The organism is Janthinobacterium sp. JF4, from assembly GCF_059617925.1.
Genome location: NZ_JCAQAV010000001.1, coordinates 1 through 57,671 on the forward strand (window position 1 = coordinate 1; position 57,671 = coordinate 57,671).

45 protein-coding genes and 1 pseudogene (1 of these 46 running past the window's edge) are annotated in these 57,671 nt (G+C 66.4%); 28 read left to right on the plus strand and 18 right to left on the minus strand.

The annotated features are described in order from the left end of the window. Window positions 1–101: 101 nt before the first annotated feature. Both AC54AF_RS00005 and AC54AF_RS00010 read right to left on the minus strand, forming a co-directional pair. Window positions 102–635: an ankyrin repeat domain-containing protein gene (locus AC54AF_RS00005; protein ID WP_496634355.1), complete on the minus strand. Its 534-nt coding sequence runs from the start codon at window positions 633–635 to the stop codon at window positions 102–104. Window positions 636–674: 39 nt separating this feature from the next. Continuing rightward, the gene (locus AC54AF_RS00010; RefSeq protein ID WP_496634356.1) at window positions 675–1,874 is read right to left on the minus strand and encodes a YbfB/YjiJ family MFS transporter; all 1,200 of its coding nucleotides are present in this window, start codon (window positions 1,872–1,874) and stop codon (window positions 675–677) included. A 301-nt stretch (window positions 1,875–2,175) separates the two neighbouring features. Here AC54AF_RS00010 and AC54AF_RS00015 point away from each other — a divergent pair, with 301 nt between their 5' ends. The 4 genes from AC54AF_RS00015 (at window position 2,176) to AC54AF_RS00030 (ending at window position 4,482) form a co-directional block, all read left to right on the plus strand. After that, window positions 2,176–2,850 carry a CsgG/HfaB family protein gene (locus AC54AF_RS00015; protein WP_071077629.1) on the plus strand — a complete coding sequence of 225 codons (675 nt, stop codon included), beginning with the start codon at window positions 2,176–2,178 and terminating at the stop codon, window positions 2,848–2,850. An 8-nt stretch (window positions 2,851–2,858) separates the two neighbouring features. Continuing rightward, window positions 2,859–3,227, plus strand: a complete 369-nt coding sequence (locus AC54AF_RS00020) for a DUF4810 domain-containing protein (protein ID WP_496634358.1) — start codon at window positions 2,859–2,861, stop codon at window positions 3,225–3,227. Next, window positions 3,224–3,886 carry a DUF799 domain-containing protein gene (locus AC54AF_RS00025; RefSeq protein WP_034788080.1) on the plus strand — a complete coding sequence of 221 codons (663 nt, stop codon included), beginning with the start codon at window positions 3,224–3,226 and terminating at the stop codon, window positions 3,884–3,886. The genes AC54AF_RS00020 and AC54AF_RS00025 overlap by 4 nt, the downstream gene beginning before the upstream one ends. Window positions 3,887–4,059: 173 nt before the next feature. Beyond that, on the plus strand, window positions 4,060–4,482 hold the full coding sequence (locus tag AC54AF_RS00030; RefSeq protein WP_496634360.1) for a hypothetical protein: 423 nt from the start codon (window positions 4,060–4,062) through the stop codon (window positions 4,480–4,482). Window positions 4,483–4,526: 44 nt separating this feature from the next. On the opposite strand, the gene AC54AF_RS00035 is transcribed toward AC54AF_RS00030, so the two are convergent. Further along, the gene (locus tag AC54AF_RS00035; protein WP_496634362.1) at window positions 4,527–4,844 is read right to left on the minus strand and encodes an SIP domain-containing protein; all 318 of its coding nucleotides are present in this window, start codon (window positions 4,842–4,844) and stop codon (window positions 4,527–4,529) included. Window positions 4,845–5,017: 173 nt separating this feature from the next. Further along, a pseudogene (locus AC54AF_RS00040) lies at window positions 5,018–5,425 on the minus strand (siderophore-interacting protein); the annotation flags it as partial. A gap of 78 nt (window positions 5,426–5,503) precedes the next feature. Here AC54AF_RS00040 and AC54AF_RS00045 point away from each other — a divergent pair. Both AC54AF_RS00045 and AC54AF_RS00050 read left to right on the plus strand, forming a co-directional pair. Continuing rightward, window positions 5,504–6,169 (plus strand): response regulator transcription factor, encoded by a 666-nt coding sequence (locus AC54AF_RS00045; protein ID WP_496634364.1) that lies wholly within the window; start codon window positions 5,504–5,506, stop codon window positions 6,167–6,169. Next, on the plus strand, window positions 6,163–7,473 hold the full coding sequence (locus AC54AF_RS00050; protein WP_496634366.1) for an ATP-binding protein: 1,311 nt from the start codon (window positions 6,163–6,165) through the stop codon (window positions 7,471–7,473). Before AC54AF_RS00045 ends, AC54AF_RS00050 begins: the two co-directional genes overlap by 7 nt. A 56-nt stretch (window positions 7,474–7,529) precedes the next feature. Here the strand turns inward: AC54AF_RS00050 and AC54AF_RS00055 are convergent, their stop codons facing one another. Together AC54AF_RS00055 and AC54AF_RS00060 are read right to left on the minus strand one after the other, a co-directional pair. Beyond that, window positions 7,530–8,168: an NAD(P)H-dependent oxidoreductase gene (locus AC54AF_RS00055; protein ID WP_496634368.1), complete on the minus strand. Its 639-nt coding sequence runs from the start codon at window positions 8,166–8,168 to the stop codon at window positions 7,530–7,532. Between the two features lie 121 nt (window positions 8,169–8,289). Continuing rightward, the gene (locus AC54AF_RS00060; protein WP_496634370.1) at window positions 8,290–9,288 is read right to left on the minus strand and encodes an aldo/keto reductase; all 999 of its coding nucleotides are present in this window, start codon (window positions 9,286–9,288) and stop codon (window positions 8,290–8,292) included. Window positions 9,289–9,387: 99 nt separating this feature from the next. Here AC54AF_RS00060 and AC54AF_RS00065 point away from each other — a divergent pair, with 99 nt between their 5' ends. After that, the gene (locus AC54AF_RS00065; protein WP_496634372.1) at window positions 9,388–10,278 is read left to right on the plus strand and encodes a LysR family transcriptional regulator; all 891 of its coding nucleotides are present in this window, start codon (window positions 9,388–9,390) and stop codon (window positions 10,276–10,278) included. Here AC54AF_RS00065 and AC54AF_RS00070 read toward each other — a convergent pair whose 3' ends face one another. Both AC54AF_RS00070 and AC54AF_RS00075 read right to left on the minus strand, forming a co-directional pair. Further along, window positions 10,279–11,364: an ATP-binding protein gene (locus AC54AF_RS00070; protein ID WP_496634374.1), complete on the minus strand. Its 1,086-nt coding sequence runs from the start codon at window positions 11,362–11,364 to the stop codon at window positions 10,279–10,281. Then, a complete protein-coding gene (locus AC54AF_RS00075; RefSeq protein ID WP_131688761.1) occupies window positions 11,364–12,113 on the minus strand; it encodes a response regulator in 750 nt (249 codons plus the stop codon). Before AC54AF_RS00075 ends, AC54AF_RS00070 begins: the two co-directional genes overlap by 1 nt. A 163-nt stretch (window positions 12,114–12,276) precedes the next feature. Here AC54AF_RS00075 and AC54AF_RS00080 point away from each other — a divergent pair, with 163 nt between their 5' ends. From AC54AF_RS00080 to AC54AF_RS00090, 3 genes are read left to right on the plus strand one after another with little or no spacing between them, the layout of a single operon-like run. Next, a complete protein-coding gene (locus tag AC54AF_RS00080) occupies window positions 12,277–13,413 on the plus strand; it encodes an efflux RND transporter periplasmic adaptor subunit (protein WP_496634376.1) in 1,137 nt (378 codons plus the stop codon). Between the two features lie 33 nt (window positions 13,414–13,446). Further along, window positions 13,447–16,593 carry a multidrug efflux RND transporter permease subunit gene (locus tag AC54AF_RS00085; protein ID WP_496634377.1) on the plus strand — a complete coding sequence of 1,049 codons (3,147 nt, stop codon included), beginning with the start codon at window positions 13,447–13,449 and terminating at the stop codon, window positions 16,591–16,593. Next, window positions 16,593–17,966, plus strand: coding sequence for an efflux transporter outer membrane subunit (locus tag AC54AF_RS00090; RefSeq protein ID WP_496634378.1), 1,374 nt, complete (start codon window positions 16,593–16,595; stop codon window positions 17,964–17,966). The genes AC54AF_RS00085 and AC54AF_RS00090 overlap by 1 nt, the downstream gene beginning before the upstream one ends. Window positions 17,967–17,979: 13 nt before the next feature. Here the strand turns inward: AC54AF_RS00090 and AC54AF_RS00095 are convergent, their stop codons facing one another. Then, complete coding sequence (locus AC54AF_RS00095; protein ID WP_496634380.1) at window positions 17,980–18,549, minus strand: Hcp family type VI secretion system effector; 570 nt, start codon at window positions 18,547–18,549, stop codon at window positions 17,980–17,982. A gap of 342 nt (window positions 18,550–18,891) precedes the next feature. On the opposite strand from AC54AF_RS00095, the gene AC54AF_RS00100 reads away from it, so the two are divergent. The 4 genes from AC54AF_RS00100 (at window position 18,892) to AC54AF_RS00115 (ending at window position 23,321) form a co-directional block, all read left to right on the plus strand. Next, window positions 18,892–20,529 carry a DUF4394 domain-containing protein gene (locus AC54AF_RS00100; protein ID WP_496634382.1) on the plus strand — a complete coding sequence of 546 codons (1,638 nt, stop codon included), beginning with the start codon at window positions 18,892–18,894 and terminating at the stop codon, window positions 20,527–20,529. Between the two features lie 194 nt (window positions 20,530–20,723). Next, window positions 20,724–21,353, plus strand: coding sequence for a Rossmann-fold NAD(P)-binding domain-containing protein (locus tag AC54AF_RS00105; RefSeq protein WP_496634384.1), 630 nt, complete (start codon window positions 20,724–20,726; stop codon window positions 21,351–21,353). A 47-nt stretch (window positions 21,354–21,400) separates the two neighbouring features. Continuing rightward, entirely contained in the window at window positions 21,401–21,850 is a 450-nt protein-coding gene (locus AC54AF_RS00110) for a GNAT family N-acetyltransferase (RefSeq protein WP_496634386.1), read from the plus strand. Window positions 21,851–22,013: 163 nt separating this feature from the next. Beyond that, window positions 22,014–23,321, plus strand: coding sequence for a glycosyltransferase (locus AC54AF_RS00115; protein WP_496634388.1), 1,308 nt, complete (start codon window positions 22,014–22,016; stop codon window positions 23,319–23,321). On the opposite strand, the gene AC54AF_RS00120 is transcribed toward AC54AF_RS00115, so the two are convergent. The 6 genes from AC54AF_RS00120 to AC54AF_RS00145 form a co-directional block, all read right to left on the minus strand. Then, entirely contained in the window at window positions 23,284–24,225 is a 942-nt protein-coding gene (locus AC54AF_RS00120) for a DUF2145 domain-containing protein (protein WP_496634944.1), read from the minus strand. The two genes, AC54AF_RS00115 and AC54AF_RS00120, sit on opposite strands and share 38 nt — an antisense overlap. A 5-nt stretch (window positions 24,226–24,230) precedes the next feature. Then, window positions 24,231–24,662, minus strand: a complete 432-nt coding sequence (locus tag AC54AF_RS00125) for a hypothetical protein (RefSeq protein WP_496634946.1) — start codon at window positions 24,660–24,662, stop codon at window positions 24,231–24,233. A gap of 92 nt (window positions 24,663–24,754) precedes the next feature. After that, window positions 24,755–25,621, minus strand: a complete 867-nt coding sequence (locus AC54AF_RS00130; RefSeq protein ID WP_496634390.1) for an HDOD domain-containing protein — start codon at window positions 25,619–25,621, stop codon at window positions 24,755–24,757. Between the two features lie 145 nt (window positions 25,622–25,766). Beyond that, window positions 25,767–26,864: an acyl-CoA dehydrogenase family protein gene (locus AC54AF_RS00135; protein WP_496634392.1), complete on the minus strand. Its 1,098-nt coding sequence runs from the start codon at window positions 26,862–26,864 to the stop codon at window positions 25,767–25,769. 67 nt (window positions 26,865–26,931) lie between these two features. Then, window positions 26,932–27,546 (minus strand): glutathione transferase GstA, encoded by a 615-nt coding sequence (gene gstA, locus AC54AF_RS00140; RefSeq protein ID WP_496634394.1) that lies wholly within the window; start codon window positions 27,544–27,546, stop codon window positions 26,932–26,934. Between the two features lie 156 nt (window positions 27,547–27,702). Continuing rightward, entirely contained in the window at window positions 27,703–28,563 is an 861-nt protein-coding gene (locus AC54AF_RS00145) for a LysR substrate-binding domain-containing protein (protein ID WP_496634396.1), read from the minus strand. 142 nt (window positions 28,564–28,705) lie between these two features. On the opposite strand from AC54AF_RS00145, the gene AC54AF_RS00150 reads away from it, so the two are divergent. From AC54AF_RS00150 to AC54AF_RS00170, 5 genes are all read left to right on the plus strand, one after another. Continuing rightward, window positions 28,706–30,217, plus strand: coding sequence for an MFS transporter (locus tag AC54AF_RS00150; RefSeq protein WP_496634398.1), 1,512 nt, complete (start codon window positions 28,706–28,708; stop codon window positions 30,215–30,217). A 47-nt stretch (window positions 30,218–30,264) separates the two neighbouring features. Continuing rightward, window positions 30,265–31,059, plus strand: a complete 795-nt coding sequence (locus AC54AF_RS00155; protein ID WP_496634400.1) for a TOTE conflict system archaeo-eukaryotic primase domain-containing protein — start codon at window positions 30,265–30,267, stop codon at window positions 31,057–31,059. A 175-nt stretch (window positions 31,060–31,234) separates the two neighbouring features. Beyond that, on the plus strand, window positions 31,235–31,786 hold the full coding sequence (locus AC54AF_RS00160) for a DUF1579 domain-containing protein (RefSeq protein WP_496634402.1): 552 nt from the start codon (window positions 31,235–31,237) through the stop codon (window positions 31,784–31,786). A gap of 105 nt (window positions 31,787–31,891) precedes the next feature. Next, window positions 31,892–32,941: a putative phage abortive infection protein gene (locus AC54AF_RS00165; protein WP_496634404.1), complete on the plus strand. Its 1,050-nt coding sequence runs from the start codon at window positions 31,892–31,894 to the stop codon at window positions 32,939–32,941. A 386-nt stretch (window positions 32,942–33,327) separates the two neighbouring features. Beyond that, window positions 33,328–33,738 (plus strand): GNAT family N-acetyltransferase, encoded by a 411-nt coding sequence (locus AC54AF_RS00170; RefSeq protein WP_496634406.1) that lies wholly within the window; start codon window positions 33,328–33,330, stop codon window positions 33,736–33,738. Window positions 33,739–33,807: 69 nt separating this feature from the next. On the opposite strand, the gene AC54AF_RS00175 is transcribed toward AC54AF_RS00170, so the two are convergent. Then, entirely contained in the window at window positions 33,808–34,869 is a 1,062-nt protein-coding gene (locus AC54AF_RS00175) for an NAD(P)H-dependent flavin oxidoreductase (protein WP_496634407.1), read from the minus strand. Between the two features lie 87 nt (window positions 34,870–34,956). Here AC54AF_RS00175 and AC54AF_RS00180 point away from each other — a divergent pair, with 87 nt between their 5' ends. Further along, window positions 34,957–35,832 carry a LysR substrate-binding domain-containing protein gene (locus tag AC54AF_RS00180; protein WP_496634409.1) on the plus strand — a complete coding sequence of 292 codons (876 nt, stop codon included), beginning with the start codon at window positions 34,957–34,959 and terminating at the stop codon, window positions 35,830–35,832. Window positions 35,833–36,046: 214 nt separating this feature from the next. On the opposite strand, the gene AC54AF_RS00185 is transcribed toward AC54AF_RS00180, so the two are convergent. Both AC54AF_RS00185 and AC54AF_RS00190 read right to left on the minus strand, forming a co-directional pair. After that, window positions 36,047–36,859, minus strand: coding sequence for an alpha/beta fold hydrolase (locus tag AC54AF_RS00185; RefSeq protein ID WP_496634411.1), 813 nt, complete (start codon window positions 36,857–36,859; stop codon window positions 36,047–36,049). Then, window positions 36,856–37,872, minus strand: coding sequence for a M14 family zinc carboxypeptidase (locus tag AC54AF_RS00190; protein WP_131688777.1), 1,017 nt, complete (start codon window positions 37,870–37,872; stop codon window positions 36,856–36,858). Before AC54AF_RS00190 ends, AC54AF_RS00185 begins: the two co-directional genes overlap by 4 nt. Window positions 37,873–38,081: 209 nt before the next feature. On the opposite strand from AC54AF_RS00190, the gene AC54AF_RS00195 reads away from it, so the two are divergent. From AC54AF_RS00195 to AC54AF_RS00230, 8 genes are all read left to right on the plus strand, one after another. Further along, a complete protein-coding gene (locus tag AC54AF_RS00195) occupies window positions 38,082–38,822 on the plus strand; it encodes a hypothetical protein (RefSeq protein WP_496634413.1) in 741 nt (246 codons plus the stop codon). Continuing rightward, the gene (locus AC54AF_RS00200) at window positions 38,819–39,394 is read left to right on the plus strand and encodes an RNA polymerase sigma factor (protein WP_496634415.1); all 576 of its coding nucleotides are present in this window, start codon (window positions 38,819–38,821) and stop codon (window positions 39,392–39,394) included. The genes AC54AF_RS00195 and AC54AF_RS00200 overlap by 4 nt, the downstream gene beginning before the upstream one ends. Window positions 39,395–39,402: 8 nt before the next feature. Further along, window positions 39,403–40,383 (plus strand): FecR family protein, encoded by a 981-nt coding sequence (locus AC54AF_RS00205; RefSeq protein WP_496634417.1) that lies wholly within the window; start codon window positions 39,403–39,405, stop codon window positions 40,381–40,383. A gap of 153 nt (window positions 40,384–40,536) precedes the next feature. After that, entirely contained in the window at window positions 40,537–53,169 is a 12,633-nt protein-coding gene (locus AC54AF_RS00210; protein WP_496634419.1) for a filamentous hemagglutinin family protein, read from the plus strand. After that, on the plus strand, window positions 53,166–53,906 hold the full coding sequence (locus tag AC54AF_RS00215; protein WP_496634421.1) for a sigma-70 family RNA polymerase sigma factor: 741 nt from the start codon (window positions 53,166–53,168) through the stop codon (window positions 53,904–53,906). The genes AC54AF_RS00210 and AC54AF_RS00215 overlap by 4 nt, the downstream gene beginning before the upstream one ends. A 212-nt stretch (window positions 53,907–54,118) precedes the next feature. After that, window positions 54,119–55,756: a response regulator gene (locus tag AC54AF_RS00220; protein ID WP_496634423.1), complete on the plus strand. Its 1,638-nt coding sequence runs from the start codon at window positions 54,119–54,121 to the stop codon at window positions 55,754–55,756. Window positions 55,757–55,803: 47 nt separating this feature from the next. Beyond that, window positions 55,804–56,790: an ABC transporter substrate-binding protein gene (locus AC54AF_RS00225; RefSeq protein ID WP_496634425.1), complete on the plus strand. Its 987-nt coding sequence runs from the start codon at window positions 55,804–55,806 to the stop codon at window positions 56,788–56,790. Window positions 56,791–56,800: 10 nt separating this feature from the next. After that, on the plus strand, window positions 56,801–57,671 hold the start of the coding sequence (locus tag AC54AF_RS00230; RefSeq protein WP_496634427.1) for a hybrid sensor histidine kinase/response regulator. It continues 1,640 nt past the right edge of the window; only the first 871 of its 2,511 coding nucleotides appear in the window; its start codon is at window positions 56,801–56,803; the stop codon falls past the right edge of the window.

A 57,671-nucleotide genomic window follows, 5' to 3' on the forward strand; every position in this document is an offset into this window, starting at 1 on the left:
TGGTGAGTATGCAGAGTCAGACAGCACTGCCAAGAGAAGATTCCGGCATTTCCCCCATTTACCGAGGACAGAGCCATTTTTGAAGCTCTTGGCAGCGTCAGCTATGCCGTCTGCCCCAAGCTGGCCAGACGGCCCAGCGTCTCTTGCGCATGCATGGACTTGGCCAGCGAGACGGCGGTCATGCCGCGGCTGTCCACGGCATCGATGCGGGCGCCGTGCTGCAGCAGCAGGTCGAGGATGGGCAGGCGGTTGAACATGGCGGCCATCATCAACGGTGTCTTGCCATCGGGACTGTTGCCTTCCACCTTGGCGCCGTGCCGCAGCAGCAGTTCGGCGATGTCCAGGTAGCCTTTGTAGGCCACGCCGGCCAGCGGCGTCTGGCCCTGGTCGTTGGGGACGTTGGCGTCGGCGCCCGCTGCGAGCAGCAGGCGCGACGTTTCCAGGTGGCCATGGTAGCTGGCAAGCATGATCAGGCTGTCGCCTTTTTCGTTGCGGAAGTTGACTGGCACGCCGTGGGCCACCATGGCGCCCAGTTGCTGCGTGTCGCCTTCGCGCACCAGGGCGAACAGGCCCTGGATGAATTCCAAGGTTTCGGCATCCATCGTTGCGGGGATTTTTCGTGCATCGGTGTTCATCGTGTTCTTTCCGCGAAGGTGGGCGATGCCTGTAGTCTACTATGCGGCTGGCGCCAGCGCTTTTTGCCGCGCCGCCAGCGCGGCGCCGATGAAGAGGGCGATGGCCGAGGCGATCAAGCCCCGTTCCAGGCCGGCCGGGCCGTCGGCGATCCAGCCGACGACGATGGGGCCGACGATCTGGCCCAGCGCGAATACCGTCGTGTAGGCGCTGATGCCGGCCGTCCAGGATTGCTGCGGCAGGTTATGCCGCACCAGGGCCGTGGTCGACGCCACCACCGACAGGAAAACGGCGCCAAACACCAGACCGGAGAGGAATACGACGGGGACAAAGCTCGTCAGCGCGGGCAGGATGGTCACCGCGCCAAGCACGCCATTCAATATCGCCAGCGATTCGCCGCCCCGGTAGCGGTCCAGCATGCGCGCCCAGATGCGCGACGACGCCACCACTGCCAGGCCCAATAAAGTGTAGAACACGGTGACCAGGGTGGGCGGCATGCCTTGCTGCTTGAGCAGGGCGATGACGAAGGTCATGTAGCCGATGTAGCCAACGCCGAACATGAAATAGCCGGCCAGGCTGGGGAAAAAATCGCGCCAGGCGAAAGGCCGCGGCGTGTCGAGGGCGCGCGGCGCTTCGCCGATCGCTTTGGCCGGCAAGGCCATGATGGCGGTGGCGAGCAGGCAGGCGATGCCCAGTGCCAGCCAGGGCCATTGCCACGCATGCGCGGCGCCGTGCTCCTGGGCGGACGTCAACGCGGCCGGCACCAGCAGGGCCGACAGCGCAATGCCAAAACCCGTGCCGCCGTAATACAGGCCGATGTAGAAGCCGGCGCGCTGGCTGTGCATGGAACCGAGCCGCGCCGCCAGCACGCCGCCGGCGATGAACATGAAGGCGCTGGCCACGCCCGCGCACACGCGCTGCAGGAACAGGGTGGCCGTGTCGCTGACGAGGCCCGACATCAGCATGAAGAGGCTGGCCAGCACGGAACCGATGATCAGCAAACGCCACACGCCCAGGCGGCGCATCAGCGCTGGCGTGGCCAGGGCGCCGAGAAAATAGCCGAGCGCATTGAAGGTGTTCATGGCCCCGGCCAGCAGGTAGGACCAGCCCAGGTCGGCACGCATGGGCGGCAGCAGCATGCCATAGGAAAAGCGCGACAGGCCCAGAGCGACGGCCGCGCCCAGCGAGAGCGCCAGCGCCGTGGCCAGCGGATGGGGCGGGGATTGATCGTGTATCGGCATGGCCTGGAGACCCGTCTATGTGAGAAGCGTGGAGCTGGCGCCGGGGTGGGGCAGGCCGGCGGGCGAAGTCCGTGAGGGACAGTGGCACAGGGCGCTGACTGCACGCTTTTTTACTACCAAGTTAATGAATTGGCCCTGGGAAGTCAAGCATGTATGGCGCTGGCAATCATGCAATCCTCGCCATCGTTACTTTTGGAGAGAATTGTGAGACATGCAATCCCATATAATTCCAATTAGGAAATTAACTTGCCTAAAATCAATTTCGCAGGTTGCTCCTGATCCTCCATATCTTAAGGGCACTATGAACAAGAATAAACCCGGCGCGTTGTTGATTGCAGCGCTGATTGGCGCGGCGTTGGCTGGCTGCGCTTCCGAATCGTCGCAAGCCCTGGCTGTTCCCACGGTCGCCAGTGCAGCCCGTCCCTACGTTGGTCCACGTACGCTGATCGCTGTCGGTAAATTCGACAACCGCTCGAATTTCATGCGCGGCATCTTTTCCGATGGCGTCGACCGCCTGGGCAGCCAGTCGAAAACGATCCTGATTGCGCACCTGCAGACGTCCAACCGTTTCAACGTGCTCGACCGCGACAACATGGCGGAACTCAAGCAAGAAGCCGAGTTCAAGAAGCAAGGCCAGAACATCAAGGGCGCCGATTTCGTCGTCACGGGCGACGTGACCGAATTCGGCCGCAAGGAAGTGGGCGACAAGCAATTGTTCGGCATCATGGGCCGCGGCAAGACGCAAGTGGCCTATGCCAAGGTCACCTTGAACGTCGTCAACATCGCCACCTCGGAAGTCGTGTACTCGGCTGGCGGCGCTGGCGAATACAGCCTGTCGAACCGTGAAGTGCTGGGCTTTGGCGGCACCGCCAGCTATGACGCCACCCTCAACGGCAAGGTGCTGGACCTGGCCATGCGCGAAGCGGTCGAGCGCCTGGTCGCTGGCGTCGAAGCGGGCGCACTGCGCAAACAATAAGGTATTCCATGAAAACAATGATGAACAAGGGCGCAGCCCTGCTGGCGATGCTCGCCTGTGCCGCCCTGACCGGTTGCGCCACGCAATCGAAGACCCTGTACCAATGGGAAGGCTACCAGCCGCAAGTGTACGAATACCTGAAGGGTGAAAGTCCCGAGCAGCAGATCGCCGCCATGGAAAAAGACCTGCAAGTGATCGCTGCGAAGGGCAACCATGCGCCACCGGGTTTCCATGCCCACCTGGGCATGCTGTACTCGATCACGGGCAAGCCGGAGCAGGTCGCCGCGCAGTTCGAAGACGAGAAAAAACTGTTCCCGGAATCGACGCCATACATGGACTTCCTGTTGGGTAAATTGAAAAAAGGCGAGAAATTATGATGTCGCGCATGTTGAAAATGGCCCTGTGCCTGGGCCCCGCCATCTTCATGGTCGGTTGCGCCACCAAGCAGGCGGCATACGATTACACCGCTTTCAAGGCGGCCAAGCCCCGCTCGATCGTGGTCTTGCCACCGCTGAACAACTCGCCGGAAGTCAATGCCGGCAACAGCGTCTACGCGCAAGTGACCTATCCGCTGGCCGAAGCGGGCTACTATGTGCTGCCGGTGGCCGTGGTCGGCGAAACCTTCAAGCAGAACGGCTTGACGAACGCCGCCGATATCCACGGCGTCGATGCGAAGAAGCTCAACGAGATCTTTGGCGCCGATGCAGGGCTGTATGTGACGATTTCCAAGTACGGCACGACCTATGCCGTGATCGACAGCGTGACGGTGGTCTCTGTCGATGCCAAGCTGGTCGACCTGAAGACGGGCGCCTTGCTGTGGCAGGGCGCGGCCAGCGCGTCCAGCAACGAAGGCAACAACAGCGGTGGCGGCGGCCTGGTCGGCATGCTGGTGACGGCGGCGGTCAAGCAGATCATCAACACCAGCACCGATGCGAGCCATCCGCTGGCTGGCACGGCGAATGCGCGCATGCTGTCGGCCGGCGTGCCGAACGGCCTGTTGTACGGCCCCCGTTCGGAACGCTACCTGGCGCAGTAATCGTCCGGTAACACCCCGCACAAGCCCTGCATCAGGCAGGGCCTGTTGCGGGCAGTGCCAGGCGAGCGCCGCCCATCGTTTGCAGTGATGACCAGCGCCAGAGGAAATCGCGGACTCGTCGTCCGGCGCTGCTTTTTCTTGAGTCCGGGCAGAGCCAGAGCAGGGAGCAAACGATGAAGATACAAATCAACTTCAGCTACAACGTGGAATCGGACGAGATGCGAGGCAAGACCGCGCTGGTGTTCCTGAAACCGCAGAAGCCGCAGAGCAATTACCAGATTTCTGCCTGGCAAGTGTTGAATGGCGTGCCTGGCCCCGCCGAATCGTTCGTCTACGACCAGCACATCCCGCTCGACATGCGCAGCCATGGCGCCGGCGATAACATGAAGATGACGTCGGAGCGCCAGTCACAGCAACCTCAGGCCGGTCTCACGCCGCAGCAGGGCGGCGTGATCACCAAGACCAATCCCTTTATCCAGTTCGACAGCGACTACTACGTCAACGCCAGGCCCGTCGTGACTATGCAATATGTCGATGCGCACTCGGCCACGGCCACCGAAGGGGACGTGACCTTGGACCGCAACCAGGATCGGTAAGAGATTGACTGCAGCGCCAGCGAAAGCGCGGGTACTGGCGCTGCTCACACGTCGATGGCCAGGTCGTCGAAGTCGGCCAGGGTGCCGCCCTTGGCGATCAGCTGTTCGACACTTTGCCGGCGGCGCAGGTCGACATCGGTATTGCTGACGCCCCGTTTCCAATAGCCCGCCACCAGCAATTGCTCCTTGTCCAGGCCCGCCCTGACGCGAAAATGCTGGCGGATGGCGCGCATTTCGTCGCGCTCGCCGGCGCCCCAGATGGCATATTCCTGCGGCTTGGCCAGTGCCCTGGCCTGGTCTGCCAGCGGACCATCCGGCGCCACACACGCGCTGCCCAGGCGCTGCAATACGAGTCCAGGCACGCTGGGCAGCTCGTCATCGCTGGCGCGTCATCCGTCACCACCCAGCCGATGCCAGTCGTGCTGGCGGGCCATTGTTTCAACATGGCATACAGGGCGGGAATGCCTGTCTCGTCGAGGAAGAGGGCGATTTTCTTCTCTTTTCCGCCTGCAACGGTGAATTGCGGACGCGGCCCCGTCAGCCGGAACGCATCGCCCGTGCGCAGGCTGGCGCCCCAGCGCATCATCGGACTGGCATGGACATGCAGCACGATATCGAAGGTAAAGGCGGCCGCGGCCGCGTCGTAGCTGCGCACCGTGTAGATGCGCGAGGCGCCGCCATACGCCGGCCCGTCGAGATGGATGCGGAAGGCCACGTTGGGCAGCGCCCAGTTCGCATCGCCTCCCGGCTGCGCCAGGCGTGCCGTGACGCGCAGCACGCTGGGGACGGGGCGTTCGATGGCGCTGACGACGGCCGTGACGTCATGCAGGCCGCGGTCATGCTCGGCGTCGCGCAAGGCAGGCGTTCGGCCGCTGGTCGCACGGACGTGTGTTGCCATGTGGGCCAGCTCCTTTGCGATCCCTCCTGGCGTGCGTGCTGGCATCCGCTCTGGCCGGTGCAGCGATGGAGCGCCGCTTACGGGAGTAAGATGATGGTATTTTCAAGACTGTGAGGGGCCCAGGTGCGCGTATTGCTGGTGGAAGACGATCCGATGATCGGGGAAAGCCTGGTCGAAGGCTTGCGCGGCGAGTGCTATGCCGTGGACTGGGTGCGCGACGGCCGCGATGCGGAGCTGGCGCTGGCCGGTTTCGCCTACGACCTGATGCTGCTGGACCTGGGCTTGCCCGGCAAGGAGGGCATGGAGGTGCTGCGCGCCATGCGCGCGCGGGGCGCCGAGTTGCCCGTGCTGATCATCACGGCGCGCGACGGCACGCCGGCCCGCGTGGATGGGCTCGACAGCGGCGCCGACGATTATCTGGTCAAGCCGTTCGACCTCGACGAGTTGCTGGCGCGCATCCGCGCGCTGCTGCGGCGCCGGGTCAGCCGTTCTCGCTCCGTCATCGAGCATGGCGCGCTGATCCTGGACCTGGCCAGCCATGAGGTCACGTTCGAGGGGGAACTGATCAAGCTGCCGCCGCGCGAGTTTTCCGTGCTGCGCGCCTTGCTCGACCATCCGGGCAAGGTGGTGTCGAAGCGCCAGCTGAGCGAAAAGCTGTACGGCTGGGATTGCGAAGTGGAAAGCAATACCGTCGACGTGTACGTGTACCAGCTGCGCAAGAAGCTGGGCGCGGATGCGATCCAGACCGTGCGCGGCGTGGGCTACAAGATGCGGCTGGCGCCATGTTGAGCATCCGCCGCCAGTTGCTGCTCGGTTTGCTGGCCGCCACCTTGCTGTGCGTGCTCGGCGCCGGTATTTCGCTGTTCCGCTCGCTGCTGGAAGAAACCAATGAGCTGGCCGATTTGCAGCTGCGCCAGTTGGCCGTGGCCTTGCCCGACGAACTGGCGCCGCAGACGGGCCTGGCCGCCGCGCAAGAACCGGAAGAAGCGTTCGTGCTGCAGGCGTGGGACGACGGTGGCCAGCCATTGCCCGTCCTGCAGGGCCAGCCGGCATTGCCGCGCTATGCGCTGGCCGGCTTTGCCGATGTCGTGCTGCACGGCGAGGACTGGCGCCTGTACGGCGAGACGCGGCGCGGCCGCTACGTGCAGGTGGCGCAGGCGCAGGCCGTGCGCGACCAGCTGGCCTGGCAGATGACCATGCGCGCCGGCGCGCCTCTGCTGGTGTTCGCGCTGGTGCTGGCACTGCTGATCGTCGTCGTCGTGAGGCGCGCGCTGGCGCCGCTGCACCGCCTGGCCGAATCCGTGGCGGGCCGTTCGCCCGATGCGCTCACGCCGCTGGCGGCGGACGATATGCCGCCCGAACTGCGGCCCGTGGCGCTGGCGCTGAATAGCTTGATGGGGCAGTTCGAGGCGGCGCTGACGGCGCAGCGCACCTTTGTTGCCGATGCGGCGCATGAATTGCGCTCGCCGCTGACGGCGCTGAAACTGCAACTGCAGGTGGCCGAGCGGGCCGCCAGCGAGGACGAACGCCGCGTGGCGCTGGCGCGGCTGCATGAGCGACTGGACCGCAGCACGCACCTGGTGCGGCAACTGCTCAGCCTGGCGCGCCACGAAACGGCGTTGACTTCCAGCCAGCTGCGCACGGTGGACCTGGGACAGTTGCTGGAAGCGGCAGTGGCCGACCACAGCGCGCTGGCCGACAGCCGCGCGATCGACCTGGGCGTGGTGGAACCGCCGCCGGCCAGGGTGCTGGTGCAGGCCGATCCCGACGGCTTGCAAGTGTTGCTGAATAACCTGATCGACAACGCCTTGCGCTACACGCAGCAGGGCGGCAGGGTCGATTTGCAGGCGGCGGTGGAAGAGGGCAGGCCCCTGCTGCGCGTGTCCGACAACGGCCCCGGCGTGCCGCGCCAGCACCATGCGCGCCTGTTCGACCGCTTCTTCCGTCCCGATGGCAACGACGCCTGGGGCTGCGGCCTGGGCCTGTCCATCGTGCGCCACATCGCCGAGCATCACCAGGCCGACATCGCGCTGGCCGAAGGGGCAGCGGGGCGTGGCCTGCAAGTGACGGTGCGCTTTCCGCAAGCGGCCTGAATGCAAAAAAGCGGATGCCGGTGAGGGCATCCGCTTTTCAATCACGGGCGCGGCGCTTACGCCAGCTCGGTGATGAATTGCGCGCGCGCAGGGCGCACTTTTTTCAGGTCCACCAGCCAGTCGCCTTCATCGGCGCGGTAGCCCAGCGGCAGCATGACGACGGAGCGCAGGCCTTTTTCGCGCAGCTTCAGGATGTCATCGACCTTGGCCGGGTCAAACCCTTCCATCGGCGTTGAATCGACCTTTTCCTGCGCCGCGGCGATCAGGGCCGTGCCCACGCCGATGTACGCCTGGCGCGCCGCGTGCTGGTAGTTGGTTTCCGCATCGCGCTGCGGATACGTGGCCAGGATCTGCTGACGGTACGCTTCCCAGCCTTCATTCTTGAAGCCGCGCACGGTATTGACCAGGTCAAAGCGCGCGTTGATGCGTTCGACCGTGTAATTGTCCCAGGCGGCAAACACCAGCAAATGCGAGGCATCCGTCACCTGCGACTGGTTCCATGCATGCGGCTTGATCTGCTCGCGCAGGGCCGGATTCGTCACGACGAAGACTTCGTAAGGATGCAGCCCGCTGGAGCTGGCCGTCAGGCGCACGGCTTCCAGGATGCGCTCGACCTTGTCTTGCGGCACCACTTTACTGGGGTCCATCTTCTTGGTGGCGTAACGCCATTGCAGTGTTTCGAGCAAATCGGACATGTAAATCCCTTTCATAATGAATAGTTCAGATTGGAAATGATAGCGGATTCAGGCATTTCAAGTGCAAAGGGCAAAAGAAGCTGTATTGCGTACTCAAGTTAGCGCACTCAAGCACTGTTGTCTACAGGCCAACCATGGCAAGCTCATGCTGCGGGTGGCGCGCCCCTTGCACGCTGGCAGGCGCGATGGCGGCGCCGATGGCGGCCAGCTCGCTTGCGCTCAAGGCAATTTGCGCGGCGGCCACGTTCTCTTCCAGGTGCGCCAGGCTGCGGGCGCCGGGAATCGGCACGATGTTCGTATCTTGCGCCAGCAGCCAGGCCAGGGCCAGCTGGGCCGCCGTGGCGCCGCGCGCCGCCGCCAGGCGCTGCAGCTCGGCCACCATGTTCGCGTTGGCGGCCATCGCCTGCGGCTGGAAGCGGGGCAGGCTGTGGCGGTAGTCGTCTGGCGCCAGTGCGGCGCCGGACGTGAGCTGGCCCGTCAGGAAACCGCGGCCCAGCGGGCTGTAGGGGACGAAGCCGATGCCCAGTTCACGGCAGACGGGCAGCACTTCCGCTTCCACGTCGCGGCTCCACAGCGAGTATTCGGACTGCACCACCGCGATCGGATGCACGGCATGGGCGCGGCGCACGGTGGCGGCCGACACTTCCGACAGCCCCAGGTGGCGCACCTTGCCCGCTTGCTCCAACTCGGCCATCACGCCCACCACCTCTTCGACGGGCACGGCGGGGTCCATGCGGTGCTGGTACAGCAGGTCGATGCACTCGACGCCGAGCCGGGACAGCGAGCCGTCCACCGCCTGTCGGATGTGCTCGGGGCGGCTGTCGACGCCCGCCATGCGCTCCACGCCCTGGCCATGGGGCAAGATATTGAAGCCGAACTTGGTGGCGATGTTGACCTTGCCGCGCAATTGCTTCAGGGCGCGGCCCACCAGTTCCTCGTTGGCGTAGGGGCCGTAGACTTCCGCCGTATCGATCAGGGTCACGCCCAGTTCGACGGCGCGGTGCAGCACGCGCAGCGATGCCGCCTCGTCCGCGCCGCCGTAGGCAAAGCTCATGCCCATGCAACCCAGGCCGATGGGCGCGACGCGCAAGCCGGAGTTTCCCAGTGTTCTGTGTTCCATTTTCATTCCTTTTCAAAAAAAGATGCAAGGAGTATGGAGGAAGCAACTGCATGCGATAAGATGCCTAATCCTGCATGTATTACTGAATCTTACTCATGAATGATGGCTGACCTGAATGAATTGACGGCCTTTGCCGCCGTCGCCCGCCTGCGCAGCTTCCGCAAGGCGGCGCTGGAGCGTGGCGTGTCCGCTTCCGCCCTCAGCCATGCGCTGCGCGCGCTGGAAGAGCGCCTCGGCGTGCGTCTGCTGAACCGCACCACGCGCAGCGTCACGCCGACCGCGGCGGGGCAGCTGCTGCTGGCCCGCCTGGCGCCGGCCATGCGCGAAATCGATGATGCCCTGCTCGATCTGAGCGCCTTGCAGGATGTACCCGCAGGCAGGCTGCGCCTGAACGTGCCCCGTCCGGCCGCGCGGCTGCTGCTGGCGCCCATGCTGGCGCGCTTTGTCGCGCGCTATCCGCGCGTGCAGGTGGAACTGGTCACCGATGACGGCATGATCGATATCGTGCGCGACGGTTTTGACGCAGGCATCCGCTTTGGCGAGCAGGTGGCGGCCGACATGATCGCCGTGCCCGTGGGCGCGCCGCAACCGTTCGTCGTGGTGGCGTCGCCCGCCTACCTGGCGGCGCATGGGGCGCCGGCCACGCCGCGCGCGCTGCTGGCGCATGCCTGCATAGGCCGGCGTTTTCCCAGCGGACGCCAGTATGCGTGGGAGTTCGAGCTGGAGGGCGAAGCCGTCAGCATCGCCGTCGGCGGGCCGGTGGTGTTTGACGACGATGCACTGATGCTGCGCGCTGCCCGCGATGGCGCGGGACTGGCGTATGTGTACGAGGCCGATGCGCGCGCCGATATCGCGGCGGGACGCCTGGCGTGCGTGCTGGAGCGCTGCCTGCCGCCGCCGTCCCGTTACTTCCTGTACTACCCGAGCCGGCGGCAGATGCCGGCCGTCCTGCGCGCCTTTGTCGACATGCTGCGCGCGCCGTCCGCGTAGTCAGCCGGCGGGTGGCGGGGCCGTATGCTCGACCGGCCACTTGACGGTGAACAGGCTGCCGCCCGCCTTGCCGCGGGTGCAGACGGCGCTGCCGCCATGCGCGCGCGCGATGGCTTCGACCACGGCCAGGCCCAGGCCGCTGCCCGCGTTCAGGTCGACCCTGGCGCTGTCGCCGCGGCGGAACGCTTCGAACACGTGCGGCGCCAGTTCCTCCGCAATGCCGGGGCCCGCATCCTCGACGCTCAGGTAGTACTGGCCGGCCTGCACGCGGGTGCGCACGCGCAGCAGGCCCGGATGCGCATAGCGGCGCGCATTGTCGAGCAGCGCCAGCACGATTTGCCGGATGCGCGCCGCGTCGCAGCAGACGGGGTGGTCGGACAGGTGCAATTGCAGGGTAAAGCCGGCCGCTTCCATCTCCTGCGCCAGCAGGCGGCCCACTTCCTCGATCTCCAGGGTCAGGTCCGTCCACGCCATGCGCAGCTGCATGTGGCCGCTGTCGGCCAGGCTCAGGGTGCGCAAATCCTCGATCAGGCGGCCCAGGTCCTCGACTTGCGCCAGCAGGCTGGAAAACGGCACTTCCTCGGGTTTGAAGACGCCATCGACGACGCCTTGCAAGGTGCCGCGCAGGATCGTCACGGGCGTGCGCAGTTCGTGCGCGATGGCCGCATTCCACGTTTCGCTTTCCTTGGCACCGCGCTGCAGGCGCTCGGCCATGCTGTTGAAATCGTCGACCAGCATGGCTGTCTCGCCCAGGCTGCGGTCGCCCGCGAAGGCGCGCGCGGACAGGTCGCCATGCGCCACGCGGCGCACGCTGTCCATCACGGAATTGATCGGTTTCAAGATGCGCGCGGCCAGCTTGATGGCGAAAAAGGCGGCCAGGCCCAGGCCGAAGATGGTGATGGCGAAGATCCACAGCCACTCGACGGTGCTGGGCGACCAGTCGTCCGGCTCGGACAACATGCCGGGATCGATCTTGAAGGCGACGGCGAAGAAAATCCAGGAACCGATCCAGATGATCAGGATGCTGCACACCATCAGCACCGACATCGACAGCACGATTTGCCGGTTCAGGCCCGTGAAGCGCATCAGGCGTCGCTTTCCAGGCGGTAGCCCACGCCGCGCAGGCTGGCCGGCATGTTCATCACGCCCGCTTCTTCCAGCTTCTTGCGCAGCTTGCTGACGTGGCTGTCCACCGTGCGTTCCAGCGAATTGCTCTCGGGCATGCACGACTCCAGCAATTCCATCCGGCTGCAGACGCGCCGCGGCGTGCGCGCCAGGTGGGCCAGCAGGCGGAACTCCGTCAGGGTCAGGCTCAAAGGCACGGGCGCGCCGTCGCGCAGCACGCTGGCCATATACGTTTCCTGGTCGATCTCGATGGGGCCGCAGCGCAGGCGCTGGCCGCCCACCGGATGGTGGCGCACGCGCGAGCGGCGCAGCACGGCAGCCACGCGCGCCACCACTTCGGCCGGATTGAAGGGCTTGATGATGTAGTCGTCGGCGCCCACGCGCAGGGCGGCCAGCTTGTCCGCATCCTGGTCGCGCGCCGTCAGCATGATGACGGGCGTCTCGCCGCGCCGCCGCACTTCCGTCAGCACGCCCCAGCCATCGACACGGGGCATTTGCACGTCGAGCAGCAGCAGGTCAGGCGCCAGCGCCAGGTGCTGCTGCAGCGCCTCCTGGCCATCGTGCGCGAAGGCCGTGCGGTAGCCGTCGCGCTCCAGGTAACCGGCGAGGATGCGGGCGATTTGCGGTTCATCTTCGGCGATCAGGACGAGGGCGGAAGGGGGCGTGGTGGCAAGGAAGGAGGGCTGGCTGGCGCTGTGATGATAGTTCATGCAAATAGTCTAGCATTCTTCGCGCTCTCCATCGAATCTCCACATTTCTTTGACGGAACATCCACGCAAGGCTTTTATCCTGCGTATATCTGTCGACCGGACCGCCGGTTGGGATCCGCCATAGAGAAAAGTTATGCCAGTCAAGTACCTCCCAAGGAAAAACATGTTGATCGCCGCAGCACTGCTCAGCCTTGCCGCCTGTTCCAAACCCGCGCCGGAAGAGGGCGCCGCGCCGGCCGCCGCCGTCACGGTGCTCAAGCTGCAAGCGGCCCCCGTCGTCCTCAGCGATGAATTGCCGGGCAGGGTGGCGGCCTTCCGCACGGCCGACATCCGCCCGCAAGTAGGCGGCATCGTGCTGCGCCGCCAGTTCGAGCAGGGCGCCGACGTGCAGGCGGGGCAGAAGCTGTTCCAGCTCAATCCAGCGCCATTCCAGGCGGACGTCGATTCGGCCGCCGCCGCCCTGCAGCATGCGGTGGCCACGGCGAAGCGCGCCAGCAGCCAGGCCGACAGGTTGAAACCGCTGGTGGAGGCGGACGCCATCAGCCGCCAGGCGTATGACGACGCCGTGGCCCAGCGCGAGCAAGCCGTGGCCACCGTGGCGCAGGCGCGCGCCAGTCTGGCCCGGCGCCGCCTGGACCTGGCCTTTGCCAGCATCGAGGCGCCCATTGCCGGGCGCATCGGCTCCGAACTGGTGACGGAAGGCGCGCTCGTGGGCCTGGCCGATGCGGCGCCGATGGCGCGCATCCAGCAGATCGACAAGGTCTACGTCGACGTGCGCCAGCCGGCCGCCGCGCTGGCCGCGCTGCGCGCCGCAGGTTCGGACAGCAGCGGCGGCGCGGACAAGCTGCCCGTCACCATTTTAGGTGCGGACGGCCAGCCGCATCCCGTCACGGGCCGCATCCTGTTCTCCGGCATCAGCGTCGATGCGGGCACGGGCGACGCCGTCATCCGCGTGCTGGTCGACAATCCGCAGCGCCAGCTGCTGCCGGGCATGTTCGTGCGCGCCCGCATCGCCCGCGCCGTGCAGGCGAATGGCGTGCTCGTGCCGCAGCAAGCCGTCCTGCGCGCCAGCGATGGCCAGGCCCAGGCCTGGGTGCTCGATGGCACGAACAAAGTAAGTCTTAAACCCATTAGCGTGGGCGACGTGGTCGAGCACCAGTACGTGGTCAACGGCGGCTTGAAGGCCGGCGACACCGTCGTCATCGAAGGCCAGGAACGCCTGCAGCCGGGCGCCACGGCCGCGCCGCAAGCGTGGAAGCCAGCTGTCGTGGCAGCGGCGGCTGCCGCCAAGGCCCGTTGATGCACACTTTGAATACAATGAAAGCCTAAGCACATGCCTCAATTTTTCATCAACCGCCCCGTTTTTGCGTGGGTGGTGGCGGTCTTCATCGTCCTGTTCGGACTGATCGCCATACCGCAATTGCCGATTGCGCGCTTCCCTTCGGTGGCGCCGCCCAGCGTCAGCATCAGCGCCAACTACCCAGGCGCCACGCCGCAAACCATGAACGATTCCGTGGTGGGCCTGATCGAACGCGAACTGTCGGGCGTCAAGCACCTGCTGTATTTCGAGTCGTCCACCGATACGTCGGGTTCGGCCTCGATCACCGTCACCTTCCAGCCCGGCACGAATCCGGAAATGGCGCAGGTGGACGTGCAGAACCGCCTGAAAGCCATCGAGCCGCGCCTGCCGCAAGCCGTGCGGCAAAACGGCTTGACGGTGGAGTCGGCGTCGTCCGGCTTCTTGATGATCGTCAGCCTGATTTCCGAGCAAGGCCAGCACGACGAAGTGGCGCTGGGCGACTACCTGGCGCGCAACGTGACGGAAGAACTGCGCCGCATTCCCGGCGTGGGCAAGGTGCAGCTGTTCGGCTCCGAGCGGGCCATGCGCATCTGGGTCGATCCGGCCAAGCTGGTGTCGTACAACATCGCCATGGGCGAGCTGACGGCCGCCATCGCGCAGCAAAATGCGCAGATCGCCCCGGGCCGCCTGGGCGACTCGCCCGCCGTACACGGCCAGCGCGTCACCATTCCGCTGACGGTGCAGGGCCAGCTGCAAACGCCGGCCGAATTTGCCGCCATCGTGCTGCGCGCGAATGCCGACGGCTCGAAAGTGACCATCGGCGACGTGGCGAAAGTGTCGCTGGGCGCGCAAAGCTTCAATTTCAGCATCCGCGAAAACGGGCAAGCGGCTTCCGGCGCCGCCATCATGCTCTCGCCCGGCGCCAACGCCGTGCAGACGGCGGCCGCCGTGCGCGCGCGCATGGCCGAACTGGCGCACACCATGCCGGCCGGGATCAAGTACTCGGTACCGTTCGACACGGCGCCGTTCGTGAAGATCTCGATCGAAAAGGTCATCGTCACGCTGTTGGAGGCGATGGTGCTGGTGTTCCTCGTCATGTATCTGTTCCTGCAAAAGATACGCTATACGCTGATTCCCGCCATCGTCGCGCCGATCGCCTTGATGGGCACCTTTACGGTGATGCTGCTGGCCGGCTATTCCGTCAACGTGCTGACCATGTTCGGCATGGTGCTGGCCATCGGCATCATCGTCGACGATGCCATCGTCGTGGTGGAGGCCGTCGAGCGCCTGATGGCCACCGAAGGCTTGTCGCCGAAGGAGGCGACGTCGAAAGCCATGCGCGAAATCACCGGTGCCGTCGTCGGCATCACGCTGGTGCTGACGGCCGTGTTCATCCCGATGGCGCTGGCCAGCGGTTCCGTGGGCGCGATCTACCGCCAGTTCACCCTGGCCATGGCCGTGTCGATCCTGTTCTCGGCGTTCTTGGCACTCACCCTGACGCCGGCCCTGTGCGCCACCATGTTGAAACCGATTGGCCCGCACGATCACGACAAGAAGGGTTTTTTCCTGTGGTTCGACCGCCAGTTCGACCGCATGACGGCGCGCTACGAGAAGGGCGTGGTGGCGATGCTGAAACGCGCGGGCCGTTCGATGCTGGTGTACGGCGCCATCGTCGCGGCGCTGGGCGTGGCCTTCCTGCAGCTGCCGTCGGCCTTCCTGCCGGAAGAAGACCAGGGCTACTTCATCACCTCGATCCAGCTGCCGTCCGACGCCACCATGGAGCGCACGCTCGATGTCGTCAAACTGTACGAGCAGCATGTGGCCACGCGGCCCGGCATCGAAGTGAATCAGTCGATCCTCGGCTTCAGCTTTTCCGGCGCGGGGCCGAATGCGGGCCTGGCGTTCACCATGCTGAAGGACTGGAAGGAGCGCAACGGCGCCACGGCGCAGGAAGAAGTGGCGCTGGCGCAGGCGGCCATGGCGCAGGCGAAGGAGGGCGTGATCATGAGCCTGATGCCGCCCGCCATCGATGAACTGGGCAACTCGTCCGGCTTTTCCCTGCGCCTGCAAGACCGCGCCAGCCAGGGTGTCGCTGCCTTGCAGGCGGCGCAGAACCAGCTGCTGGGCCTGGCCGCGCAAAGCAGCAAGGTGGCGGGCGTGTATCCGGACGGCTTGCCGCCGGGCGCCAGCGTGCGCCTCGATATCGACCGCACCAAGGCCGAGGCATTGGGCGTGTCATTTACGGCCATTGCCGACATGCTGACGGCAGCCATGGGCTCGACCTATGTCAACGATTTCCCGAATGCCGGCCGCATGCAGCAGGTGATCATCCAGGCCGATGCGCCGTCGCGCATGCAGTTGAACGACGTGCTGGCCCTGCGCATCCGCAATAACGCGGGCGGCATGGTGGCCCTGGGCGAGCTGGTGCGCCCCGTGTGGAGCGAGTCGCCGCTGCAACTGGTGCGTTACCAGGGTTATCCGGCGGCGCGCATTTCGGGCAGCGCGGCGCCCGGCGTATCGAGCGGCGACGCCATGCTGGAAATGGAGCGGCTCGTGAAACAGCTGCCGCCGGGCTTCGCGCTGGCGTGGACGGGGCAGTCGCTGCAAGAGAAGGAATCGGCGTCGCAGGCGCCCATGCTGATGGCGCTGTCGATGCTGGTGGTCTTCCTCGTGCTGGCGGCCCTGTATGAAAGCTGGTCGATTCCCGTCTCCGTGATGCTGGTGGTGCCGCTGGGCCTGCTGGGCGCCGTGCTGGCCGTGATGTTGCGCGGCATGCCGAACGACGTGTTCTTCAAGGTGGGCATGATCACGATCATCGGCCTGTCGGCGAAGAATGCGATTCTGATCGTCGAATATGCGCGCCAGCTGCAGGCGCAGGGCAAGGGGCTGGTCGAGGCGACGGTGGAAGCGGCCCGCTTGCGTTTGCGTCCGATCCTGATGACGTCCTTGGCCTTCGCGCTGGGCGTGGTGCCGCTGATGCTGGCCACGGGCGCCAGCGCCGAAACGCAGCATGCGATCGGCACGGGCGTATTCGGCGGCATGATCACCGCCACCGTGCTGGCCGTGTTTTTCGTGCCCGTGTTCTTTGTCGTGGTGCTGGGCGCCGTCGACAAGGCAGGCAGCTATTTCAAGAAACGCAATCATCATACTGCGGTTAAAGCGGTGGAAGGAGAGTTGTAATGCGTTGGATATTTATCACGCCGCTGGCCGCGCTGGCCTTGTCGGCCTGCTCCCTGACGCCGCCGCTGGTCAAGCCGGCGCCGCCTATCCCTGCTGCCTATGCGGAGGCCGTTGCGCCAGGCACGGCCGACACTGCGGCCGACCTGGGCTGGCGCCAGATGCTGCTCGATGCGCGCCTGCAGCGCCTGGTCGGTATTGCCCTGGAAAACAACCGCGACTTGCGCGTGGCGTCCCTCAACGTGGAAGCCGTGCGGGCCCAGTACCAGATCCAGGATGCGGGCCGCTACCCGGCCATCGGCGCGAACGCGGGCGGCGGGCGCCAGCGCGGCGCCGATGCCAAGGTTCAAAACACGTTCACGGCAGGCATCGCCATGAGCGCGTTCGAGATCGACCTGTTCGGCCGCCTGCGTTCCTTGTCGGACGCGGCGTTTGCCCGCTACCTGGCCACGCAGCAGGGCCAGCGCGCCGCGCACATGGCCCTGATCGGCGGCGTGGCCGACGCATATCTGGAACTGCGGCTGGCCGAGGAACAGCTGGCGCTGGCGCGGCAAACCCTGGCCGACTGGCGCCAGGCATTGCTGCTGACGCAGCGCCTGCACGGCGCGCAACAGGGCAGCGGCCTGGACGTGGCGCAAGCGCAAGGGCAGGCGGCCACGGCGGAAGCGGACGTGCAGGCCCGCGAACGGGCCGGTGCCTTGGCGCGCAACAACCTGGAACTGCTGCTGGGCGCGCCGCTGCCCGCCGACCTGCCTGCTGGCCGCGCGCTCGATGGCCAGCCCGTGCTGACGCAGCTGCCGCCAGGCTTGCCGTCGGACTTGCTGGCGCGTCGTCCCGACATCCTGCAAGCGGAATACGCGCTGGTGGCGGCGAATGCGGAAATCGGCGCCGCCCGCGCCGCCTTCTTCCCGCGCCTGTCGTTGACGGCGCAGCTGGGCTTGGCCAGTCCGGAGCTCGGCGACCTGTTCCGCGGCAGCGCGCGCAGCTGGTCGTTCGCGCCGCAAGTGACGCAGCCCCTGTTCCAGGGCGGCCAGCTGCGCGCGGAACTGCAACTGTCGCGCCTGCGCAAGGATGTGGCCGTGCTGCAGTACGAGCAGGCGATCCAGGCGGCCTTCCGCGAGGTGCGCGACGGTCTGGCCGGCAGCGCCACGTATGCGCAGCAGATCGCCGCGCAAGAGCGCGTGGTGACGGCGGCGCGGCAGCGCCAGCGGCTGTCGCAGCTGCGCTACGATGCGGGCCAGGACAGCCGCCTGGAATTGCTCGACGCGCAGCGCCAGTCTTACGCGGCCCAGCAAACCCTGCTCGACGTGCGGCGCGACCAGTTCAAGTCGTCCGTGGCCCTGTACAAGGCGCTGGGGGGAGGGCTGCAGGAGTAGGGGGCTTGTGGGCTCAGCCCGTAAAGGCGCTGATCGGCCGGTTGCGCGCCAGGCTCCAGCCCGTCGTGTGCTGGGGCGCGGGCTGGCCGTCCGCCTGCTGCACGCTGTGGCTCCAGAGGATTTCCGTAAAGCTCAGCTTGAACTGTTCGGTGGGCATGTCGTCGGGATGGGTTTGCAGCTGAATTTCGCTGATCAGGGCGTCGCGCAGGGCAATGGTGATGACGTTGGCCGTCTTGCTGCCCGAATGACGGGCGATGTACAGCTTGGTTGGCTGTGCCGCACCCCTGCCCAATGGCTCGGCGCGCAGGCACAGTTCATACAGCTTGACGGACGTCTGGTCGACATATTTCACACAGGTAAATTCCGTGATCACGGGCCGCCCGGACGTGCGCGCCGAATTGCTGACGTCCGTCGTCACTTGCTGCTTCATGCCCTGGTGCAGCGAGACCAGCTCGATGCATGGGCCCATGCCCTGCAGCGCAGCGGCGTCGCGCCAGATGGCGTCGATGCCGGCGTTGCCACCGTCCGGCGCCTTGCCGAACACGAGTTCCGGGTTGCCGGGTTCCAGCAAAATCAAATCCATGACGCGCTCCTCCGCTTGATGTCAGGCGCCGCCTTGCGACAGGCAATCCCTTGAGCCGATGTGGCCGGGTCCAGCCTGCCGCGCTGCACGATGGCCACCCGCACGTCGGCTTCGCCCATGTTGTTGGTCTGATAGATGCGCGCCACTTTTCCTGATCCCTGTTTCCATCGTGCCTGCGACTATACACCGATTAAGTTGCTTAAAGACAATCACAAACGGCGGCGGGAACACTTTTTTTGTGCTACTGCATCCAAACGCGGGCACGGCGCGTAGTACAGGGGTGCGCTCGCCGCGATCGCGGCATCAGCGGCACTTCCACTCATTCTTACAGGGGCCACGACCATGCCAACCTTGCCATTCGCCAAGCTGCTGCTTGTTTCCGCCGTCGCCATATCGCTCGCCGCTTGCGGCGGCGATGACCATGATGATGTCGTCGTCGCGCCACCGCCGCCCGTGGTGGTGGCCGGCGACGTCTTCGTGCTCACCGCCAGCAACAAGCTGCTGTCGTTCGACCGCGCCACCCCAGCCACCATCCGCACCACGGCCAGCGTGACGGGCCTGCAGGCCGGCGAAAGCCTGCTGGGCATCGATTTCCGGCCGGCCGATGGCCAGCTGTATGGCGTCGGCAGCACGGGCCGCATCTACGTGCTGAATGGCGTGACGGGCGCGGCCACCCTGAAAGCGAGCCTGGCGGCCGATGCGGGCGACGCGACGGCGCCCTACACGGCGCTGGCCGGCACGCAATTCGGCGTCGATTTCAACCCTGTCGCCGACCGCTTGCGCATCGTCAGCAACACGGGGCAAAGCCTGCGCATCAATGCCGACACGGGCGCCACCACGACGGATGGCAGCATCAACGGCGGCGCGGCCAGCACCGCCATCACGGCCGCCGCTTATACCAACAGCTTCGCCGGCACGGCCAGCACCACTTTATTTGTCATCGACGCGGCCAACGCCACCCTGTACACGCAAAATCCGCCCAACGACGGCACCCTGGCCAGTGCCGTGCCGCTGGGCGTGGCGGCGACCAGCGTGGCCGGCTTCGACATCGATGCGCGCACGAATACGGGCTACGCCGTCATGACGGTGGCCGGCGCGCGCAAGCTGTACACCCTGAACCTGGCCGCAGCCACGGCGCCGGCGACCCTGGTGGCGGCCATCGGCGTGACGGAAGAATTGCTCGGCATCGCCCTGACGCCGCCGGCCGCGCCCGTCGCCTACGGCCTGACGGATGATGGCCGCATCGTTACCTTCAAGCCGGCCACGCCAAACATGCTCGATGCCAACGTGGCCGTCACGGGCTTGGCGGCGGGCGAGCGCCTGCTGGGCTTTGACATCCGTCCCAAGGATGGCTTGCTGTACGGCATTTCCTCGGCGGCGCGCCTCGTCAGCATCGACCCGGTCACGGGCGCTGTCAGCGTCAAGGCGACCTTGGCGGCCGACGCGGCGGACGTCACCGCGCCGTACACGGCGATTGCCGGCACGGCGTTCGGCGTGGATTTCAACCCCGTCGCCGACCGCCTGCGCGTGATCGGCAACACGGGGCAAAGCCTGCGCATCAATGTCGACACGGGCGCCACCACCACCGATGGCGCCATCAACCGGGCGGGCGCCTCACCCGTCGTCACGGCGGCGGCCTATACCAACAGCTTTGCGGGCACGGCGGCGACCATGCTGTTCGATATCGACACGGCCAGCGCTTCGCTCGCCCTGCAAAATCCGCCCAATGACGGCACTCTGGTCAACGTCGGGCTGCTGGGCGTGGCGGTGGCGGGCGACGCGGGCTTCGATATTGCGGGAGGCGCGAACGGGCTGGCGCTGGCGGCCTTGCGCACGTCAGCCGGCGGCCCCAGCTCGCTGTACCGCATCGACCGGGCGACGGGCGCGGCGGTGCTGAGCGGCGGCGCGGCCACGCCGGCCGCCTCCATCATCGGCAATGGCGCCGTGGGACTGGCCGATCTCGCCATCGCGCTCAAGTAGGGAAATGCGCCGCAGCTTCGCATTCATTCAATCATTCCAGCATTGCGGAAATATTGTTGAGATACGCAGGCTGCGGCGCATGGTGCCCGCGATGCCGTGGCCGCCACCTTCCGCGCCAGTTGGCCGCGCTGGCGCTGCACCTGTCCTGAGTTCCGTGTATCGTAGTGGCTGACAGCAACTTTAACTGGACAGCCATGAAATTACTGCTCGTGGGCGCTACCGGCCTGGTGGGCCGCGAAGTGCTGCGCCTGGCGCTGATGGATGCGCGCGTCAGCCAGGTCGCCGCCCCCGTGCGCAAGGCATTGCCGCCGCACCCGAAGCTGGACGCGCCCCTCGTCGATTTCGACCGCCTGCCGCCCGATGCGCCCTGGTGGCAGGCGGACGCCGTCATCTGCACCCTGGGCACGACCATGAAGGTGGCGGGCACGCGGCAAGTGTTTTCGCGCGTGGACCATGACTATCCGCTGGCCGTGGCGCGCCTGGCGCTGGCGGCCGGCACGCGCACGTATGCGCTCAATTCTGCCGCCGGCGCCAACGCCGCTTCGCGCATCTTCTACAACCGCGTCAAGGGCCAGCTGGAACGCGACCTGGAGCAGCTGGGTTTTGCCTCGCTCACGCACGTGCGGCCGGGCCTGATCGGCGGCGAGCGCGACGTGGCGCGCGCGGGCGAGGGCGCCGCCTTGCGCCTGCTGCGCGTGCTGGGGCCCGTGCTGCCGGCGCGCTGGCGCATCAATCCGGCGCCGCGCATCGCGCAAGCCCTGCTGGAGGCGGCGCTGGCCGCCGCGCCGGGCGTGCATGTCGTCAGCCCGGAACAACTGGCATGAATGCGCATCGCCTATAATCGGCATTCATGTTCTTTTGAGTACAGAAAATGCAAACAGTACGTCCTTACGCGGCCGGCGACCGCGACGCCTGCCTGGCCCTCTTCGACGGCAACACGCCGCGCTTTTTCGACCCGTCCGAGCGCGCCGGCTTTGTCGCCTGGCTGGAAGAATCGACGCAGCCGTATCTGGTCATCGAACGCGACGGGAACATCGTCGCCTGCGGCGGCCATGCGCTTGAGGCGGGCGGCACCGTCGCCAGCCTGTGCTGGGGTATGGTGGCGCAGGACGTGCAGGGACAGGGACTGGGCCGCGCGCTGACGCAGGCGCGCCTGGACGCTATCCGCGCCATGCCGCAGGTGGCCAGGGTCACCATGAATACCAGCCAGCATACGCAGCAGTTTTATGCACGCTTCGGCTTCGAGCCCGTGAAGGTGACGCCGGATGGCTTCGGGCCCGGCATCGACCAGTGGGACATGATGTTGCAACTGCCTGCGTAGCGACCGCAGGCAGGCATAGCGTCAAGCGGCGGTCAAATACTGATTGAAATGCTAACCTTCATCGCTTACCATCGGCGGGTATTTCAACTAGGAAAGATGCCCATGCGCCCTGCGTTCTTGTCCGATTTTGCACTGCACACCTACACCAGGCACGGAGGGCGGCATGGCTGATGACAGCCATCCGCCTGCGCCGCTCGTCATCGTTGCCAGCAGCGGCACCGGCGGCGACATGCAACCGTTTATCGCACTGGCGCAGGGTTTGCGGCAACGGGGGCGGCGCGTGCTGCTGCTGGTGCCAGGCTGGCAGGAAGCGGCGGCGCTGGCCTCAAGTGTGCCGTATCGCACCTTCAGCAGTGCGGCCGAGGGGCAGGCCATGCTGGGCGATCCGGGCCTGTGGGATGAGCGCAAGGGCTGGGGCGTGGTGTGGCGCGGCCTCGTGCCGCACCTGGGCGCCGTGCGCGACGTGGTGCAGGGCTTGCCAGACGGTGAAGAGTGCGTGGTGCTGTGCCACCCCTTCCTCGTGCCGATGGCCGCCCTGGCACGGTCAGTACGTCCGGACCTGCGCATCGTCGCGGCCTATCTGGCGCCATCGAACCTGTGCAGCAGCCATGATTTCCTGGCGGCCGGCTCACTGCGCATTCCCGCCTGGGTGCCGCTGGCCTGGCGCCAGGCCCTGTGGCGGCTGCTCCACCGCGGCATGGTCGACCCGGTGCTGCTGCCTGGCCTGAACGGGGCGCGCGCGCAGCACGGACTGCCGCCCGAAGCGCATTTTTTTGCGCACATGCTGGCCGCGCCGGATGCCTCGCTGGGACTGTTTCCCGCCTGGTTCGCCGCCCCGCAGGCGGACTGGCCGCCGCATTTCGTGCAAACCGGTTTCCCCGGCGCCGCCCCGCATGGCGCTGCGGCGCTGCCGCCGGAGCTGGAACGCTTTCTGGGCGAGGGCGAGCCGCCCATCGTCTTTACGCCCGGTACCGGGCACCAGCACGCACAGCGCTATTTCAGCATCGCCCTGGAAGTGTTGCAGCGGCTGGGACGGCGCGGCCTGTTCCTCACGCCCCATGCGCCGCAAGTGCCGCAACACTTGCCCCCGAACGTCATGTGGCAGGCGCACGTGCCGTTTGCGGCGCTGCTGCCGCGCGTGGCGGCCGTGGTGCACCACGGCGGCATCGGCACCAGCGCGGACGCCTTCCGCGCGGGCATCCCGCAGCTGATCGTGCCGTTCGCCTACGACCAGTTCGACAATGGCTGGAGGATCAAACGGCTCGGCGTGGGCGATGTCTTGCTGGCCAGGCGCTTGTCGGCCGGGCGCATGCAACGGCAACTGGCGCGCCTGCTGGCCGCGCCCGAGGTCAAGCTGGCGTGCGCCGACGTGGCCCGCCGGATGGGGCAGGGGCTCGACTCAGCGCGCCTGCTCGATCAGGTCGAGACGGCGCTTATCGGGACTGAGGCACGCCGTCGTCGAGGGCGATGACCCGGTCGTTTGCGCCAGGAATACAGCCTTCGGCGATGGGTTCCCAGCCCCGGTGCACCACTACCTGCTTGCCATCGTGGCAGATTTCCACGCGCTCGCTGGCGGGCAGGCGCTGGCGCGCGAACGCTTCCAGGCTGGCCGGCAGGCTCACTGCCAGCTGCATCGTGCCGATGGCTTGCGGCGGGTGGTCGTCCATGTGCACGAGGGGCACGAAGATCGAGCCGAGCATCAGCCAGCGCGCACCCACGTCGACGGTGGCGGGCGCATATTGGGCGGTGCGCAGCCAGTCCTGGGCGCGCGCGCGCAAGTCGCCGCCGGCGGCCAGTTCACCCCAGGCGGCGGCCAGCATTTCCACCACCCACTGATTGCAATTCTGGTATTTCAAATTGAATGCATACGCATTGGCGCTGTAGCGGCCCGCCAGCAATTGCTGCACCCGCACGGGGTCGAGCAGGGCGCGGCGCAGGGGCGGCACGGTTTCCGCCGGCAGTTTCACGAGCGAGATGTAGCCGAGCGAAGGATTTTCCGTGCCCATGGCGAAACCGGCCGTGCCCTGGTCGAAGATGCGCGGGCGGCCTTCGTCGCAGGCGTAGTACAGCTGGCGCGCGGACCAGCCGCTGTCGTTGTCGTGGCGCCAGGCCAGCGCCGCATGCGAATAGCGGATGCCGAAGCGGGCCAGGTCCAGGCCCGAGCGGCTGATGAGGGCCACGCTGCCTTCGCTGGCGGCCAGTTCCTCGCGCACGACGGCGGCAAAGCGCAACAGGCGATCCTGCTGCGTGGCCGTGAGTTCCTGCGCGCGGTCGCAGAAGCGCGCGGAGGCGAGCGAGGTGCCTGCATGGGCTGCCCCGGCGACGCTGAAGAGGGCGCAAACACCCAGCAGCAGTGCCGGGCAGCGCGGCAGCAAACGAATCAAAGGCTGACGGGACGCGTGGCCATTTCGCCGTACCAGTCGTCGGCCAGCACGAGGAAGAAGGCGGCGCGCGTGTCGTTGCGCGAGAATTCGATGCCGTAGGCGCGGTTTTGCGCATGCACCACGTCGCCTTGCGCCAGTTGCTGCTTGTCGAGCGCCACTTGCGGCAAGTCCAGCACCAGCGGCGTTGCCGTGGCGTCGGCTTGCATGGTCAGGCGCGTCATGCCGTCGCGGCCCGGCACGGCGGCCACGTCGATGATGCGGTAGGGGCCATTGGCCACCTTGTTGTCGCGCGAAGAGCTGTTGCTCGAACCGTTGAGCGAATCGGAAATGCTGCCGCTCGACTGGGAGCCGGCGCTGGAAGCCGAGGAAACGAAGCTGTCGGCGTTGGCGTTGCACGCCATGGTCAGTGCTGCGGCCAGGCCGAGCATGCGTAAGGAGGTAGTCAAGGCAGTTTTCCAGTGGACGTCAATGAAAGCGGACCGGGTCCATCCCGGCCCGCGTCATCATAGCAGATCGGCCATCAGCTGAGCAGTACCTCGATCAGGCCCTTCGCTTCGGCCGACGGCTGCGTGCGCAGCGTCTGCAGCACGGGATCGTGTTCCAGGTAGGCTTGCAACGGCGCGCTGACGGTGATGCCGGCCTGCGGCAGCGGCGAAGGGATGGGCGACAGCGCCTTGGCCAGCAGCAAGGTGTCGCGCAAGCCCTCGGGCGGCAGCATGATGGTCGAGCCAGGCAAGGCGTTGACGGCATCGGCCACCGGCAGCGGCACGCCCAGCTGGCGCATCAGCGCGCGGCCGATCACTTCCAGGGCGGACGCCATCTGCGTTTCCAGGTGGGCGTACAGGCCCGGGGTCTTGTCGGCCTGGGCCAGCAAATAAAAGCCGGCCACTTCATGCACGATGCCGGCGAACAGGGCCGTATCGGCATCCGTCTGCGTGACGGCGCCTGCCAGCGCATGCGCCAGCGCCGCCACATGCACGGTGTGCGCCCACAGCTGGGTGGCGCGGGCGCGCAAGGCTTCGTCGCGGATGCCCGCGTTCAGCTGGCGGATCACGGCCGCCGTCGCCAGCGCATACAGGTTGCGGTGGCCGAGCCGCTCGACGGCGGCGCGCACGCTGGTGATGGCAGGCGTCTGGCCGGATGCGAACATGGCCGAATTGGCCAGCGCCACGGCGCGCGCCGACAAGGTCGGCTCGCACAGCAGCAGCCGGCTGATGTCGGCCGAGTGGCAATCCGGGTTGGCCAGTTCCTTTTGCAGGAGCAGGGCTGTATTAATGCTGGTGGGAAAGGCCAGCGTTTCCGTTTCGGCGCTGGCCAGAAGTTGCGCCAGGCTACTGAGCGTATCGACGTGCATGGATAGGGGAGCGAGAAGTAGCAATGCCTCCATATTATCAGGCAATCCGGCCCGCATGGCGTCCGCCTTGCAACATGTGGCTATTGCAGAGGAGTAAGATGCGATGCAGGACGTTTATCTCAACTGAGGTGCTGTCAGTGCCGTTTACCTTGCGCCAGGATGGCCGGGAAAGCTGCCGTCACGGCAGCAGCAATGCATGCTGGCTGGCCGTGTGGAAATCGCGCCAGACGCGGTTGATGGTGCTGTCTTCGCGGGCCGCGTACAGGCCGCAGTAGGGGTACAGACCATCGACGGCCGCGCGGCACGCGGCCACCAAATCCAGCGAACGGTCTTGCACGGCTTGCATGGCAACTTCATTGAGCGCCGCGCCAGCCGCGACCTGTACCCAGCTGTCGTCCAGCACGGCGTAGAAGCGGGCGCGGGCGGATGTGAGCGCGTCTTTTTTGCCTTGCAGCATGGCGGCCACTTCCGGCACCTCCAGCAGCGGCAGGCCGGCGCGCGCATGGCGGCGGTGGCGCATGCATTCCTCGGCCAGTTGCATGAAATGCGCGGCCATGCCGGCCACGTTGGCGGCCAGGGTCACGTAGGCCAGTGAATAGAAGGGGTAGCGGTACAGGGGGCCATCGGCCATCGCGGTGTCGGGACGGATCGCAAAGCCATGGTCCTTGCTGAGCCACTGGCCGTCGATGCGGTAGCTGTGCGAGGCGCTGGCGCGCATGCCGATGCTGTTCCACGAGGGCACCAGCTGCACCAGGGCGGCGGGCACGAGGAAGGCGCGGATGCGCGGCGTGCCGTCGGCATCGAGCAGGGGCTGGCCATCGCGCTGCAGCCGGGCGTTCAGGGTGAAGTGGGTCGCCATCGGCGCGCCGCTGGCGTAGTCCCAGCTGCCCGTGATGCGGTAGCCGTCGCCTTCTTCCTCGGCATAGCCGGTGGCCGCGCCGCTGCCGCCCAGACAGACGCGGGGCGTGCCGATGATTGCCCGTGCCATGTCGGGCGCCAGGAAGCCGGTGAACCAGCCGGCGCCCGCGCACAGGGTCAGCACCCAGCCCATGCTGCCATCGACGGCGGCCACGGCCTCTTCCAGGCGGACCACGTGCGGCAAGGGCAGCTCGGCCCCACCCGCGCTGCGCGGCGCCAGCATCGTCAGCCAGCCGCGCCGGTGCAGCAGCGCCTGCTGGGCCGGATGCAGGAAACGGGCGGCGTCGGCCGCCAGTGCATGGCGCGCGATGCGGTGCGCGTCGCGTGCGGAAAGGGGAGCTATGGCTGCGTGCGGCATGAGTAAGGTCCGGCAATGGCGAAGGCGGGCATTTTCGCACAGAGCGGGGTGGTCCGCGACACGTGGTTCAAGTCGCCTTGGCCAGTCCTTCCGCTTCCCAAGCAGCCTTCACGCTGTCGCGCTGGGCAATTCTGCCCAGGAAGGCCTGCACATTTGCCAGGCCCGACAAATCCACGCCTACGCGCGGCGCCCAGCCCGTGATGACGAACAGGTAGGCATCGGCGACCGTGAACGTGTTGCCGCTCAGGCAGGCCTGGCCTTCCAGGCGGCTGTCCACCCATCTGTATTTCTTGCCAAGTTGCTCAATGAATAATGCCTTGGTGGCAGCGTCGATACGGGAATCGAACAGGGGGCTGAACGATTTGTGCAGCTCGGACGTGATGTAGTTCTGCCATTCCAGCACCCTGTAGCGCGCAAAACTGCCCACGGGCGGCAGCAAGTCCTGCCTGCCCGCCCGTTCGGCGACGTATTGGGCGATGACGGGGCCTTCGCTCAAGGTCGTGCCGTCGTCGAGCGCCAGCAGCGGCACCTGGCCTTTCGGGTTGAGTTCATAGTAATTGCCGCCATCCTGCGTCTTGTGCTGGCCCAGGTCGACCTTGACCAGGGTGAACGGCGTGCCCGTTTCGCGCAGGATGATGTGCGGCGCCTGCGAGCAGGCGCCCGGCGAATAGAAGAGTTTCATGGCGATCCTCGAACAGGTGGGAAAGCAGCCACTATAGTCCCGCGCCGCCGCACGGTAAATGCGTGTTCGTGTGATTCGCCGTTGTTGCCCGTTGACGCCTTGCGCTGGCTCAAACCCGGGGATGGCGCAAGGTGTCGAGCAGCAAGGCAAACAGTGTCAAGCGGCCGGCGCGGCCGACCATTCGCGCAGCAATTGCCCGAACGCGTCGGCCGCCGCCGTGCTGCCGGCGGCGCGCCAGAGCAGCTGGAACTGGGCGGCGGGCAGGGTGGGCAAGCCATGCCGGCCATCGATGACTACCATGCCCGGCTCCAGGTCGCCTTGCGGCAAGGCCGTGACAGCCAGGCCCGCCAGCACGGCGGCGCGCAAGCCCTGCTGGCTGGGCGAGGTGAACGCCACGCGCCAGTCGAGGCCGGCGCCATCGAGGGCGTCGACGCCCACTTGCCGGTGCATGCAGGGCGCCGGTGAAAACGCCAGCGGCAGCGGCGCCTTGCCGTCGTGGCGGAAATCGTGGGCCGCCGCCCAGACGAAACGCGTGCGGCGCAGCACGGCCGCCTCATCCTGGCCATCGGCCAGGGCCATGACGACGGCCAGGTCCAGCGCATCGGCCGTGACCAATTTCTGCAAGTCAAGATAGGTGCCCACCGTCACATCCAGGCGCACGGCGGGAAACAGGTGCGCGAACTGCGCCAGCAGGGCCGGCAGGCGCGCGCCCATGAAATTTTCCGGCACGCCAAAGCGCACGGCGCCGGCAATCGCGGAACGCTGGAAGCGGCGCGACAGCGCATCCTGGGCCGCCAGGATCTGCCGCGCGTGGCGCAGGAAATCCTCGCCATCTTCCGTCAGGCGCAGGCTGCGCGTCGTGCGCAGCAGCAGCGCCGTGCCCGCTTGCTCTTCCAGGCGGCGGATCTGGTGGCTGATGGCGGACTGGCTCAGGTGCAGCCGCTCGGCGGCGCGCGTAAAGCCGCCCGTATCCGCTACGGCAACCAGGGCGCGCAGCAGGGCGGTATCGAAGTCCATGAAACTCCCGTGATTTATGATGAGAATGAATGAATTGTACAAAATTTTATCATTTCCCTCATGAGTCGAGGCTTTCTAGAATGGCGGCACGCAGCGCGCCGGCACCACGCGCCCCTCCATTTTGACCGATATCAAGGCTTCGATGCACCTGACTACTTCGCAACAAAATGCACTGACCCTGGCCGCTGTGTGCCTGGCCTCGCTCATGTTCGGCCTGGAAATTTCCAGCGTGCCCGTCATCCTGCCCACGCTGGAAACCGTGCTGCATGGCGATTTCAAGGACTTGCAATGGATCATGAACGCCTACACCCTGGCTTGCACCACCGTGCTGATGGCCACGGGCACCCTGGCTGACCGCTATGGCCGCAAGCGCTTGCTGCTCGCCAGCCTGGCGCTGTTCGGCCTCAGTTCCCTCGCATGCGGCTGGGCCGGCAGCACGGGCGTGCTGATCGCCGCGCGCGCGCTGCAAGGTGCGGCCGGCGGCGCCATGCTGATTTGCCAGGTGGCCGTGCTGTCGCAGCAGTTCCCGGCCGGCGCGGCGCGGGGCAGGGCGTTCGGCGCCTGGGGCATCGTGTTTGGCCTGGGCCTGGGCTTCGGCCCCATCATCGGCGCGGCCATCGTCGCGCTATCCAGCTGGCAATGGGTATTTCTCGTGCACGGCCCGCTGGCCGTCGTCGCGCTGCTGCTGGCTGGCCTGGGCGTGAGCGAATCGCGCGACCCGCAGCGGCGCAAGCTGGACGTGGCGGGCATCGCCACCCTGTCGCTGGCCGTGTTCAGTCTGGCGTGGTGCCTCACGCAGGGGCCGGCGCTGGGTTTCAATGATCCCCGCACTCTGGCCAGCCTGGCCGTGGCGCTGGCCAGCCTGCTGCTGTTTGTCATGATCGAGAAGCGCCAGGCCGAACCGATGATCGATTTTTCCGTCTTTCGCCTCCGCCGCTTCTCGGGCGCCTTGCTCGGTTCGGCGGGCATGAACTGCAGTTTCTGGCCGCTCATGATTTATCTGCCCCTGTATGTGCAGCATGGCCTCGGCTACAGCAGTCTGGGCACGGGCTTGACCTTGCTGGCCTACACCTTGCCCACCTTGCTCGTGCCGCCCCTGGCCGAGCGGCTGGCACTGCGCTACCAGGCCGATACGGTGATCCCTGCCGGCTTGCTGGCCATCGGCGCGGGCCTGCTGCTGATGTGCTGGGGCAGCCAAGCGGACGCCGCCAGCTGGCTGACGATCCTGCCCGGCTGCCTGCTGGCGGGCACGGGCCTGGGCTTGACGAACACGCCCGTCACCAATACGACGACAGGCGCCGTGCCGGGCGAACGGGCCGGTATGGCTTCCAGCATCGACATCAGCGCGCGCATGGTCAGCCTGTCCATCAATATCGCGCTGATGGGTTTTATCCTCGTCGAGGCGCTCCAATCCGCTTTGCGCCAGCATGTGCCTGCCGGGATTGATGCGGCGGCACTGCGCGCCATGGCGGAAGGCTTGTCGGCGGGCACGGGCGCCAGCGGTCTGCCGGCCGGCGTAGCCAAGCTTGCGCTGGCACAGGGATTTGGCGCCGTGATGCTGTACGGCGGCGTGGCGGCCTGCCTGTTCGCCGTGGCCAGCTGGCTGGTGTTTGGCGCCGGACGGGCGGGTGCGCCAAGGCCGGGGCGGCTATAATCTGGGCACGTTGGCAAGTCTTGCTCAACGTTATTACGAGGCCGCCCATGCATAAACTGATTTCCGAACTCACCCGCCTGTACCTGTTCGAGGAACAGCAGCAATACGTCGATGCGGAGGGCGGCGCGCAGCCGCTGGCGCCGGCCGTGCTGGCGCGCCATCTGGCAGGCGAGCAGACGGTGGCTGTGCAACTCGTGACCGGGAGCGGTCTGACGCGCGCATTGGTGCTGGAGTTTGGCGGCAAGGGCGGGGGTGAAGCGCATTGGAGCGCGCTGTGCACGATCGCCAATGCCGTGCAGCATGAGCTGGACTTGCCGGCGCCCGCCGTCAGCATCTCGGGCACGGCGTTCCAGTTATGGCTGTCGCTGGCCACGCCCGTGCCCGTCGCCCAGGCGCGCCAGTTCGTCCAGCTGCTGCGCTCGACCTTTTTACCCGCCTCGACCGACATTCTCGCCGCCGCGCCGCCCGCCTACGTGGAGCAGGTGGCGCTGCCGCCCGCGTTGCAGCCGTCGGGCAAGTGGGCCGCCTTCATCCACCCCAGCATGGGCGCCGCCTTTGTCGATGAACCGGGCCTGGACATGCCGCCGCCTCCCGCCGCCCAGCTGGGCTTCCTGGAAAGCTTGCGTAGCATCAACCCGGCCCAGTTCGCGCAGGCGCTGGCGACATTGCAGGGACATGCGGGGCTGGCTGTCGCCGTGCCCGCTCCCGTCGCCGCCGCATTGCCAGTGGCAACGTCCGCCACTGCGCCGGGCTTGCTGCTGCAGGACGCCACGCTGGAAGACATCGTGCGCTGGCTGCATGCGCGTCATATCGAACCGACGTTCCGCCACAGGTTGCCGTAGCGGGGCGCTTGCAGGTGCTGGCGGCAGGCGGCCAGCAGTGGATATTTTCACAGGTGTGACAATGCATGCATTTTTCTTACCGGCAATTTGCTATCCTCCACGGCCGCTCTTGAGCCATGTCGGCAATAAAAAATCAGCTCGAGCATTGCCTTATATTAATTCCAGGAAACCATCAATGCACTTGCCCGCCGAGAAAAACGCCCCCCGAGATTTTGATTTCATCATCGGCGATTGGCTGGTGAAACATCGCCGGCTCAATTCCAGATTCACCAATTGCAAGGAATGGACGGAGTTTGACGGGCTTTCTTCGACCGTCAAAACACTGGGTGGCTTTGGAAATCTGGAGGACAACGTTCTCTACTTCCCGGAAGGTAGCTTCCGCGCCCTTGCACTGCGCTCGTTTTGTATGAAATCAGGCACATGGTCGATCTGGTGGCTCGATGCACGCAAGCCGACAACGCTTGACGTCCCTGTCGTTGGAGCATTCTCCAATCATGTCGGCATATTTTTCGCGGATGACATACTCGATGGTCAGGCAATAAAAGTACGCTTTACCTGGACTGCCACACCTGGGGAAAATCCCCGTTGGGATCAAGCTTTTTCGAAGGACCAGGGAAGAACATGGGAAACGAACTGGACTATGGATTTCGTGCGCGCCACACAGGAAATGGTAGCCATTCAACCTTCAAAGCTTGGATTGCCAACGGCGATACGTAGTACGACATAAAAATGATTCTATAACGTGCGCATAAGGCATGAAAATATTCTTTTTTTTGACGACTGCTCTAAAAATTAATGATGGCTCGATTTCTGTACAAATAAAAATAAAACTATGATGAAAATTTTTTACCAACTTTTCACTGATGGCGACAAAGAAGAACTCGACGTCGGCACAAAAAGACTGATTAATGCTCTGGCCGCAGTGGTGTTAATCGTTGCCTCTATTGTGGTAGTCCTTTTTGTGATCGACTATAAGGGGCATGCAACAGGAGCAGTTCAGCCAAATGCAGAGGCTGGCGCCGGAAATTCTGGCCAAAACGGCGCGACACAATTTAATTATGGGACGTTTGGTGATTTTTTTGGGGGCGTACTTAACCCAATCCTTACATTTGGTACATTTATCGGATTGGCGATAACTATCATTTATCAACGTATTAGTATGCGAGCTACACGCCTGCAGGCCTTCGAGACAACACTCTTTAATATGCTGGAGTTGCATAATCAAATCGTCGCTCAGCTGAGGTTCAACCCCATATCACTTGAAACGGTTACGCCTGCTGTGCCAGGTAAACCCACCTTTAAAATTCAGCCTGCGGGATGGACGCCTCCAGAAATGGCCGAAGGACGTGCAGTATTCAATCAGATTTTAGAGGCGCTTAAAGTCCAGGCGAAAAAGCGAGAATCTAGCATCATCGAAATTTATAAAGATGTGCTACAAGACCAACACAACTATGTTCTGGGCCATTACTTCAGGAACCTCTACCAAATTCTTCGATTGATTAAACGTAATCAGGGCCCAGTACTATCAAAATTCCGCGCTCAAGAGTACTCAGCCATCGTGCGTTCGCAGCTGTCTGCTTACGAACTTGCACTGCTATTTTTAAATTGTCAGCGAAACGTAGCGGATCACAATGGGAAATTCAAGAGTTTGCTCGTTGAATTTGAACTGTTAGAGCATCTTCCACTCAAGAGAGACACGACTCATCAATCACTTGAAGCTTTGGATTTCTCCGCTAAAATAGAATCTTTCAAGTATTACTTTGACTTCGATCGTCAGAACTACTTAAAACTAACTCCTGGTGCATATGGAACGAATCCTGAAGTATCTGCATATATAAAATCGATGAGTAGCCAAAGCAAGTTCCATAAAAATGAGAAATGAATACTGAAACCGGTTGGTTCGATCCGAGGTGAAAGGGATAGTCGTTTATACACTGAAATTTCACAGGTGAGACTTTGATCTGGGATTTTCCAATTGCAGCAGAAACTATTTACAGGCAATACGGTTGTATTCAGTTCCGCAACCACTTCGAGCGACAGGATCCGCGTATCGGGAAATTGATGGACAAGATAACAATCGATGGTAGCCAAAATACTATTTTTGCAACGTCGACGATCTGTTGCACAACCTGGGTCGCAGCTAATCTAGGGCCATCGTCGCAGATGCAGGCACGCAATGCGCCGCGACTTGCCTGACGATTGCCGGGCTACCGCTGAATGGTCAGGCGGCGAAATTATCACCTTACATTGCCATATACAATTTAGCCGATGACTATTAACTTTACATCCGATCAGCCATGCGCCGAGGCGTTCAAGGCACTGTACGACACGACTGGCTGGGGGCCAATATCACGCGGCACCGCGTTCTATCAAGATGCACTTGACGGCTCCTGGTGTTCGCGGTCCGCCTACTTTGGCGGCCAACTTGTTGGTTTTGTGCGTGTCATTTCGGATGGCCGCTTGCACGCTTTTGTCACCGAGATGATTGTTCACCCCGAATTTCAACATCAAGGAATCGGAGCAGCGTTGCTCGGTTCCATTCTTGACGATTGTCGTGACGCTGGCATTTCAGATGTCCAGCTTTTCAGCGCCAAAGGCAAGTCGCTATTCTACGAAAAACTGGGATTTTCCTCACGACCGGAAGATGCTCCTGGCATGCAATTCAAGGCAGCCACCTGAGTACACTGCGGCCGCAGCGTCGAGCCAGATATCTCCATGGCGGCGTCCCGTGTCAGCGGCATGCTGACATCAAGCCGCCATTTCCCTGGCCAAAGTCAACACCAGCTCCTGCGCCCCCATTTCCCGCGCCAGCGGCGCGCCCTGGCCGGCCCATTGGGCGGCAAATTCGCTGTCGCCGTGCTGGCTCGCTATCGCGTTCAATTGTTTGGCGGCATCGTAGGCGACGGGATAGGCGGCCGGTGGCGGGCTGCCCGGCGCTTCGGCGTAGTCGATGAAGCGGTTCACCATGCCGCGCGCCAGGCGGCCCGAGAGCACGCTGGTCAGGTGCGTGCTTGCCGCCCGCGCGCTGTGCAGATTGGCGCGGTAGCTGGCATTGGCCGACGATTCCGGGCACAGCACGAACGCCGTGCCCAGCTGCGCGGCCACGGCGCCCAGGTCCAGCGCGGCGCGGATGCCTGGCCCATCCATGATGCCGCCGGCGGCGATGAGGGGCAGGCTGGTGCGGCCCGCCAGCAGGCGCAGCAGCACGCTGGTGCTGTGGCGCTCGTCCGGCGCTTGCGGATCAAAAACGCCGCGATGCCCGCCCGCTTCCACCCCTTGCGCCACGATGGCGTCCACCCCGGCCTCTTCGATCAGCGCCGCCTCGCGCAGATTGGTGGCCGTGGCCATGGTGTAGATGCCGGCCTGGCGCAGGGCCTGGACTTGCTGCTGCGTTGGCAAGCCGAAATGAAAGCTGACGACGGCGGGACGCTGTTCCAGCAACAGGGCAAACGCCGCTTCGTCACCGAGAAAACTTTGATATATCTCATCGAGTTCCACGGGCACGGCCGCGCCCAGCTGCGCAAACAGGGGCGCCAGATGGGCCAGCCAGTCCGCTTCGCGCCGCGCATCCCTCACCGCCGGCACATGGCAGAACACGTTCACGTTGAAGGGGCCGGCCGTCAGCGCGCGCGTCTGTTCGATCATCTGGCGCGCCTGCGCCACCGTGCCGGCGCCGATGCCCAGCGAACCGAGGCCGCCCGCATTCGAGACGGCGGCGGCCAGGCGCGGCGTGGAGACGCCCGCCATCGGCGCCTGGATGAGGGGGAACCGCAAGCCGAGGCGGTCGAGAAATTGCCGGGACGTGCTCATGATGTTTCCTTCATGAAGTTGAGGATGCTGCATTCAATTCGTAGTTTGAGAATATAATAGCATAATCATTTTTAAAGAGAGAATATTATGGAGTCGGAATCATTGCGGATTTTTTGCTCTGTCGCCAGTGAACTGAGCGTCACCCAGGCCGCAGCCCGGCTGGGCCGCGCGCCGTCCAGCGTCACCACGCGCATCCAGCAGCTGGAAGCCGATATCGGCGCGGCACTGTTCGTGCGCACGAACAAACGCATGGCCCTGACGGCGGCGGGCGAGCGCTTTCTCGAGTATGCGCAGCGTTTGCTTGCGCTGGAGGAAGAGGCCAGACACGTCGTCACGGGCGGGCGCGAGGGGGGCACCTTGCGCGTCGGCAGCATGGAAAGCACGGCGGCCAGCCGCTTGCCGGCGCTGCTGGCCGCGTATCACGCCCGCCATCCGGCGACGCGCCTGGCGCTGAGCACGGGGCCGTCGCGCCCGCTGATCGAGCAGGTGCGCACGGGCTTGCTCGACTGCGCTCTTGTCGCCTTGCCGCCCGCGTTCGGCGGCGCCGCCGCCCTGGCGGAGCTGGGCCTGGCGTCGACGGCCGTGTGGCGCGAGGAACTGTGTTTGCTGCTGCCGGCCAGCGAGGGGCAGGCGCGCCGCGCCGTGGACGTGCGCACGCGCTCGCTGGCGGCGTTTCCGCAGGGCTGCACCTACCGCGGCATCGCGGAAGATTTGCTGGGGGTGGCCGGCAGCACGCAGTGGAGCGTGCAGGAAATGAGTTCGTATCACACCATGATCGCCTGCGTGGCGGCCGGCGCCTGCGTGACCCTGCTGCCGGCCAGCGTGCTGGCGCTGTCCGAGGCGCCGGCCAGCTTGATACCGCTGTCCGCCGGGCAAATTGACACCTTGCTGGTCTGGCGCGCCGGATTCGACGTGCCCGCGTTTCAGCATTTGCTGGCGCAAGTGGGCGCGGCGGCGCCGTGAGTGGGGCGGCCATCCTCGTCGGCGGCACGTCTGTCTGCACGGTGACCATCGCCATGCCGGCAGCCGGTATGCGCAGTCGCACAGTTTTAGCAGTTCGCTGTTGGCCATCGCCGGCAGGAAGCGCTGAAGGTCGGGCACGTTTGAAGATAGCCCGAAGAGGCAGCACGCGCTGCCCAGCAGCCGGCCAGCGCTGCCAGCTGTTGTGTAGGGTCAGTCAGGTTTGTGACAGGCATATAGACTGTGTTGTGGCGGTCTTGTCATCGTCCGCCGCTGCCTGCCCCAGCCATCTCGCCACCGATTGCGCCACCCATTCCCCCTCGTCCAGCGGCAGGTCGTGGCCCGCGTCGCGGTGGATCAGGCAGTCCGCTTGCCAGGCGCGCGCCAGGCGCTGCGAGCAGCGGTGGTCGACCAGCCGGTCTTGCGCGCCGGCCATCACCAGCACGGGCATGGCGGGGCGGCTGGCGGGGGCGCGGTAGCGGGCGGCCGACAGCAACTGGCGCAGCGCATTGCTCCGGATTACCGGATATTGCTGCTGGTAACTGCGCCAGTCGGCCAGCAGCGCGGGATTGCCATCGGCATGCCTGCGGCTGGTCAGGCGCAATATCAATGCTTCCTGGCTGCGTTGGTCGCCCAGCAGCAGCTGGCGCAGCAGGGCGCCGTAGTTTTGCCAGCGCAGGCGCCGGTAAAACGGGCTGTATGGCCGCATGCTGGTGTTGATGAGCACGCAGCGGGCGATCTCCTGCGGGTAGCGACTGGCCCATTCGACAGCCACCATGCCGCCCAGCGACAGGGCCAGCAAGTGATAGGGCGGGGCGATTGCGCGCGCCAGCAAGTCTGCGCGGCAGCTTTCCACCATGGCGGCCACGCGGGTGGCGCTGTGCTGCGCGTGGCGCGTGCCATTGCCGGGCAAGTCGGGCGTGACGATGCTGGCGCCGGGCAGGGCGCGCGCCAGGGTGGCGGGGAAGCTTCCCCAGTGGCGCTGTTCGCGCATCAGGCCGCGCAATAAAATCCAGGTGGGCGGCGTCATGATTCGTACCATTGCGCCAGCGCGCGCCGGCGCTGCGCCTTGCGCAGCAAGCCTTCCGGCAGCCAGCGGCCGTGGCTGCTGGCTGCGCGCATGAGGAAATCGAACCAGACCAGATGCCGCCGCAGCACGCGCTGCAGGCGGTGCGCGGCCGTCGGGTTGAAGATGCTGACCCGGTTGAACAGCTGGCGCGGGTTTTTCTTGACCCACAGCCACGAGCCCATTTCCAGGGTCAGCGGCAGGAACACGCGTCCGCTGTAGCTGGTGCCATTCAGGTACAGATAGTCCCACAGGTCGCCATGCGTGCGGTATTGCCGGCTTTGCGGCTCGAACACATAGTTGTGGTTGGGGTAGCTCTGGCTGAACAGTTCTTCCAGCGCGCCGATCTCGGCCAGGTGGGCTATCGGCACCTTGGTATGCGCATGGGGAAACCAGATGCGGTCGCGCAAGCCGAAGCCGGAATGGCAATCGAGGGCGATGCTGAACTGGCGCGACAGCAGTTCGCGCTCGACGAGGTCGCACACGGCGGCGCTTTCCGCCTCCATCGGCCCCCCGGCCGCGCCACGGTACCAGGGCAGGCGCGCGCTGTAGCGCTGTCCACCGAGCATGAACGGCACTTTTTCGCGCGCGCTCAGCGGGGCGTTGCGCATCAGGTCCACGCCTTGCGGATTGCAGCGCGTGGCTTGCCACATGCCGCCCGGATTGACCAGCGGCATGAACACGAGGCGCATGCTTTCCAGCTGCTGGTGCAGGGTGGCATCCCAGCGCAGGCGCGCGATCAGGCTTTCCAGGAAAGACAGCAGTACTTGCGTGCCGATGCGTTCGAGGCCGTGGATGCCGCCGAAAAAGCCCAGCACGGGCACGTCGGGGCTTGGATTACCCAGGGCAATCGTGTAGACGGGAAACTCGCGCCCATCCATGGCGATGCTGCAGGGCGCGGCCACTTCCAGGTGGCTGCCGCCTTCGTCGATGAGGCGTTTCAGCATGACCAGCTCGGGCAGATTCTTTTCGATCATCAGGCGTCTGAAAGGGAAAGTGACAGCCAGTGTAGCCGAAATACCTGCCGCGCCAAACGTCCCGCATGGCGAAATTTGCGCACGCTGAGCATGTCACGAAGCCGTCATTTTTTGAGTGTAGGCTATTGCAGTTGATGCAAGAATTGTTACTTGGAAATGCCTTGTTTCCACGCCGTTTCACCCTCACACGATAGCGACTCGATAGCGATATGACAGGCAGCCCGGCATCCGTCCATGTGCTTGCGCTGGCGGGATACCTGGTTTTGCTGGGTTTCCTGGCCGCGGTGGGGCCCGCGCGGGCGCAGCCTGCTGACGGCGCCGTGCTGCAGTTCGATATCGCTGCGCAAAACCTCGGCGACGCGCTCGACCTGTACAGCCGCCGCACGGGCATCGCCGTGCTGATGGACCAGCGCCATGCGCAGCGCCAGTCGGCCGCCGTGCGCGGCGCCTTTGCGGCTGGCGCGGCCCTGCAAGCCTTGCTGGAGGGCACGGGCCTGCAATCGCGCCTGTCCGACGCGCAAGCCGTCATCGTGTATGCCCCGGCCGGTGTCGTCGCAACGGCTGCCGACTTGCCGCCGGCCGCCGTCGTGGCCGCCGCCGACATCCCTGGCGCCACGCAGGGCGGCGGCGACCATGCGGCCTATGTGAGCCGGCTGCAGCACATGCTGCTGGGATTGCTGTGCCGCGCGGGGCAGACGCGTCCCGGCGGCTACCGGCTGGCGCTGCAGCTGTATCTGAACCGCGCTGGCGTGGTGGACCGCGTGCACCTGCTCGACAGCACGGGCTTGCGCGCGCGCGACACGGCCATCGCGCGCCTGGTGCTGGGCATGCGCGTGGGCGCGCCGCCGCTGCCTTCGATGCCGCAGCCCGTTTCCATCCTGCTGCTGCCGCAAGGGCCGGGCAGCGAAGTCGATTGCGCCCCCAGCGCGCCGGGTAGCAACGCGCCATGAGCATGCCCGACCTGCGCACCAAGCTGAAACGCCACCTCAGCTCGCGCTACGCCGTGCTGCGCTGGCGCCTGGAGCGGGTGGTCGGCTGCAAGCACCATGCGGCCGATGCGCTGCAGGAAACCTGGCTGCGCCTCGAAGCGATGGTGGCGCCTGGCCCCGCTGCCGCGCCCGTCCACAATCCCGACGCCTATCTGCTGCGCATGGCGGCCAATATCGCCACCGATGCCTACCGCCGCGACCGCATCATCGTCACCGAGCGCGAACGCGAAGAGCTGATGCACATGGCCGACGAGGCCGGCGACGACATCAGCGACCCGGTGCGCATCGTCTCGGCGCGGCTCGACGTGCAGGCGCTCGACGTGGCCCTGGCAGGCCTGTCGCCGCGCCGCCGCGCCATCCTGACGGCGGCGCGCATCGATGGCATGCTCAACGCGGAAATCGCCGAGCGCTTCGGCATTTCCGTGGCGATGGTGAAGAAAGAATTGCAGGCCGCCATGCAACACTGTAAAACGTGCATGGCCGATGCCGATGCCGCCCAGCGCAGCGATGTGTCGGGCCGGCGTAAATATTGATGAATCCCATGACTGCTCCTGACCGCGATCCACGCGACTTTTTCGACACTGCCGACAGCGACGCTGACATCGGCCTGCAAGCCGCCGCCTGGTGGGCGCGGCTGCGTGCCGACGATTTCACGCAGGCTGACGCCGACGCCTTGCGCGCCTGGTGTGCGCGCAGCCCCGCGCATGCGCGCGCCTGGCGCGAACTCAAACAAGTGTGGCAGGCGCTCGATCCCGCCTTGACCCGCGCCGCCGCCGCGCCACCACAGGCGAACGTGCTGGCGTTTCCCCTCAGGCCGGGGCGCCGTGCTTTCCTCGGCGGCGCGCTGGCGGCCGGCGTGGCCGTGCTGGCCTTGCGCCCGCCGCTGGGCGCCTGGCCGTCGCTGCAGGAGCTCGGCGCCGACTACCGCACGGCCACGGGCGAACAGCGCCAGGTGGCCCTGTCTCAGCAGATGACGGTGCAGATGAATACGCAGACGCGCATCAATGTGCGGGCGCCGGAGTCGATCGAACTGCTGGGCGGCGAAGCGGAAATCCTCGCCAGCGGCGCGCGCCAGCCAGTGACGGTGCTGGCGGGTGCGGGGCGCTTGCTGGCGCAGTCGGCCCGCTTCAATGTGCGCCACACGGACGATGCCGTGTGCGTCACCTGCCTGGCGGGCGCCGTGGAGGTGGTCTGGCAACAGCGGCGCCAGACGCTCGATGCGGGGCAGCAACTGGTGTACGACGAGCGGGGTGTGCAGGCGGCTACGGCCGCACCAAAGGGTGAGGCGAGCGCGTGGCGCACGGGGGCGCTGTCGTTTGTCGGCAAGCCGCTGGCCGATGTCGTCGATGAAATCAACCGCTACCGGCCCGGCCGTGTCGTGCTGCGCAACGCCGAACTGGGCCGCCGCCTCGTGCGCATGCGCTTTTCCATCGGACAAACCGATGGCGCGCTGGCGATGATACGCGACCTGTACGGCGCGCAAATGACCAGTCTGCCAGGCGGCATCGTGCTGCTCAGCTGATTTCAGCTGATTCCGGCTTTCCCAGCGGCAGGGGATAGAAGATATTTTTCAAAAAACATTATCCCTTCCGCCATCGAGCTACGTCATGGAGGCATGGACGCCTGCGCTACCGCCAGGCTCCGTTCCCTTCTCTCTAGCCAGGAAACCATTGCCATGACCAAGCTTCACACTGCCCAGCGCCCAGTCCCTAACGTCGACACGGGCGCGCAGCGGTCCTCCACGCTGGGCAGCCGCCTGCGGCTCACGCCGCTCGCTTACGCACTGACCACCATGCTGATGGCGGGCGCCTTCACCACGCCGGCGCGCGCGCAGCAGGCGTTCAGCGGCGGCTGGTTTGCGGCCAAGGGCGCGGCGCAGAATACGGCGGCCACGGCGGGCCGTTTGCCGAATGGCCAGCCGCTGCCGCTGGGCAGCCGCCCCGAGGGCCAGCGGGAAAATCAACAGTTGCAGCGCTCGCTCAACAACCTGAACCTGGCCGCGCGCGCCATCGCCGCGCAGCAAGCGGCCCAGGCGCAGGCGCGCCAGGCGGCGGCCGGCGCACCCGGCGCACCCGATGGACTCGTGAAAGGCGGCTTGCAGGTCGACACCAACAGCCTGACGGCCGGCTGGCTCAATGCCCAGGCGCCCGTGCAGACGGTGGCGAACGGCAAGACGGCGGTGGTGGTGCAGCAGACTGCGGACAAGGCCATCCTGAACTGGGAAACGTTTAACGTCGGCAAGGACACGACCTTGACGTTCCAGCAGCAGAAGGACTGGGCCGTGCTGAACCGGGTCAACGATCCGCAGGCGCGCCCCAGCCAGATCCAGGGCCAGATCAAGGCCGACGGCACGCTGCTGGTGGTCAACCGCAACGGCATCGTATTTACCGGCACGAGCCAGGTCGACACGCGCAGCCTGGTGGCGGCTGCGGCCCGCATCAGCGATACGCAATTCCAGAAGAACGGCATCTACAGCCCCGGCACGGCCGGCGCCACGACGTTCACCGACGCGGCCGGCAAGGTGCAGGTACAGGCCGGTGCGCGCATCGCCAGCCATGCGCCCAAGGGCAGCACGGAAGGCGGCGGTTACGTAATGCTGCTGGGCAAAGAAGTCCATAACGGGGGCGAAATCGGCACGCCCAAGGGCCAGGCCCTGCTGGCCGCCGGCGACAGTTTTAGCATCAAAAAAGGCGTCGGCACGGACGGCAACCCGCTGTCAACCACGCGCGGCAGCGAAGTCACGCCGCAATTTGTGGCCGCCAGCACGGCGGGCAAGGTCGTCAACACGGGCCTGATCCAGGCGCGCGAAGGCGACATCACGCTGGCCGGGCGCGACGTGCGCCAGGAAGGCGTGCTGCTTAGCAGCACCACGACGGCCACGCGCGGCACCATTCACCTCAACGCCCTGGGCAGCGACGCGGCCGTCACCCTGGGACGCGGCGCCACCACGGCCATCCTGGTCGAGGACGATGGCAAGACGACGGCGCTCGACAGCCAGCGCGACGCCATGCGCGGCCCGGCCGTGACGTCCACGGAAAACATCCTCGCCGTGAACGACCGCCGCGACCAGTCGCGCATCGAGATCGGCAGCGCCGGCACGGTGGAATTGCTCGGCGACTCGCTGATCCTGGCCACGGGCGGCCAGATCGCCGTCAACGCGGCCAGCCGCAGCCTCGTGCGCGACGGCGCGCAGCTCGACGTCTCCGGCGCCGTGGGCGTGAAGGTGGCGATGGAGGCGAACAATGTCGAGATCAACGTGCAGGGCAACGAGCAGCGCGATGCGCCCGTCAACCGCGACGGCAAAGCCTTGATCAACAACAGTATCTGGGTCGACCGCCGCAAGCTGGTGTTCGTACCGAAGGGCACGAACGGCTACGACAGCGACCGCTGGTACACGGCCGGCGGCTTGCTGGAAGTGGCCGGCTACCTGGGCACGCAGGGGCACTCCGTCAGCGAATGGATGGCGCAGGGCGGCACCGTCAGCTTCGGCGGCAAGGATGTCGTCACGCAGCTTGGCTCCAGCATCAACCTGTCGGGCGGCACCTTGAATGTGCAGACGGGCGCGCTGCGCCAGACCTGGCTGAAGGGCGCCGATGGCAAGCTGTATGAAGCGGGCAGCGCGCCCGCCGACCTCGCGTATGCGGGAGTGTACAAGGGTTACGAGGAGGAACACGCGCGCTGGGGCAAGGAGGCCAGCGCTTTCTACGCCAATCCATTGATCGCCGCGCAAAAACGTTTGGAGAACGGCTACACGGTGGGCCGCGATGCGGGCAAGCTGGTGGTCGCCACCGGGTCGGCCGTGCTGGAGGGAGGGATTCTAGGTGACGTCTTCCAGGGCGAGCGCCAGGCACAGGCGCCGCAGGCGCTGCTCGACGGCTACCAGCAGTCGCAGCTGGCAGCCGCGCAGCGGGGACAATTGATCGTCGGTCAATATGTGCCCATGTTCGACAAGCGCACGGGCGTGCTGCAGCATGCGCTGTCGGCCGTCATGGACGAGGTGCGCCTGACGCGCGTGCAGGACGGCATCGCCGCCGGCCTCGAGGTGGCCGACGTGCTGGCGGCAGAGCGCCAGGGCAGGCTGCTGCTCGACACCAACTTGCTGAACGAACAACAACTGGGCGCCCTGCGCATCGCCGCGAAAGGCGCGATCACCGTCGACAGCGCGCTGCAGGTGGCCGATGGCGGCAATATCACCCTGTACGGCAAGGACGTGGCGGTGAACGCCAGCCTGCGCAGCCATGGCGGCAGCATCATGGCTGGCAACGTGCTGAACCAGATCGGCGCGCTGGGGATGAGCGACACCTTCGTCAATCCGGGTGCAGCCGCAGGCAAGCTGGTGCTGGCCGATGGCGTGAGCCTCGATACCAGTGGCTTGCTGAGCAATGTGCTGCGCGACCCGCTGGCCGCCGCCGGCCTGCCGTATCTGAACGGCGGCAGCGTGTCCCTGCGCGGGTATGGCGACGTGCACATCGGCAGTGGCAGCCTGATCGACGTGAGTTCCGGCGCTGCCATCCTGTCGCAGGCGAAACAGCAGGGTGGCAAGGGCGGCAATGTGACCTTGGCCAGTTATGGCCCCAAGGTCGACCTGCTGCTGGGCGAAGGCGCGCAAGTGCGCGGCCATGGCGTGCAAGGCGGCGGCAAGCTGGAATTGCAGGCCAACAAGATCATGGTCGGCCACATTGAAAAACCCGCGGCCGGCGCCCTGCACCTGGGCGGCGACTTCTTCGAGCAGGGTTTTTCCAGCTACAGCCTGATGGGCAAGCAGGGGCTGGCGGTGGCGGACGGCACGCAGATCGACGTGCGCATGCCCGTGCTGCGCGTGGTGGACAATGAAAAACTGGCCATGTGGACGCCGGATCAATACACGGAAAATGCATTGAAGGGCACCTTGACGCAGCGCAAGGGTGCCAGCCTGGCCCTGCAGGTGGGCGATATGCAGTCCGGCGCGGCTGACATGGCCATCGCCGAACTGCTGGTGGGCAAGAATGCCGTGGTGAGCGTCGACGCGGGCCAGTCCATCAAACTGTCCAGCGTGGGCCAGCTGACGGTGGACGGGCGCCTGAACGCCTGGGGCGGCAAGATCAGCCTGGGCGGCGTGGGCGAGGGCCTCGACGCGAGTGTGTCCGAAGCCGTGGAAGCGGCCGGCCATGGACGTTCCCTGTGGATCGGCGAGAATGCCGTGCTGGACGTCGCCGCGCGCGCCGTCACGGCCACGGACGCGCAGGGCCGGCGCTACGGCAAGGTGCTTGGCGGCGGCAGCATCGTCGTCGGCGGCGAGATCAACCATGCGCAGGGCAGTACCTCGGCGGCCAGCCTGTTTGTCGTCGTGCGCGACGGCGCCGTGCTCGATGCGTCCGGCGCGCAGGCCGTGCTGGACGTGAACGGCGCGGCCATTGACGTGGCCAGCGCCGGCGGCAGCATCGCGCTGGCGTCGAACAACGGCTTGTACCTCGACGGCCAGTTCCTGGCCAGGGCGGGCGGCGCCGGCGCGGCGGGCGGCAGCCTGTCCGTGGCCACCGGCACCCCTGTCTACCTGAAAGTGCTGGCCACGGACAGTGTGCTGCAGGGGCGCCAGCTGGCGTTGACGCAGCGCCAGGGCGCCAGCGACCTGGCCGATGGCGTCAGTGCACAGGACGCGGCGGCATCGCTGCAGTACGGCCACGGGCGTTTTTCCGTGGAGCAGGTGGAAGCGGGCGGTTTTGGCAGCCTGGCCCTGCTCGGCGCCGCCTCCTTCGATGGCGACGTGTCGCTGAAGCTGCAGCAAAGCTTCCAGCTGTACGGTGCGCCCGTGCAGACACAAGGCAGCAAGCCCGGCGCGCGGATCGGCATCGCGGCGCCGTATGTGCGCCTGGCCAGCCTCAAGCCGGCCGGACGCGACTTCTATGTCACGCCAGGCAGTGCGGGAGAATCGCCGGTCGCCCGGCAGATCCGCATCGAGGGTGACCTGATCGACGTGCGCGGCCTGGTCAATATTGTCGCCGACGACGTGCGCCTGTCCAGCCGCGGCGACCTGCGCTTCCTGCTGTCGCCACTGGGCTGGAACGGCGCGGAGGCGACGACGGTGCTGTCCTCGCCGGGCGACATGACGCTCAGTGCGGCCCAGCTGTATCCGGAAACGGGCGCCGGCGCCGCCGTGCGCGTCGGCCACGGCCGCGTCGATGGAAAGCTCGGCTACGACCCGGCGCGCAGCCTGCGCATCGCCCGCACGACCGAGGACGTGCCAGCCATGCCGTATTCCGCCTTCGGCTCGCTGGAGCTGGAAGCCGCGCATATCGAGCAGGGCGGCGTGGTGCGCGCGCCGCTGGGCCGCCTGGCCATCGGCGCGGCCCGCTATGACAATGACAAGAGCCTGACGGTAAGTCTATTGCCAGGTAGTATCACCTCCGTCAGCGGCGCCGGCCTGGTCATGCCGTATGGCGGCACCGTCGATGGCCAGAGCTGGAACGTCGATGGCAAGCTGGCCACCTTCATGGGCGTGGGCGGCTTCAATGCGCAGGGCGGCCTGCGCGTCGGCATGGAAATGGCCGGCGTGAGCGTGGACGTGCAGCCTGGCGCGCTGCTCGACCTGTCCGGCGGCGGCGAACTGACGGGCGCCGGCTTCATTTCCGGGCGCGGCGGCTCCACCGACGCGCGCCACCATCCGCTGATGCAGGTGGGGGCGCATGGCGGTTTCGTCCTGCCGGGCCTGGCAACGAATCCCGTGTATGCCATCGTGCCTGGCGTGCAAAGGCCGCAGGCGCCTGTGGGTGGGGAAAAGGGTGCTGCCGATGCGGCCGTGGGGCGGCAGGTGACGATAGGCAGCGGCGTGCCGGGCTTGCCCGCTGGAACTTACACCCTGATGCCGTCGACCTATGCCTTGCTGCCGGGCGCCTTCCGCGTGGAACTGAACGGCCTGGCGGGCCAGGGGGGAGGCGCCGCCCCGGCGCAGCCGCTGCGCAACGGCTCCTGGGCCGCGCCCGGCACCCTGTCGATTGCCGGCACGGATATCCGCGCGCCGCTGGCCAGCCAGCTGATACTCACGCCGGCCAAGGTCTTGCGCACGTATTCCCAGTACAACGAAACGGGCTATGCCGCGTTTGCCCTGGCCGATGCGCAGACGCGCGGCATTCCCCGCGCGATGCTGCCGTCCGATGCGAAAACGCTTAAACTGACCATGGCGCCCGGCGGCGGCCTGGACACGTTCCAGTTCCGTGGCAGCGGCAAGTTCGCCGCGGCCGAGGGCGGCTATGGCGGCACCGTGGTGCTGATGTCGAGCGATAACTCCGCCGGCGAGATTGAAATCCTCGCCGATGGCGCGCTGGCCACCGGTGGCGCGAAACAGGTCAGCATACGCGCTTCAAGCTTGAACAATATCGGCGCGGCCCGCATCGTGGTGGGCAACTCGCCCACCGTGGAATATGGCCAGGGCGGCAATTACGTGAACTTCGGCGTCCAGTCGGCGCGCGCCATCTACCTGCGCGCCGGCGCCGTCCTGTCGGCGCCCGAAGTGTTCCTGGTCGCCCAGGACCCTGGCAATTACGAACTGGGCGATGGCGTGATCGATATCGCCGCCGGCGCCGGCATCAACACCCTGGGCCGCGGCAAGGCTGCGTACGATGCCAACGATGGCTTCATCTACAAGAGCCGCCCGGACGTGCACGTGCTGGCCGCGTCGAACGGCTTGCTCAATGTGGCGCCCGTCAGCGGCACGACGCGCGGCGGCATCCGCATCGGCATGTGCGACGACGCTTGCGCCGGCACGGCCAGCCTGTACTCGGAAGGCACCCTGCTGCTGGCGACCAGCGGCAGCTTCCAGCTGGACGACACGGCCCGCTACGGCACGCGCAACCTGAGCCTGGCCGTGGGCGCCATCAATATCGGCGCGAACGAGGCGCTGGCGGCGGCCCAGGCCAGCGGCACGCGCCCCACCGGCCTGACCCTGAACCAGGGCCTGCTGGACCGCCTGCTGCGCGGCGACACCGGCACGGGCGCGCCAGCCCTGCAGTCGCTGATGCTGAGCGCGGCCGACAGCGTCAACTTCTATGGCGACGTGGTGCTCGATACCTACGACAAGACGAGCGGAAAATCGAACCTGGAGCGCCTGGTGCTGACCACGCCGGCCATGTATGGCCAGGGCGGTGCCGGCACGGTGGCCACGATACGCACGGCCAACCTGATCTGGGGCGGCGCCCTGTCGCCGGCCGGCAACGTGATCGCGCATGGCGCCGGCACGGGCAGCGGCACGCTGAACCTGGAGGCGGAGCGCATCGATTTCGGTTTCGGCCCGTTCACGCAGCCGGCCGGCGTGGCCGCGTTCGACCGTCTGGCGCTCGGTTTTGGCACCGTCAACCTGAAGGCGTCGGGCCAGGTCACGGCCAACCACAAGGGCAGCCTGTCCGTCTACCAGGCGCAGGGCGCGTACGCAACGGACAAGGGCCACCAGGTCAGCGGCGGCAACCTGAACATCAGCACGCCGCTGCTGACGGGCGACGCCGGTTCCGCGCACAGCTATACGGCGGGCGGCGCGCTAAAGGTGGCGGCGCCTGCCGGCGCGGCGCCAGCGGCTGCCGTCAAGAACAACGCTGGACTGGGTGCCCAGCTGGCCCTGAACGGCGACAGCGTGAGCGTGGCGACGGCCGTGGTGCTGCCTAGTGGCAAGCTCACCGTCAACGCGCAGCACGACATCAGCCTGGCCGACGGCGCGCGCATCGACATGGCGGGCCGCAAGAGCACTTTCTTCGACGTGGATAAATACAGCTCGGGCGGCGACGTGACCCTCGACAGCCGCGCCGGCGATATCCGCGCAGCTAGCGGCGCCGTGATCGACCTGTCGGCCGAGAACAACCGCGCCGGCAGCCTGAAGGCCGTGGCCCTCGATGGCGGGGCGGGCATGGTCGATTTGCAGGGCAAGATCCTCGGCGGCGCCAGCGGCAGCTATGACGCGGGCGGCACCATGGTGCCGTACAAGAAGGGCAGCGTGGACGTGCGCGCGCAAACCCTGGGCGCCGGCGGCACCCTGGACAGCCAGTTCGCCGCGCTGAACCAGCGCCTGAATGAAGCCGGCGTGACGGGCGGGCGCAGCTTCCAGCTGAAACAGGGCGACCTGACCATCGGTAATGAACTGAAGGCGGGCGAAGTGCAGGTGTCCGTCGACAAGGGCCGCCTCACCGTGGCCGGCACGATCGATGCCAGCGGCGAGCGCGTGGGCAGCATCCGCCTGGCCGGCCAGCATGGCGTCACTCTGGCCGGCAACGCCGTGCTCGATGCGCATGGCACGGTGCTGCGCGTCGACAGCTATGGCAAGATCATCGACAGCCCGAACCGCGCCATGGTCGAACTGAATGCGGGCGAAGGCGTATTGGACCTGGCCGGCGGCGCGCAGATCGACGTGCGCCACGGCACGGCGGCCGTCGCCGGCAAGGGCAAGGGCGAATACGACGGCGCCGCGCGCGGCACGCTGGAATTGAGCGCGCCGCGCCTGGGCAGCGGCGGCGCGCGCACGGATCTTGATGCGGCCACCTTTGGCGACGTCGCCATTGCGGCCGGCGGCGGTCTCACCGTGCGCGGCGCGAAATCCATCGCCGTCAACGCCATGCAGCGCTATGACGACGCGGCCTACGCCATGGCGCCCGACGCCAATGGCGTGCTGGCGCCCGACCTGTCGGCCGGCGGCCGCCCGTACCAGGTGATCAACCAGGCCTATCTCGACGGCAAACATGCGGACAGCACGGCCTTCATCGACGCGGCGCTGGCCAACACGAACTTGCGCAACGGCAAGCTGGCGGGCTTGACGACGGCCGCGTATGCCGAGGCGCTGCACCTGCGTCCCGGCGTCGACATCGTCAGCAAGACCCAAGATGGCGACCTGGTGGTGCAGGGCGACCTGGATTTGTCGGGCATGCGCTACGCCAGCCTGAATCCGCGCTTTCAAGTAAACAATGCGCGCGGCTCGGGCGAGGTGGGCAGCCTGCTGCTGCGCGCTGGCGGCGATTTGAGCATTTACGGCAGCATCAATGACGGCTTCGCGCCGCCGCCCGCCACCAAGGATGACAGCGGCTGGAAATTGCTGCCGGGACGCGACATCAACGGCAGCGACATCATCGTGCCGGGCAAGGGCGTGACTGTGGCCGACGGCACGCTGTTCCCGGGAGGCATCGCGCTCAATTACGACCTGCCCGTGAAGGGCTTCAGTCTGCTCGCCAATACGCGCCTGCCCGTGGCCGTCACCCTGGACCAGGCCGTGACCTTACCGGCTGGCACGGTGCTGGCGGCCGCCGTGCGCGACGGCGCCGGCAATATCGTCCATGCGGCCGGCAGCCTGCTGGCCACGGAGCAGACTTTTGCCGCCGGCATGCGCTTCGATGCAGGCAGCGTGCTCAAGCAAACGGTGAAGGTGAGCGCCATGACCTGGCCCAAGGGCGTGGCCCTGCCTGGCGTGGCCGGCGAACGCTCCGTTTTCATACTCAATGGCAACCTGGCGCTGGCCGTGGGCGCCTTGATCCCGTCCGGCACGGACGTCAAGCTGCTGCCCAATGTGGCGGCGATCGAACTGCGTCCCGAAGTGGCGGGCAGCCAGGGCAAGCTGTGGGCCGTCGCGCCCATGCTGGCCGAAGGTTCGCAAGCGTGGGGCATGCGCCTGGCTGCGGGCGCTGACCTCGATGCGGCCGACACGCGCAGCGCGCAGGCGCATCCCGCGCATGCTACCTTGCGCCTGGCCGACAGCCACTACGGCATGTATGGCGTGCTGGTGCCGCCGAAGGGCGTGCAGTACTGGAGCCAGGCGGCTGCGGATCTGGGCATCGAGGGCATCGTGGCCGGTGACATCATCACCGACGAGTTCCTCAGCAACTTCGGTACCAATATCGTGGACTTTTGTGCCGGCGATCCGACCATGTGCGTGCTGAAGGTGGCCTATGTATGGACCAGGGAAGGCGCGGAAGAGTTTGCCGACCCCAGCGTCAAGGAGGGCGACCTGCTCGATCCCGTGGCGCTGGGCATGCCTACCATGTGCGAGGAGTATCCCACCTGGTGCGGCACGTCGAACCCCACGTTCGACTACAAGGCGTCCAGCCTGCGCTACAGCGTGCTGCGCACGGGCACGGGCGACCTGGACTTGGTCAGCGGCGGCGATCTGCGCATGGACAGCCTGTATGGCGTGTACACGGCCGGCATGTCGTCCATGGCGACGGCGGCCGGCGACCCGTATAATCTGCCGCGCGCACGCAATGCCGACGGCAAGGTGCTGTCCAACCCCGATGGCGCGCATGAACGCCTGGTCGATGGCGGCAGCGACAGCATTTACCGCGCCTGGTATCCCGACCAGGGCGGCAACCTGCTGCTGAAGGTGGCGGGCGACTTGAGCGGCTCGGTGGTCGGTGCGGCGACCGCCAGCAACCAGCGTCCCGTGAGCAAGGACGGCATGGCCGATTCGGTGGCTGTGGGCAACTGGCTGTGGCGCCAGGGCAGCGGCGGCGTGGCCACGGGCGGCCCGGCCCAACCGACGGCGTGGTGGATCAATTTCGGCAGCTACGTGGGCCGCGACACCCTTGCCGATAGCGTACTGGGCTTTACTGGCTTCGGCACCCTGGGCGGCGGCAATCTGCGCGCCGACGTGGCCGGAGACGCTGGCGTGCTGGCGCCGCTGACTGGCAGCTCGTATAACGCCAACATCAATCCCCGTTCGCAGGGCTTGCTGCTGGCCGTGGGCGGCACGGGCCGCGTGCTGGCCGACGGCAGCCTGCTGCAGACCGGCGGCGGCGACCTGGATCTGCGCGTGGGCGGCGCCCTCAATCCGGCTGGCATGGCAGGCCTCAATCACTTGAATGGTGCGCTGGTCGATTTGCGCGGCCATGCGGAAGCCTCGGCAACGCAACTGGGCAGCCTGGCGCTGCACTATGGCACCCAAGCCACTGATCACGTGCCGCTGGAAACGCGCGCCTACGATGCCTTCCGCGCCACGCGCGCCACCTCGCGCGGCGGCATGACCCTGGTGCCGGGCGACGCCACGTTCAGCGTGGCAACCCTGGGCGATCAGGTGCTGCAGGACGTGGCCGACCCCGGCCGCGTGACCTCGTTCAATGCCACGCCGTTCACCGGCGCGGCGGGCGAGCAGGGCTACGGCTACAGCTGGTTCAGCCTGTGGACGCCGCGCACGGCGCTCGACCTGTTTTCCGCCGGCGGCAACATGACGCCGCTGACGGCGCCGGTCGGCACGGATACCGACCTGGCGATCGTCTATCCTTCCATCGTGCGTGTCGCGGCCGCGAATGGCAGCCTGTACTATGGCAAGACGATCGTTGACTGGAGCGCCGCGTCCGGCTATGCGGATCCTTTGCTGCTGGCGCCGTCGCCCAACGCCCAACTGCAATGGCTGGCCAGTGATTCCATCTACGCGGGCGGCTATGCCGTCAGCCAGTCCGGCGCCGCTGCTGACAGCATGGTGACGCCGTTCAAGCCAGGCTTCACGGGCTGGGATATCAAGTCTTATGTGGCCAATCCCCTGGCAGCGAATGTCTCGAGCACGGGGGCGCCGGCAACGAAATGGAATTTCCCGCTGTTCGCCTTCGGACCTAATTCATCGGCCGGCCCCGCCAACAGCGGCACGCAGGCGGCCCGCATCTACGCCGTGAAGGGCGATTTGATCGGCGTCAACAGTGGCCGCATGGTCGAGTTTTTCGATGCCAAGCGTGCGGGCCTCACCTGGTACGAGGGCGCGCAACCGGTGTGGATGAAGGCGGGCCGCGATATCGTCGGCAGCGGCACGGCGTTGCTGGAAACCATCGACGGCGGGGGCAACGGCGCCATGATGTTCCGCAATTACAGCAACCTGTTCGTGCATAGCCATGCGTATGACGTGTCGGTGGTCTCGGCCGGGCGCGATATCCTGGCCAGCTCCTTCAATGTGGCCGGCCCCGGCACGCTCGACATCAGCGCCGGGCGCAATATCCTGATGCAGGACAAGGGCAGTGTCGTCAGCCTCGGCCCGATTGTGCAGGGCGACAAGCGCCCGGGCGCCGGCATCGCCATGCAGGCGGGCGTGGGCGCGGCAGGCCTCGACTACCTGCGCTTCGTCAAACCGTATCTGGATCCGGCCAACGTGGCGCTGACGGGCGTGCCGCTGGCAGACCAGGCGGGCAAGGTGGTGAAATCGTACGGCAGCGAATTGGCCACCTGGCTACTCGAACGCTACGGCTTCAAGGGCACGCCCGCCGAGGCGCTGGCCTTTTATCTCGCCCTGGCCGAGCCGCAGCAGCGCGTCTTTGCCCGCAATGTGTATTTCGCCGAACTGAAGGCGGGCGGGCGCGAGTACAACGATGCGGACAGCGCGCGCTACGGCAGTTTTCTGCGCAGCCGCAACGCCATCGCGAGCCTGGCGCCGGCCACGGACGCCAATGGCAAGGCGATTTCCTATGCGGGCGACATCATCATGTACCGCGGCCTGTACGCCAAGCGCAACGATGGCGAACAGCGCTGGGATTACTTCCCCCGCAGCGGCTACGTGCACACCAACTTCGGCGGCGACATTGCGCTGCTGACGCCGGGCGGCAAGCAGGTCTTCGGCATCGAAGGCGAGGCGCCGCCGTCGACTTCGGGCGTCATCACCAAGGGCGGCGGCAACATCGACCTGTTCTCGCATGGCAGCATCCTGCTGGGCCAGAGCCGCATCATGACGACGTTTGGCGGCGATATCCTCGGCTGGTCATCGCAAGGCGACATCAACGCGGGACGTGGTTCGAAGTCGACCATCGTCTACACGCCGCCCAAGCGCGTGTATGACAACTGGGGCAACGTGACCCTGTCGTCCGACGTGCCGAGCACGGGCGCCGGCATCGCCACCCTGGCGCCGATCGCGCAAGTGCCGGCCGGCGACGTGGATTTGCTGGCCCCGCTGGGTACCATCGACGCGGGTGAGGCGGGCATCCGCGTCTCGGGCAACGTCAACCTGGCCGCGCTGACAGTGATGAACGCGGCGAACATCCAGGTCAAGGGCGAAGCGAAGGGCATGCCGGCGCTGGCGTCCGTCAACGTGGCCGCCATGACGAACGCCAGCGCGGCGGCCACGCAGGCGACGGCGGCCGCGCAGGACGTGGTGCAGCGCGAACGCGCCGCCACCCGCGCCGCGCAGCCATCCGTGTTCACGGTGCGCGTGCTGGGCTTTGGCAGCGACGCGCCGCCCGACAGCGCGCAAGCTTCCCCGCAGGATGGCGCGCGCATCGAGGCGGCCGACTACAACCCGCGCAGCGCCGTGCGCGTGCTGGGCCTGGGCCCGTTGCCGGAATCGGCCACGCGCCAGCTGACGGCGCAAGAGCGCAGCAGGTTGTCGCCATGATGGCCGGCATGGCGAATGTGGCTGCTGTCCTGCCCTTGCGCATGCCGAGCGCCATGGGGCATAGCGGCACGGCCTGGTACCGGCCCGCCATCCGGCCCCGCTCGCAGGCGGCCAACGACATGGCGGCCCTGCCAGTACCGGCGCCAGGGCCGGGCGCCCGGCTGCAGACTGTACTGGAAGGCAATTATGCGCTCCTGCAGCGGCGTCTGGCGCGCCACCTGGGCTGCGCCGAGCTGGCCAGCGACAGCCTGCACGACGCCTGGCTGCGCCTGGGCGCGCTGACGGCCGCCGATGGCGCTGCGCTGGCGCACAGCCCCGTCGCCTATGTGTTTCGCGTGGCGTGCAATGCGGCCATGGACAGCCTGCGCCGCAACCGCGCCTGGCTGTATGCGGACGAGGGCGCCGGGGATGGCGCCGCCGGCCTGGTCGACTTCCTCGCCGATACGGCGGCCGGGCCGGAACGCCTGGCCGAGCTGCAGGCCGACGTGCGGCGCCTGGCGCAGGCCATCGACTCGCTGCCGCGGCGCCACCGGCAGGTGCTCGAAGCGCTGCGCGTGGACGAGCTGACCCGCCAGGAGGTGGCCGAACGGCACGACATGTCGCTGCGCAACGTTGACACGGCCCTGCGCCAGGCGCTCGACCACTGCGCCCGCCACACCGGTTACGCGGCGCAGGGCGGCGTCGGCACGACCCGGCGCAGCCTGAGATTGAGCGTTCGTCCGCGGACAGACGCGTAGGAACCGGCCCGTCAGCCTCGCCCATGAAAGCGCGGGGCGTGGGCGAGCCGGGCATCGGCGGCGTGGCGGCTGCCCAATCTCGCGCAGGGCCGGCCCTGCGTCCCCTTGCGCGTGACAATGCGTGTATTTCTGGTAATTTTCAAGTGCTATGCTCGGGACGCATGTTGCGGGGGAAATTCCCGGCCCGCAAGGCCATGCCGCCAGGAGAATGCATGAACAGCTCATCAACGCCGCCGCGGATACTCATCGTCGATGACGAGCTGGCGCACATGCGCGCGCTGTGCGACACCTTGCGCGGCCAGGCGTATGACACGACGGGACTCGCTTCGGGCGAGGCGGCGCTGTCCCTGCTGGCCGCCGAATCGTTCGACCTGCTGCTGGTCGACCTGATGATGCCGGGCATGAACGGCATCGCCGTGGTGGCAGCGGCGCGCCAGATCGATCCGGACCTGGCCTGCATCATCATGACGGGCGAAGGCACGATCGCCTCGGCCGTGCAAGCCATGCAGGCGGGCGCGCTCGATTATGTCGTCAAGCCGTTCAAGGTCTCGGGCATTCTGCTGATACTGGCGCGGGCGCTGGAGACGCGCCAGCTGCGCATCGCCAATGCGCGCCTGGAATTGCTGCTGCGCCAGCACACGGCCGAACTCGACGCCATGAACAAGGATTTGCAGCTGGCGCGCGAGGTGGCCGAGCGGGCGAACCAGGAAAAGACCAATTTCCTGTCCAGCATGAGCCACGAGCTGCGCACGCCGCTCAACGCCATCCTGGGCTTTTCGCAGATGCTGATGTCCGATTCGATTCCCTCGACGGCGCAGGAAAAGAAAACCTTTGCCTCGCACATCTTTGGCGCCGGCCGGCATTTGCTCACCCTGATCAACGATATCCTCGATATCGCCAGGATCGAGTCGGGCAATATGTCGCTGTCGATGGAGCCCGTGGACCTGGCCGACATTTACCACGAATGCTGGCAAATGATGGAACCGCTGGCGCACAGGCGCGGCATCACCTTGACGTTCGTCGAAGCGGGCGGCGTGCATGTGCTGGCCGACCGCACGCGCCTCAAGCAGGTGCTGATCAACCTGCTGTCGAACGCCGTCAAGTACAACCGCGAACAGGGCGAGATCCACGTCGATTGCCAGCCCGTCGATGCGCGCCAGCTGCGCCTGTCCGTGCGCGACACGGGCTGCGGGCTGAGCGCCGCGCAGCTCGAGGCGCTGTTCCAGCCCTTCAACCGCCTGGGGCGCGATGCGCGCGACGAGGAGGGCACGGGCCTGGGGCTGGTGGTCAGCAAGCGCCTGGCCGAAGCCATGCAGGCCAGGCTGGGCGTGGCCAGCACGCCCGGGCGCGGCAGCACCTTCTGGCTCGATATCGCCAGTTGCCCGGCGCGCCAGCCACCGCAGGAAAGCCCGCGCCTGCCCGCCATTGCCCGGCCCGCTGAAACGGTACGGCTGCCGGAGCGCAAGACGCTGCTGTATGTGGAAGACAATCCCCTGAACGTGGCCCTGGTGGCGGGCCTGGTCCATTTTCGCCCCGATCTGGAGCTGCTGTCGGCCGGCGACGGGCAAACGGGTCTGGACATGGCGCGCCGCCATCTGCCGCAGCTGATACTGATGGATAGCGACCTGCCCGACCTCAGCGGCACGCAAGTCATGCAGCTGCTGCGCGCCGATCCGCGTACCGCGCATATTCCCGTCATCGCCCTGACGGCCGTGGCCGGGCCGGGCGATATCCGCCAGGGGCTGGCGGCCGGTTTTTACCGCTATCTCACCAAGCCGATCGACGTGCAGGCGTTTTCCGAGGCCATCAACAGCGCGCTGGAGTCGGCCACGGCGCAGTGCAGCGCATGAGCGGCGCGGCGCCGGCGCGGCGGGCGGTCTGGCGGGCGGCCGCACTGTTGCTGCCTCTGCTGCTGGCGCTGGCCGCCGTGGCCCTCTGGCGCCTCCATGCCCGTCCCGTCCTGCCGCCCGGCCCCGTGGAAGTGCTGCGCCTGGCCGTGAATGCGGAATACGTGGGCAGCTGCCCCGTGCTGGCGGCGCGCGCGCATGGCTATTTCGCGCGCGAGGGCATCGACGCGCTGCTGCAGCCGTATTCGTCGGGCAAGGCGTCGCTGGAAGCCGTGCTGCAGGGCAGGGCCGAGCTGGGCACCGTGTCCGACATCCCCGTGGTGCTGGCCAGACTGAAGGGCCAGTCCGTCGTCATCATCGCCAGCCTCTTCGAGGCAGAGCGCGACCACGGCATCGTGGGGCGCCTCGACCGCGGCGTCTCCACGCCCGCCAGCCTGAAAGGCAAGCGCATCGGCGTGACCCTGGGCACCTCCGGCCAGTTCACGCTGGACGCCTTTCTGAACCGCCAGAAGCTGCTGCCTGGCGAAGTCACCCTGCACAACTACACGCCGGACCAGCTGGCCGCCGCGCTGGCGCGGGGCGAGGTCGATGCGGCGGCCGGCTGGGAGCCGTTCCTGACGGGCATGGCGCGTGCGATCGCGGGCAACGCGGCCATTTTCTATGGCGAGGACGTGTATGCGGGCCTGTTCAACGTGGCCGGCACGGGCGAGTATGTGCGCAGCCACCCGGCCACGATGCGCAAGGTGCTGCGCGCGCTGATCGCCGGCGCGCGCTTTTGCCGCGACGAGCCCGATGCCGCGCGCGCGCTGTTTGCCGGGGCATCGGCCAGCGAGGCGGCGCGCCTGCAGGCGGCCTGGCGCGGCTACCGGTTTGGCGTCGTGCTCGACCAGGGCTTGCTGCTGGCGCTGGAAGACGAGGCGCGCTGGGCCATCAGGAACCGGCTGGCCGGCCGCGGCGACATGCCGAACTTCCTCGACGCCGTCTACCTCGATGGCCTGGAAGCCGTGGCGCCATCGGCCGTGACGGTCATTCATTGAGAGGGCCACCGTGAAAATCGTCACGCGCTTCAAGCTGGCCCAACTGTTTTGCGTGGTGCTCGTGGCCATCATCGTCGCCGTGCTGTTTTCCACCACCATGGCGATGCAGCGCGAACTGGCGAAGAACAAGGCGGCGGCCGATATCCTGCAAGCCGTCACGTCGCTGCGCTACCTGTCGATCGAATATGCGCTGCACCACGGCGCGCGCACGCGCGCCCAGTGGCAGCTGCGCAGCGAGTCGCTGTCCACCGGGCTGCTGGCCACGCCCGCCTTCAGCACCGACGAGGAGCGTGCGCTGCTGCGCGAGTTGCAGGCCGACCTGGCCGGCGTGGGCGGCCTGTTTACGCTGTTTGTGGCGAATCACCGCGAACTGGGGCAGGACCCGCAGCGGCGCGAGGTGCTGGGCGAGCTGGAATCGCGCCTGTCGGGCCAGATCATGGGCAAGGTGCAGGGCATGATTTCGGACGCGATGCGGCTGTCCGAATTGAGCCGGCAAGGCGTGCTGGACGCGCAGCGGCGGGCCAACGTGGCCGTGCTGCTGTTTGGCGGCATGATCATCGCGCTGGTGGCCGGGCTGATCTATTTCACCATGACGAGCGTCACGGGACCGCTGGAAAAGCTGCGCCAGGGCACGCTGATCGTCGGCGCCGGCAAGCTCGACTTTGCGCTCGGCGTGCATACCAAGAATGAAATCGGCGACCTGGCGCGCGCCTTCGACGGCATGACGGACAAGCTGCGCCGCACCACCGTCTCGCGCGACGAACTGGCGCACACGAATGCCGCGCTGGAAACGCAGATCGCCGAACGCCAGCTGGCCGAGCGCAAGGTGCACGAACAGCTCGAACGGCTGAACCTGCTGCAGCAGATCACGCGCTCGATCG

Excerpts from the sequence above, each read along its gene's own strand:
- AC54AF_RS00135 (WP_496634392.1), bottom strand. The coding sequence starts at position 26,864 with ATGCCGCACGCAGCCATAGCTCCCCTTTCCGCACGCGACGCGCACCGC.
- AC54AF_RS00060 (WP_496634370.1), bottom strand. The coding sequence starts at position 9,288 with ATGGAACACAGAACACTGGGAAACTCCGGCTTGCGCGTCGCGCCCATC.
- AC54AF_RS00200 (WP_496634415.1), top strand. The coding sequence starts at position 38,819 with ATGAGCATGCCCGACCTGCGCACCAAGCTGAAACGCCACCTCAGCTCG.
- AC54AF_RS00145 (WP_496634396.1), bottom strand. The coding sequence starts at position 28,563 with ATGGACTTCGATACCGCCCTGCTGCGCGCCCTGGTTGCCGTAGCGGAT.
- AC54AF_RS00210 (WP_496634419.1), top strand. The coding sequence starts at position 40,537 with ATGACCAAGCTTCACACTGCCCAGCGCCCAGTCCCTAACGTCGACACG.
- AC54AF_RS00010 (WP_496634356.1), bottom strand. The coding sequence starts at position 1,874 with ATGCCGATACACGATCAATCCCCGCCCCATCCGCTGGCCACGGCGCTG.
- AC54AF_RS00080 (WP_496634376.1), top strand. The coding sequence starts at position 12,277 with ATGTTGATCGCCGCAGCACTGCTCAGCCTTGCCGCCTGTTCCAAACCC.
- AC54AF_RS00050 (WP_496634366.1), top strand. The coding sequence starts at position 6,163 with ATGTTGAGCATCCGCCGCCAGTTGCTGCTCGGTTTGCTGGCCGCCACC.
- AC54AF_RS00130 (WP_496634390.1), bottom strand. The coding sequence starts at position 25,621 with ATGGAGGCATTGCTACTTCTCGCTCCCCTATCCATGCACGTCGATACG.
- AC54AF_RS00125 (WP_496634946.1), bottom strand. The coding sequence starts at position 24,662 with ATGCTCGGCCTGGCCGCAGCACTGACCATGGCGTGCAACGCCAACGCC.
- AC54AF_RS00065 (WP_496634372.1), top strand. The coding sequence starts at position 9,388 with ATGATGGCTGACCTGAATGAATTGACGGCCTTTGCCGCCGTCGCCCGC.
- AC54AF_RS00030 (WP_496634360.1), top strand. The coding sequence starts at position 4,060 with ATGAAGATACAAATCAACTTCAGCTACAACGTGGAATCGGACGAGATG.
- AC54AF_RS00105 (WP_496634384.1), top strand. The coding sequence starts at position 20,724 with ATGAAATTACTGCTCGTGGGCGCTACCGGCCTGGTGGGCCGCGAAGTG.
- AC54AF_RS00190 (WP_131688777.1), bottom strand. The coding sequence starts at position 37,872 with ATGATCGAAAAGAATCTGCCCGAGCTGGTCATGCTGAAACGCCTCATC.
- AC54AF_RS00095 (WP_496634380.1), bottom strand. The coding sequence starts at position 18,549 with ATGGATTTGATTTTGCTGGAACCCGGCAACCCGGAACTCGTGTTCGGC.
- AC54AF_RS00025 (WP_034788080.1), top strand. The coding sequence starts at position 3,224 with ATGATGTCGCGCATGTTGAAAATGGCCCTGTGCCTGGGCCCCGCCATC.
- AC54AF_RS00100 (WP_496634382.1), top strand. The coding sequence starts at position 18,892 with ATGCCAACCTTGCCATTCGCCAAGCTGCTGCTTGTTTCCGCCGTCGCC.
- gstA (WP_496634394.1), bottom strand. The coding sequence starts at position 27,546 with ATGAAACTCTTCTATTCGCCGGGCGCCTGCTCGCAGGCGCCGCACATC.
- AC54AF_RS00110 (WP_496634386.1), top strand. The coding sequence starts at position 21,401 with ATGCAAACAGTACGTCCTTACGCGGCCGGCGACCGCGACGCCTGCCTG.
- AC54AF_RS00185 (WP_496634411.1), bottom strand. The coding sequence starts at position 36,859 with ATGACGCCGCCCACCTGGATTTTATTGCGCGGCCTGATGCGCGAACAG.
- AC54AF_RS00005 (WP_496634355.1), bottom strand. The coding sequence starts at position 635 with ATGAACACCGATGCACGAAAAATCCCCGCAACGATGGATGCCGAAACC.
- AC54AF_RS00155 (WP_496634400.1), top strand. The coding sequence starts at position 30,265 with ATGCATAAACTGATTTCCGAACTCACCCGCCTGTACCTGTTCGAGGAA.
- AC54AF_RS00085 (WP_496634377.1), top strand. The coding sequence starts at position 13,447 with ATGCCTCAATTTTTCATCAACCGCCCCGTTTTTGCGTGGGTGGTGGCG.
- AC54AF_RS00055 (WP_496634368.1), bottom strand. The coding sequence starts at position 8,168 with ATGTCCGATTTGCTCGAAACACTGCAATGGCGTTACGCCACCAAGAAG.
- AC54AF_RS00070 (WP_496634374.1), bottom strand. The coding sequence starts at position 11,364 with ATGCGCTTCACGGGCCTGAACCGGCAAATCGTGCTGTCGATGTCGGTG.
- AC54AF_RS00090 (WP_496634378.1), top strand. The coding sequence starts at position 16,593 with ATGCGTTGGATATTTATCACGCCGCTGGCCGCGCTGGCCTTGTCGGCC.
- AC54AF_RS00115 (WP_496634388.1), top strand. The coding sequence starts at position 22,014 with ATGGCTGATGACAGCCATCCGCCTGCGCCGCTCGTCATCGTTGCCAGC.
- AC54AF_RS00160 (WP_496634402.1), top strand. The coding sequence starts at position 31,235 with ATGCACTTGCCCGCCGAGAAAAACGCCCCCCGAGATTTTGATTTCATC.
- AC54AF_RS00170 (WP_496634406.1), top strand. The coding sequence starts at position 33,328 with ATGACTATTAACTTTACATCCGATCAGCCATGCGCCGAGGCGTTCAAG.
- AC54AF_RS00180 (WP_496634409.1), top strand. The coding sequence starts at position 34,957 with ATGGAGTCGGAATCATTGCGGATTTTTTGCTCTGTCGCCAGTGAACTG.
- AC54AF_RS00215 (WP_496634421.1), top strand. The coding sequence starts at position 53,166 with ATGATGGCCGGCATGGCGAATGTGGCTGCTGTCCTGCCCTTGCGCATG.
- AC54AF_RS00015 (WP_071077629.1), top strand. The coding sequence starts at position 2,176 with ATGAACAAGAATAAACCCGGCGCGTTGTTGATTGCAGCGCTGATTGGC.
- AC54AF_RS00195 (WP_496634413.1), top strand. The coding sequence starts at position 38,082 with ATGACAGGCAGCCCGGCATCCGTCCATGTGCTTGCGCTGGCGGGATAC.
- AC54AF_RS00150 (WP_496634398.1), top strand. The coding sequence starts at position 28,706 with ATGCACCTGACTACTTCGCAACAAAATGCACTGACCCTGGCCGCTGTG.
- AC54AF_RS00175 (WP_496634407.1), bottom strand. The coding sequence starts at position 34,869 with ATGAGCACGTCCCGGCAATTTCTCGACCGCCTCGGCTTGCGGTTCCCC.
- AC54AF_RS00220 (WP_496634423.1), top strand. The coding sequence starts at position 54,119 with ATGAACAGCTCATCAACGCCGCCGCGGATACTCATCGTCGATGACGAG.
- AC54AF_RS00075 (WP_131688761.1), bottom strand. The coding sequence starts at position 12,113 with ATGAACTATCATCACAGCGCCAGCCAGCCCTCCTTCCTTGCCACCACG.
- AC54AF_RS00165 (WP_496634404.1), top strand. The coding sequence starts at position 31,892 with ATGATGAAAATTTTTTACCAACTTTTCACTGATGGCGACAAAGAAGAA.
- AC54AF_RS00205 (WP_496634417.1), top strand. The coding sequence starts at position 39,403 with ATGACTGCTCCTGACCGCGATCCACGCGACTTTTTCGACACTGCCGAC.
- AC54AF_RS00020 (WP_496634358.1), top strand. The coding sequence starts at position 2,859 with ATGAAAACAATGATGAACAAGGGCGCAGCCCTGCTGGCGATGCTCGCC.